This window comes from Microbacterium oleivorans, assembly GCF_001691565.1.
Lineage (GTDB): Bacteria > Actinomycetota > Actinomycetes > Actinomycetales > Microbacteriaceae > Microbacterium > Microbacterium oleivorans_B.
Map to the genome: position 1 here is coordinate 1 of NZ_MAYO01000002.1, position 57,671 is coordinate 57,671.

Sequence of the window (57,671 nt, forward strand, 5' to 3'; positions counted from 1 at the left end):
CGCCCGGTTACATTCCGAACCCGGAAGCTAAGCCTCACAGCGCCGATGGTACTGCAGGGGGGACCCTGTGGGAGAGTAGGACACCGCCGGACTTCTTTCGATCGAAAGCCCCGACCAATGCTGGTCGGGGCTTTCGTCGTTAACGCTCACTTTTCCTTCCGGACACGGCTTCTCTTCGATAAGCTGGTCGGCTCCGCTCTCGGAGCGGAAGGACCACCTCGTGTCGCACATCGACGTCCAGAACGTCTCGCTATCCCTGCCCGACGGGCGCCCACTTCTCGCTGACGTCACCTTTCGTGTGCCGTCAGGCAAGACCACGGCCGTGGTCGGTCGGAACGGTGCCGGTAAGACGACGCTCCTCCGCGTCGTTCGGGGCGACGTGTCTCCTCATCAGGGTGTCGTCACGATCGACGGCGCGCTCGGGGTCATGGACCAGTTCATCGGGCACGGAGCCGAAGGCAGCACCGTGCACGATCTTCTGATCACCGTGGCGCCGACCCGCATCGCGCAGGCAGCCCGCGAGCTCGAAGACGCCGAGAACGCGGTCATCCTGGACGACACCCTCGATGCGCAGATGCGGTACGCCGGCGCAATCGCCGACTACGCGGATGCCGGGGGATACGAGTACGAGACCGTATGGGACACGTGCACGATCGCGGCGCTCGGCATCCCGTTCGAGCGTGCGAGATATCGGGATCTCGCGACCCTGTCGGGTGGCGAGCAGAAGCGTCTGGCGCTCGAAGCGCTGCTTCGCGGGACCGATGAGGTACTGCTCCTCGACGAGCCCGACAACTACCTCGACGTACCCGGCAAACGCTGGCTCGAGGAGCGTCTTCGCGAGACGCCGAAGACCGTGCTCCTCATCTCGCACGACCGGGAACTGCTCGCGCGCGCGGCGGATCGGATCGTCACGCTCGAAGCCGGACCGGCGGGGAGCACGGCGTGGGTGCACGGGGGTGGATTCGGGGGCTATCACCGCGCACGCGAGGAACGGATGTCTCGACTCGACGAGCTGCGGCGGCGGTGGGACGAACAGCACGACGCCCTCAAGAAGTTCGTGGCGGACATGAAGGTGAAAGCCGCAGCCAGCGACGAGTTCGCCTCGCGCTACCGCGCCGCTCAGACGCGCTTGCGGCGGTTCGAGGACGCCGGCCCGCCCGAGGCGCGACCGATCGAGCAGCGCCTGGATCTGAGATTGCGCGGTGCCCGCACCGGCAAGCGTGCCGTCGTCGCCGAGTCGTTGGAGCTGAGTGGTCTCATGCGTCCGTTCGACCTGGAGGTGTGGTTCGGGGATCGAGTGGCAGTCCTCGGCTCCAACGGCTCGGGGAAGTCGCACTTCCTGCGGCTGCTCGCCGCCGGTGGCACGGACCCCGACGCCCGGTTGGGTCACGTCACGGACGCGGGCGCGTCGCTCGAGCGCGTCGAGCACGCGGGGCGCGTCAGTCTCGGCGCTCGTGTCGTGCCCGGCTGGTTCGCGCAGACGCATCAGCATCCCGAGTACGCGGGGCGCTCTCTGCTCGACATCCTGCACCGCGGTGACGGCGACAGGAGCGGGATGCCGCGGGACGCAGCCAGCTCCGCCCTCGACCGGTACGGACTCGTCGCGCAGGCGGAGCAGGCGTTCGACCGGCTGTCCGGGGGGCAGCAGGCGCGGTTCCAGATCCTCCTGCTCGAGCTCTCGGGCGCAACCCTGCTGCTGCTCGACGAGCCGACGGACAACCTCGACCTGGTGTCGGCGGAAGCACTGGAAGGCGCTCTCGCGTCATTCGAGGGAACCGTCCTCGCCGTCACGCACGATCGCTGGTTCGCCCGTTCGTTCGACCGCTTCGTGGTGTTCGGCTCGGAGGGGGAGGTGTACGAGTCGCACGAGCCGGTCTGGGACGAACGACGCGTGAGCCGGGCCCGCTGACGGCGGGGGCGGCGGAGAGGGCTCGACGGTAGGCTGGGAGGGTGACCATGGAAATCGAGCTCGGCCGCGCCAAGCGTGCGCGTCGCGCGTATGCCTTCGACGACATCGCCGTGGTGCCTTCGCGCCGCACACGCAACCCCGAGGACGTCTCGACCTCGTGGTCGATCGACGCGTACAGCTTCGGCATCCCCGTGCTCGGCGCTCCGATGGACTCGGTCATGAGCCCGCGGACGGCCATCATGCTCGGCCAGCTCGGCGGACTGGGCGTCCTGGACCTCGAAGGTCTGTGGACCCGCTACGACGACCCCGAGCCGCTGCTCGCCGAGATCGCGGCGCTTCCGGCCGACGGGGCGACGCGGCGCATGCAGGAGCTCTACTCGGCGCCGATCAAGCCCGAGCTCGTCCGCGACCGGCTCGCGGAGATCCGAGCAGCCGGCGTCACCGTGGCCGGAGCACTCACGCCCCAGCGCACGCAGGAGCTCTACGAGACCGTCGTCGCGGCCGGGGTGGACCTCTTCGTCATCCGCGGCACGACGGTGTCGGCAGAGCACGTCTCGAGCGTCGACGAGCCCCTCAACCTCAAGAAGTTCATCTACGATCTCGACGTCCCCGTCATCGTCGGCGGCGCCGCGACCTACACCGCGGCGCTGCACCTCATGCGCACCGGTGCCGCGGGCGTCCTCGTGGGCTTCGGCGGAGGCGCGGCATCCACCACCCGTGCGACGCTCGGTCTGCACGCGCCGATGGCCACCGCGGTCGCCGACGTCGCCGGTGCGCGCCGCGACTACCTCGACGAGTCCGGCGGGCGCTACGTGCACGTCATCGCCGACGGCGGAGTGGGCACTTCGGGTGACATCGTGAAGGCGCTGGCCATGGGCGCGGATGCCGTCATGCTCGGTGTGGCCCTCGCCCGGGCCACGGATGCTCCGGGTCGTGGCTTCCATTGGGGGCCCGAAGCGCATCACGCGAAGCTCCCGCGCGGTCGTCGTGTCGAGGTAGGACAGGTCTCCTCCCTCGAGGAGGTGCTCTACGGGCCGGCGCCCGTCGCGGACGGCACCGCCAACCTCATCGGTGCGCTTCGCAAGTCCATGGCGACCACCGGGTACTCGGACCTCAAGGAGTTCCAGCGCGTGGAGGTCGTCGTGGCGCCCTACGCGTCGTCCCACTGATGACCAGCAGCCCAGCCGTCGACGACCTTCCCGAGGTCTTCCCGCCCACGCTGCGGGAAGTCATGGTCCGCCCGTTCTGGATCGGGATGCTGGGGCTCGCCCTGCTCGTCGCCGGGATCTTCGCGTGGCTCGGGCAATGGCAGCTGGGCAACGCGATCGATACCGATCCGCCGCCGGCGGGCATGACCGAGCAGGTCCGGCCCCTGGGTGATGTCGTCGAGCCCGGTGCCCCGCTCGCGGAGCCGTTGGTCGGTCAGCGCGTGGAGGTCAGCGGATCGTTCGTGGCGGGCGACTTCCGAGTCGTCACCTCGCGCTTCGACGACGGGGAGCCCGGCTACTGGGTTGCGGGACAGTTCCGCGTCGACCCGTCGACGGCGGGAACCGAGGGGCCGACATCCCTCGCGGTCGCCGTCGGCTTCACGTCGGACCGGGCCGCGGCCGACGCAGCGGTCACGGCTCTCAACGCCGCGCCGCCTCAGGGCGTCGACCTCACCGGACGACTCATCTCCGACGAGGGAGCGAAGGAACCACCGCGCGGTGGCGACCCCTTCGAGGTCAGCGCCATGTCGCCGGCCGCGCTCCTGTCCCAGTGGAGCGACACCGACCAGCTCGATGTCTACCGTCCCTACCTCGTGTCAGCCGAGGCGTTCGGGGGGCTTCGCGGCATCCACTCGCCCGCACCGACCGAGCTGTCCTCGGTGAACTGGCTCAACATCTTCTACGCCATCGAATGGGCGGTCTTCGCGGGCTTCGCGTTCTACATGTGGTACCGCCTCGCCCGCGACGCGTGGGAGAAGGAAGTCGAGGCGCTGGCAGGGGACGACGACCTCGACGGCGCCGAGCAGCCCTCGGCGCGCCCGTAGACTGGGAACCATGCCCGTTCAGCCCAAACTCGCCTCTTTCCCGGCGATCCGCGGCGCCCTGAAGTTCTACCAGATCGCATCGATCATCACCGGTGTGGGCCTGCTCCTGCTGGTCACCGAGATGATCCTCAAGTACACCCCCCTGCACGTCGAACTCTTCGCCGGCGGCTCCGGAGGGCTTTTCTGGTTCGCCACCACGATCCCGAGCCCCGACTGCCAGTGGTTCTCCCTGTTCGTCCCCGGTAGCAGCACGTGCGACATCGCGTCGACGGGCGACGGGGTGAACATCTCCCTCGCGATCCTCATCGTGCACGGCTGGTTCTACGTCGTGTACCTCTTCGCATGCTTCCGCGTCTGGAGCCTCATGCGATGGGGCTTCCCGCGCTTCATCGTCCTCGCGCTCGGCGGCATCGTCCCCCTCCTGTCCTTCTTCATGGAAGCGAAGGTCGCTCGCGAAGTCAGGGAGTACCTGGCCTCGCGGGAAGCCGCGGCATCCACCCCCCTCGAAACCCCCACGGAGACCCGGTGACAGAGCAGACCGAAACCTCCCAGCGCCCCGTCCTGGTCGTCGACTTCGGTGCCCAGTACGCGCAGCTGATCGCCCGCCGCGTGCGCGAGGCCGGCGTGTACAGCGAGCTGGTACCGCACACCGCGACGGCAGCGGAGATCGCCGAGAAGAACCCGGTCGGAATCATCCTCTCGGGTGGTCCCTCGTCCGTGTACGAGGAGGGCGCCCCCCAGCTCGACGCCGGCGTCTTCGACCTCGGCGTTCCGACTCTCGGCATCTGCTACGGCTTCCAGGTCATGGCCAAGACGCTCGGCGGCGAGGTCGCGAACACCGGCCTCCGCGAATACGGCGCGACGGATGCCACGATCGTCACCGACAGCGTCCTGCTCGAGGGGCAGCCGGTCGACCAGAACGTCTGGATGAGCCACGGCGACCAGGTCAGCGCGGCCCCGGCCGGATTCGAGGTCCTGGCGCGCACAGCAGCCACCCCGGTCGCCGCCTTCGCAGACGATGTCCGGAAGTTCTACGGCGTGCAGTGGCATCCCGAGGTCAAGCACTCCGACCACGGTCAGCGCGTGCTCGAGAACTTCCTGCACAAGGCGGCGGGCCTTCCGGCTGACTGGAACAGCGACAACGTGATCGCGGAGCAGGTCGAGAAGATCCGCGCCCAGGTCGGCCGCGGCCGTGTGATCTCCGCTCTCTCCGGGGGAGTCGACTCCGCTGTCTCGACCGCGCTCGTCCACAAGGCCGTCGGCGACCAGCTCACGGCGGTCTTCATCGACCACGGTCTGCTCCGCAAGGGTGAGCGCGAGCAGGTCGAGAACGACTACGTCGCCTCCACCGGCGTCCGCCTCATCACGGTCGACGCACGCGAGACCTTCCTGAACGCCCTCGCCGGCATCAGCGACCCGGAGCAGAAGCGCAAGATCATCGGACGCGAGTTCATCCGCGCTTTCGAGAAGGTGCAGTCCGACCTCATCGCGGAGGCTGCGGCCGACGGCGATCCGATCGGGTTCCTTGTGCAGGGCACTCTGTACCCCGACGTCGTCGAGTCCGGCGGCGGCGCCGGGACGGCGAACATCAAGAGCCACCACAACGTCGGCGGTCTTCCGGAGGACCTGCAGTTCGAGCTCGTCGAGCCGCTCCGCACGCTCTTCAAGGACGAGGTCCGGGCGATCGGTCGCGAGCTCGGCCTGCCCGAGGCCATCGTCGGTCGGCAGCCCTTTCCGGGGCCGGGCCTCGGCATCCGCATCGTGGGTGAGGTCACCGCTGACCGCCTCGAGATCCTGCGTGACGCCGATGCCATCGCCCGTGCCGAGCTGACCAAGGCGGGCCTCGACAGCGAGATCTGGCAGTGCCCCGTGGTGCTGCTCGCGGATGTGCGATCGGTCGGTGTCCAGGGCGACGGCCGTACCTACGGGCACCCCATCGTCCTCCGCCCCGTCTCGAGCGAAGACGCGATGACGGCGGACTGGACCCGTCTGCCGTACGACGTGCTCTCCAAGATCAGCAACCGCATCACCAACGAGGTGCGCGAGGTCAACCGGGTCGTTCTCGACGTGACGTCGAAGCCCCCCGGGACCATCGAGTGGGAGTGAGTCGCGGGGGACACCCCCGTGGCCATGCATTCCGCCTCCTCTTGACAGAGGACACGCCGCGCCGCCAGAGTGAGCGCGGGACCCAGCCCCTTTCTGCACCACCGTCTGAGGAGGGGGTGAGGCGTTGATCGAGCGTTCGCGAACGCAGCCGTACGCGCAGTTCGTGCTGGCCGCGGCCAGCCTGATCGTGGTGCTCATCCTGGGCACCATCGACAGCGAGCGCATCACCCCGCTGCTCCTCGCCGGCTTCGGCGTCATCGTCCTGAACACTGCAGTGATGACCGCCGTGTGGCTCGTGCAACCGACGCGACGCACCGAGTGGCTCGCAGCGATCCCCCTGCTGGAGATCGTGGCGTGTGTTCCCGTGAGGGATGCCGGGGTGGACGTTCTGCCTTCCGCGTCGATGCTCATCATCTTCCCCCTGGGGTGGCTCGCGTTCGCCTTCCCGCCCATCACGGCGGCGGCCGGGGTCCTGCTCACCGCGCTCGGTCCGCTCGTGCAGATCTTCGGAAGCGGCGGTTTCCGCGACCTCGGCGATGTCATGGCCGTAGCCGCGCTGCCGGTCCTGTCCGCCCTCTTCGCGGTGACGGTCGGCCTCATCTCGCGAGACCTCGCTCGGATGCGAGCGCGGATGCAGAGCGTGTCGGACGACCTCGATCAGGCGCTCCGCCTGTCTGACCGGGACGCTGCCATGCTGCGTGCCACGCTCGATGCGACCGACAACGCCGTCGCCGTCTTCGATCGCGACGGGCGTCCCATCCTCCTGAACGCCGTCGCTGCGGAGATCAGCGGTCGATCCGGGATCGACGAGGTGGACCGAGATGGGTTCGCCTCCCTCATCTGGCGGGCGGACCCGTCCATGTCGTCGGAGGCCACGTCCGCCGACTTCGTCGAGCGCGTGCGCTCGGGCGACTTCGCGGCGCCCCGCACGGTCGAGTTCGGCGGAGATCCGCGCCGCGTGATGCAGGTGATCGTGCGGCCCGTGGTCGCCGGAGGCGACGAGGTCGGCATCGTCATCGTCGGGCAGGACGTCACAGACCTCGTGAGCGCCGTCGAGGTCCGCGATCGTTTCCTGAGCACGGTCGGCCATGAGTTCCGCACACCGCTGACCGTGATCCTCGGCCACACCGACATCGCCCTCATGCACGGCTCCGCCGAGGCGGAGCGGTGGGAGGCTGTCGAGCGCTCCGCCGAGCGGCTGCTCCGCCTCGTCGAACGTCTCATCGCCGCGGGACAGACCACGCGCGACGTCGAGGCCCGCTCGGGAGCCTCGCACGTCGGACCCGTCGTGAAGCACGCCGTGACGGAGGTCGCCGGCCGTGCCAAGGAAAGAGGGATCGGCATCCGGATCGGGGCGATGCCGGAGCGCGCTGCGCGCATCGCCGTGCGCGACCTCGCGTCGATCCTCGAAGAGCTTCTGCGCAACGCGGTCGAATTCACGCCCGTCGGGCGCGGTGACGTCGAGGTCTCGGCGCAGGAGGACGGCCGCGACATCGTCGTCACGATCGCAGATCAGGGCGTCGGCATGACAGAGCAGGAGCGGGTCCTCGCATTCGAGCGCTTCTACCGGGCGCCGTACGCGCACGATGCGGCGATCCCGGGCACGGGGATCGGGCTCTCGAACGCCGCGTCCCTGGCGGAGGCGTACGGCGCGAGCGTGACCCTCGAGCCCAACACGCCGCGCGGCACCGTCGCGGTCCTCCGGCTCCCGTCCTGAGACACGCGCGCGCCGCGGGCGCGGCGCGCGTCGCGGGCGCGGCGGGCGTCGCCGAGCTGTGCGTCGCTGCGACGGCGGCGCGCGCGCGGAGCCGCGGCACGGTCGCGAGACTGCACGCGTGCGTCGAGACCGCGGCGCGGGGCGGCGGTCTCGCGCCCCACGTGCAGTCTCGCGGAGAGGGGGTGCGCGCCGGAACGACGAAGGCCGCCCGGTCGCCCGGACGGCCTTCGCGTGAGCGGAGCTGCGGTCAGTCGCTGCCTCGCAGGATCGCGATCATGCGGAGGATCTCGACGTAGAGCCAGACCACGGTGACCATGATGCCGAAGGCGCCGACCCACCCGAACTGACGGGGAGCGCCGTTGCGGGCGCCCTGCTGCACGAGGTCGAAGTCCTGCACGAGCGAGTACGCCGCCATCAGGACGACGACGATACCGATGACGAGGCCGAGCGGGATGCCGAAGATCTCCGCGCTGTAGAGGCCGAAGCGCCCGTCGATGACGCCGGTCCACATGAGCACCAGGTTCACCAGACCGAACACCAGGTATCCGCCGAGGGCGATCATGAAGATCTTGTTGGCGCGCTTGCTGACGCGCACCTTGCCGTTGGCGAACAGTGCCAGAGTGACGCCGACGACCGACAGGGTCGCGATGGTCGCCTGGATGACGATGCCGCTCCACTGCACCTCGAAGAAGGCGGAGATGCCACCGACGAAGAGGCCCTCGGCTGCGGCGTAGGCCCAGATGAGGGCCGGACGGACCTTCTTGCGCGACGTGAAGGTGATCACGAGAGCGAGAACGAAACCGACGAGGGCGCCGATGATCCACGGCATGATCGTGAGCCCGGCGGGACGGGTCGCGTCGAGCGTGCCGCCGAGGGTCCAGAACCAGCCCACGAGGGCGGTGACGAGAAGGATGCCGAACAGGCCGGCCGTCTTGAGGACGGTGTCCTCGACCGTCATGCGACCGGTGTCGGCGGACGACGCGGTCGGCGCCGCGTACATCCCTTCGAGCTGGGCGTTGGACGCCACGTCGGCGGCCTGGTGCGAGGCTGCCGCGTAGTTCGTCTGGGCTGCCGGGGGAGTCAGGCCGGGGCGCTGCTCCTGGAAGACCGGATTGTTGAAGGCAAAATTGCCGGACGCTGCCATTGTGTGTCTCACTCCAAAAGTCGACTCACAGCGCTGTGCTGTCGATCCAGCGTATCGGACGGGGAATCCGCGGGTGGGGACGGCCGCTGTGAGACGACTATGAGGGTGCTACGGCGCCGCGCATTCGAGGATTCCCGGGCCGACCCGGTGGTTAGCCTGGGCGCATGTCGCGTCGTCGCCCGCTCGTCATCGGTCACCGCGGAGCCCCGGGCTACCGCCCCGAGCACTCCCTCGCGTCGTACGAGCTGGCGCTCGACCTGGGCGTCGATGCGGTGGAACCCGACGTCGTGTTCTCGAAGGACGGTGTCGCCGTCATCCGGCACGAGAACGAGATCGGCTCGACGACCGACGTCGCGGATCACCCCGAGTTCGCGTCGCGGCGCGTCACGAAAAAGGTCGACGGGGCCGAACACACCGGGTGGTTCGTCGAGGACTTCACGTGGGACGAGCTCGCCACGCTGCGATGCCGGGAGCGGTTGCCGCTCCTGCGCGCGCGCAGCGCCGCATTCGACGCCCGGCATCCGATCATGCGGCTGCGGGATCTGCTCGACCTCGTCACCGCCGCCGGGGAGCGGGAGGGGCGGGCCATCGGCGTCGTCCTCGAGGTCAAGCACGCCACGTACTTCGGCTCACTCGGATACGACGTCGCCGGTCTCCTCGCAACCGAACTGCGCGACGCGGGCTGGAGCTCCGGCGGACGGCCGCTCGTGATCGAGTCGTTCGAGCAGCGGATTCTTCAGCGGATGCGGGACCGCGGCATCCGGGCGAGCTACATCTACCTGCTCGAAGCCGAGGGGAGCGCCGTCGATCTCGTCGCGGCGCAGGGGGCCGGCGCTCTCACGTACGCGGACCAGCTGACGGCGAGCGGGCTCGACCGCCTCGCCCGCGAGGTCGACGGGATCAGTCTCGACAAGCGCATCGTCCTCGAGGATCCGGGCATCGTGGCCGACGCCCACCGCCGCGGCCTCCACGTCTACACCTGGACCTGCCGTCCGGAGAACGCGTTCCTGTCTCCGGAGTTCCAGCGCGGTCCGGACGCGGCGTCGTTCGGCGACTGGGAGGGCGAGTGGCAGCGCGTCGTCGACGCCGGCGTCGACGGGGTCTTCGTCGACCATCCCGATCTGGGCGTCGCGTTCTTCGGACGCTCAGGCACCGACCGGTAGAATGGATGCCGGTGCGTCAGCACCCCGTGTAACTACCTGATCCGTGGAGAGTCAAGGCGGCACGACGCCTCGTCTGCACGGAGGTCACACATGCCCCTCACCGACTCGACTCCGGTGCGTCCGGCCGCACCCGACAGCCCGCTGCGCTCGCTCGCTGCGAGCGTGGGGATCGGCTACTTCGCCATCGCGCTGATCGCGCGGCTGCCGTACGCCATGATCGTCGTCGGCGTCCTCACGATGGTGGTCGATGCCCGCGGGTCGCTCGCCGTGGGCGGACTCACCTCGGCCATGGTCGGGCTCGGCACGATCGCGACCGGCCCGCTCATCGGTGCCGCCGCCGACCGATGGGGTCAGCGACCCGTCCTGCTGCTGGCCGCGGTGGTGCAGAGCGTCGTCCTCATCGCACTCGTCGCCGTCGCGTACGGCGAGGCGCCGGAGGGGCTGCTCCTGCTCGTGTCCGCGCTGGCCGGGGCGACCGCGCCGCAGGTGTCGCCGATGTCGCGTGCGCGTCTGGTCGGCGCCATCGGGCGTATGCGCGTGGACACCTCCGCTCGCGGACGGCTGCAGGAGTCGACGATGGGGTACGAGTCCGGCGTGGACGAGATCGTCTTCGTCTTCGGGCCCGTTCTCGTCGGCGTGATCGCGATCGCCGCGACGCCGGCCGCTCCGGTCCTCGCCGCGGCGGCGCTCACCATCGTCTTCGTCACCACCTTCGCGCTCCATCCGACGGCGCGCACTGCAGGCCACGCATCCGACGCGGGCGAGCGCGAACCGGCGCGTCGGATCGCGCGTCCCGGCATCCTGCTCGCCGCGGGCGGCACCTTCGCCACCGGCCTCTTCTTCGGCGCGATGCTGACCTCGCTCACCGCCTTCGCGAAGGAGGGCGGCTTCCCGGAGCAGACCGCCATCCTCTACGGGATCATGGGGATCGGGTCGGCGATCCTCGCCATGAGCGTCGGGCTGCTGCCGAGGCGGTTCGCCCTGCCGTGGCGGTGGATCGCGTTCACGGCCGTTCTGCTCGTCGGGGCGGTCCTCGCCGCGGGCGCCACCGGGGCGATCTCGATGGGATGGGCGCTCGCCCTCGCGGGCTGCGGGATCGGTCCGACCCTCGCGACGCTCTACGCGCTCGCGGCCGCGCGCTCACCGCGGGGCCGGGAAGCGACGGTCATGGCGGTCCTCGGCTCGTCCGTGGTCGTCGGCCAGGCGCTCGCGAGCATGGTCGTGGGCTCGCTCGCCGAGTCCGCAGGGGCGGGAATCGCCCTGTGGGCGCCCGTCGTGTCGGTGGCGCTCCTGCTGCTGTTCGGGCTCGCCAACCTCCGGGTGCGTCGACCCGTTCATTGACGGATCACGGCCACCCCCTAGGGTGAGCCGTATGACTACTGCCGGCATCGTCGCCGAGGGGGTGCGACGGTCCTTCGGGGACGTCCACGCCGTCCGCGGCGTCACCTTCCAGGCGCCCGAAGGCGCGGTCACAGGACTCGTGGGCCCCAACGGTGCGGGGAAGACGACGCTCCTGCTCATGCTGGCTTCGCTCCTCGCGCCCGACGCCGGAACGATCCGCATCGGCGGCGTCGACCCCATCGCCGAGCCGGCCGCGGCCCGCGCGAAGCTGGGGTGGATGCCCGACAGCCTCGGCGCGTGGCCGTCCCTCTCGGCGCGGGAGACGATCGCCGTCACCGGTCGCCTGAGCGGGCTGAGCAGGGATGCCGCAGCCGCCCGCGCGGCGGAATTGCTCACGACCGTGGGGCTCGAGACGCTCGGCGACGCGCCGGCGCGCGTCCTCTCGCGCGGGCAGAAGCAGCGGCTCGGGCTCGCGCGGGCCCTCGTCCACGACCCCCGCGTCCTCCTGCTCGACGAACCGGCATCCGGACTGGACCCGCAGGCGCGGATCGATCTCCGCCTGCTGCTCAGGGCGCTCGCCGCCGAGGGACGCACTGTGCTCGTCTCCAGCCACATCCTCTCCGAGCTCGAAGAGGTCGTCGACGACGCGGTGTTCATGGTGCAAGGCGAGACGGTCAGCTCCGAACGGGTCGCCGAAGCCGCCGGGCGCGCCCGCACGTGGCGGGTACGCCTCGCCGACCGGGATGCCGTCGCGGCCGCGCTCCCCGTCGCCCAGACCCTGGGACTCGACGTCGCGACGGTCCCGGTCGACCGGCGCGACGTCCTCCTCAGCTTCGAAGGGGAGACCGCTGCGGCCGCAGGACTCGCGGCCCTCGTCGCCGCGGGCCTGCCGGTCGCGGAGTTCTCGGCAGCCAGCGGCATCCTCGAACACACCTTCCTCGACCTCGAAGGAGGTGCGCGATGAACGCCTCGCGCCTGTGGACCATCGCCCGCCTCGACCTGACCCAGCGCATCCGCACCGTCTCCTGGTACGTGATGCTCGGTGTCTTCGCGCTCGTCCTCGTCGCCACGACCGCGCTGTCGTTCCTGTCCTTCTCGAGCCAGGAGGACTCCGGCTCAGGTGTCTATTCGGTCGTGGTCCTCATCACCCTCCTGCTGGTGGTGCTCGTCTCACCGACTCTCAGCGGCAACTCGATCAACGGGGACCGGGATGCCGCGACCCTCGCCTCGCTGCAGGTCACCCAGGCGACGACGACCGAGATCGTCCTCGGCAAGTTCCTCGCGGCGTGGCTCACGGGGCTGACCTTCGCCGCCGTGGCGGTGCCGTTCCTGTTCGTCGCGACCTTCGGCGGCGGCGTGCGGCCGATCACGGTCGTGGTCTCGACCGTGGTCCTCATCGTCGAGACCGGTGTGGTCGCGGCCCTCGGAACAGCGATCAGCGGGGTGCTTGCCCGACCGCTCTTCTCCGTCGCGGCGACGTACCTCGTCGTCGCGGCGCTGACCCTCGGCACGCCCATCGCGTTCGCCCTGATCGGCACGGGCATCACGTCCGAGCGGGTCGAGCACTACCAGTCGGCCGTCTACGACGAGGTCACCGGGGCTCCCGAGTGCAAGGACGGCACGACGGCATGCATCGACAACCCCGCGGAGCAAGTGTGCCGCGACGACGACCAGACCAGCACGTACTCGGTGCCGCGCTTCGACTACGTGTGGTGGATCCTCGCGGCGAACCCGTTCGTCATCCTCGCCGATGCGACGCCGAGCGGCTTCGACGCGCAGGGGTACCCGGAGGACCTCTTCGGGCAGACCCGGTACGCCCTGCGGCAGGCCCAGATCGCCCCGGACCTCGAGGTGTTCTACAGCGAGTGCGACACGACGCCGTCTGGTCCGAGCCCGCAGGAAGTGCTCGATTCGACCGTGCCCAGCTGGTTCGTCGGTTTGGGCGGTCAGGTGCTTCTCGCCGGCTTGCTGATGTGGTGGGCGATCGTTCGAACCGCGACGCCCGCGCGACGACTGCCCCCGGGGACGCGCATCGCCTGAACGGCGCGTGAGGATCCTCTCATCTGCGCACATTCCTCTTGGGGGATCGTCAGGGGGTGCATAGCCTCCTATCAGCCTCGGCTGCGGCATCCGTCACGGACGGCCCGCGACAGCCTCGCCGAGCGCTCTTCCCAGAAGGAAAGGCGGTCCCCCCTTGCACCGACGCATCCTGGCGGTTGCGGGCGTCCTCGCGCTCTCGCTGCCCACGACCGCGGCTCTGGCCGCAACGCCCGACGACGACCCCACGGCTCGCTTCGACCGAACCGTCTCGACCGGCGCGCTCGACAGTGACGTCTCCGCCGCCGCGATCGACCCCGACCGGCAGGTTTCGGTCGTCCTCGAGATGGAGGGCGACCCCGTCGCCGTCGTCGAGGCGGAGGAGGGGCGTTCCCTCAGCAAGAACGAGCGCACCACGGTGAAGAAAGACCTCAAAGCGGCGCAGGACAAGATCCGCTCCGGCATCACCCAGCGAGGCGGCAAGATCCGCGCGCAGATGCAGTCCGCGTACAACGGCATCCAGGCGACGATCCCCGCCGCCCAGCTCGACGACGTCGCCGCGCTCCCCGGTGTCGTCGCCGTCCACCCCGTCGTTCGGCACGAGCTCGACAATGCTGTCTCCGTGCCTTTCCTCGGCGTCCCCCAGGTGTGGGAGAGCACCGGTTACACCGGTCAGAACGTCAAGGTCGCGATCATCGACACCGGCATCGACTACACCCATGCCGGATTCGGCGGCCCGGGCACGGTCGAGGCGTACGAGGCTGCCGCCGCGGCATCCGATCAGCCTGCCGACCCTGCCCTCTTCGGGCCGAAGGCTCCCCGTGTCAAGGGCGGCATCGACCTGGTCGGCGACGACTACGACCCGTCCGGTACCGGCGACGCCCTCATTCCGAAGCCCGACGCGAACCCCCTCGATTGCGAGGGCCACGGATCGCACGTCGCCGGCACGACCGGTGGCTCGGGTGTCCGAGCGGATGGAACCACCTACACCGGCCCGTACGACGAGTCGACACCGTCCGCCGACTTCCGCGTGGGCCCCGGCGTCGCGCCCGAGGCCGACCTGTACGCCGTGCGTGTGTTCGGCTGCGACGGCTCCACCGAGATGACCATCCAGGCCATCGACTGGGCCGTCGACAACGGCATGGACGTCATCAACATGTCACTGGGCTCATCGTTCGGCACGGGCGACGACCCGAGTGCCGTCGCTGCGGCGAATGCCGTCGGAGCCGGTGTCGTCGTCGTGGCGTCGGCCGGTAACTCCGGCCCGAGCCCGTACCTCACCGGTTCGCCCGGTAGCGGCGACGGCGTCATCGCGGTCTCCGCGATCGACAGCACGGCCTCGTTCCCCGGCGCCGTCCTCACAGTGGGCGGCAAGACCGTCGAAGCGATCAACGCCAACGGCGCCTCGCTCGACGGCCTGGGCGAGCTGACCGTCGTGCGTCTCACCGACGACCCGGCGACCACGGCGAATGAGGCGCTGGGATGCGCGGCATCCGACTACACCCGTGTCGGAGTCACCCCCGGCGGCAACCAGATCGCAGTCGCGGAACGTGGCACCTGCGCCCGCGCCGCCAAGGCGATCTTCGCTCAGCAGGCCGGTGCGGCTGCAGCGGTCATGGTCAACTCGACCAACGACCTGCCGCCATACGAAGGCGCCATCACGGAGAACCCCGACGACGGCACGCCCTACGAGGTCACGATCCCGTTCTTCGGCGTCCGCTCGTCATCGGGTGCGGCATTCGTCAACGGCGCAGCCGTGACGGTCGCCGCGAAGGAGATCGCGAACCCCGCCTTCCGCGGGTACGCCTCGTTCAGCTCGTCGGGACCGCGTAGCGGTGACAGCTCGATCAGCCCCGACGTCGCCGCCCCGGGCGTCTCGATCTCGTCCGTCGCGGTCGGGACCGGAAGCGATTCGGCCGTCCTGTCGGGCACGTCGATGGCCGCACCCCACGTTGCCGGCGTCGCCGCTCTCACGGTGCAGGCGCACCCGACCTGGGACACCGAGCAGATCTCCGCCGCACTCGTCTCGACGGCGGACCCGGAGGCGGTCGCGGGCGTCGACCCGACGCGCGGCGGCGTCGGCCTCGTCGACACCGCGCAGGCGGTCGCCACCACGGTCACCGCGACCGGTGACGTCTTCCGCACCGACAGCGGTCGGATGCGCGAGAGCGCGTTGAGCTTCGGATTCGACGAGTCCACCGGCAAGCTCGACAGCACGAAGACGGTCACCGTCCGCAACGACGGCAAGAAGTCCGTGACGTTCCGCGTCTCGACCGCTCCGTCGGCGCAGTCGCTGAAGGCCAAGGTCACGACGAACACCAAGACGGTCACCGTCCGCCCCGGGCGGACTGCGACCTTCCGGGTGTCGGTCTCGATCGCCGCCTCGTCGATCCCGAGCTCGCTCTCGGCCGACGACCAGTTCTCGTTCTTCGAGGTCTCGGGCAACGTCATCCTGACCTCCGACGACTCGACGCTGCGGGTTCCCTACCTCCTCGTTCCGCGTTCGAACAGCGACGTGACGGTCAAGGGGGCGCTCAGCTCCCGCGGCCGTGTCACCGACGGCGACCGGAAGCTCGAACTGAGCAACCGCAAGGGCGCTCTGGACGCGGCGGCGGACGTCTACACGTGGGGCCTGTCCGACAAGAAGGATGCCCCGAAGACCCTCACCGACACCGGATACGACCTTCGCGCCGCCGGCGTGCAGTCCTTCGCGACGACCGAGGGCGACCCGCTGGCCGTCTTCGCCGTCAACACCTGGTCGCGGTGGTCGAACGCAGCCTCCAACGAGTTCGATGTCGTGATCGACTCCGACCGGGACGGCAACCCCGACTGGGTCGTCTTCTCCTACGACTCGGGTGTGGTCCGCTCCGGGTCGGTCGACGGCGTCGCCGAGGTCTTCGTGCAGAACGTGAAGACCAAGGAACTCATCCCGAGCGGATTCCTCGCCCAGGCGCCCACCGACAGCAGCACCATCCTGCTGCCGGTGAACCTCGCCGATCTCGGCATCACGGGGGCGTTCGACTACACCGTGCAGTCGTTCAGCGGCACGACCGACGGAAGCGACGCCTTCGACGGAACGGCCACGTACGACCCGAGCAAGCCCGCGTTCGGCAACGGCCAGTACGAGGTCGTGCCGAGGGGTGGGAAGACCTCGGTGACGGTGCGGACGAACGCGGGAGCGTACGCCGCGCAGAAGCCGCTCGGTGCGATGGTCGTCGTCGTCGACAACGAGTCGGGAGCCGACGAGGCGCTGCTGGTCAAGACGAAGTAGCAGCCGCAGAAGAGGGGGCGGTGCGTCGATGACGCGCCGCCCCTTCGGCATCCGTTCTCACCGCTCGCAGAGGCGGGGCTCGTCTCCCGTGCCGAAGCGGTAGTCGAAGGTGCGATCGTCCGCGCGGACGACGACGCGGTACCCCTCGACGATCGCTTGCGTGTACGCCATGCCCGGCTGCGGGCAGCCGAGCGATCCGTCGGAGAAGTCGACGCGCTCGGAGGAAATCAGTTTCGGATCGCCTGAGATGCCGCGGGACGTGAGGTCGGCCACCAGGGCAGACCACTTCGCCGGCGGGAGATCCGCCGCGGACCCGGTCGGGCTGAGGGGCGCCGGGCTGGCGGTACGGAACGGGGGACGGCTCGCGGTCGGGCTGTCACCGGGGGTGGGCATGGCGGATCCTTCCGTCGCGCAGGCGGTGAGGGTGAGACCGGCCCACACGAGGACCGCCGCAGCGGACGCGAGACGTGTGCGCATGAGGCACCTCCTCCCGGAAGGCTACGCGCGTCCCGCGCTGTGAGGCAGGGGGGTGATGCGCGTAGCCTGAGCCGATGATCCCTTCCGCTGCTCGGACCGCTCTGGACGTCGTCGACTGGCGCCGCCGCGTCTTCGCGCTGTACGCCCAGGTGCGGGCCGCATCTCATCCCGAGGCCGGGCATGAGCTGTGGCAGCGCGGACGGAACGAGCTGCTGGCGCACCACCCTGCGACGCCGATCCTCCCGGAGGACCGACCGGGATTCCGCGGGGTACCGATCGCCCCGTACGACCCGGCCTGGCGATTCGAGGTGCCGCTGCAGCCCGCGGAGCCCGGCGGATTCGAGTTCTCGACCGGGACCGACGGGGTCGTCCCCTTCGAGCGTGTCGCCGTCGTCGAGCTGCAGGGCCTCGGCTCACTCGATGTCTGGCGCCTGACGACCTACGGCGGCGGTCTCTTCATCCCGTTGAGGGATGCGCTGGCCGGTCGTCCGAACGGGACGTACGGCGGCGGCAGGTACCTGATCGACACGATCAAGGGCGCTGACCTGGGAACGGATGCCGAGGCGGGCACGATCGTGCTCGATCTCAACTTCGCGTACAACCCGTCGTGCGCCTACGACCCCGCCTGGGCCTGCCCCCTCGCGCAGCCAGGCAACGTTCTCGCCGCGGAGGTTCCGGTCGGCGAGCGCTACTCGGTCGCCTGACCCCCGACGTCCGGTCGTCCGCGTCGGGCGCGCCAGGCTGCCCACGCGCCGGTCGACCACAGGACCGTGATCACGAGCAGCGGCTGGAAGAGCAGACGGGTGCCGCGAGCAAGGTCGGTATCGAGCCCGAACGCATCGGTTCCCCGGATGAACTGTTCTACGTTCCCGGGGAAGATCGCGATGAAGAACGCCGCAACGATCCACCCGACGGCGACGCGGTACCGTCCGATCACCAGGGCGAGGCCGAGGGCGATCTCGACGATTCCGGAGGCGACGACGACGAAGTCCGTGGGGAGCGGCAACCACCGCGGAACCTGGGCGACGAAGTCGTCGCGCGCGAATGTCAGGTGAGCGGTACCGGTGAACACCAGGCCCGCCCCGAGGAGCAGACGGGCGATCGTTCGGGGCGCGCTCACATCTCAAGCGTAACGACGTCCGGCCCGACGGGGCCGTCCCCGGACGTAGACGCGACGGCGGGAGTCGAACCCGCTGCACATCCGGTATGACCCGGTGCCCGGAACCACCCGGACCGTCGCGATGATGTCACGCTAACCCGGACGGCCGACGTCGCTTCGGCGGATGACCGCACATGACGCGTCGTGTCGGCGTGTGACGCGGCTCACCGATCCTTCTTGCCGTTGCCGTTGCCGTTGCCGTTGCCGTTGTTGCCGTTGCCCTTGCCGTCGTTGCCGTTGCCTTTGCCCTTGCCGTCGTTGCCGGTGGTCTTGTCGCCGTGGACCGCGGAGTTCTCGTTGGCGCGCTCCTTTGCGGTCTGGTTCGCGTTCTCCTGAGCGGGCCGGCCGGGGGACTCGCGGTCTGCGTCCGTCGGCGTCGGATCCGACACCCGGGACTCCTGCTCATCCGCCTGCGCGCCGCCCGAGGTGTCGAGCGTCACGACGGCCTGCTCGCCGCCGTCGACGACGAGCTCGGCGGGGGCGGGCGTGGGAGCGGTCGGTTCGCTGATGGTCTGTTCGGGAGCCGGACGGCCGCCGGGGGCGCCGTCGGCCCACCAGGAGCTCATGAGGACGATGTGGATCGCGGCGACGACGCCCACGGCGCCGGCGAGGATCCACGCGCGCGAGCGGCGCATGCGTCGCCGCGACCGGGTCGCACGGCCGGCGCTCCCCCGTGTGATGACCTCGGACATCGGGGTGCCCGCGGCGACCGTCGCGGTCGGCGCACCCATCGCCGCGATGTCGAGCGCTTGCGTCTCCTGGTCGAGCGTCGAGATCGCCGGGCGCGGGACTCGGACGAGGTTCGTGGGGAGGGACCGTGCCCGCAGCGCCACCTCTCCCGCGGTGGGTCGATCGCGGGGGTCTCGCGCGATCATCTCGCCCAGCAGCGAAGACCATTCCGGTCCCAACCACGCGGGGATGTCCGGTGTCTCGACCAAACGCGCCATCACGCGACCGATGCCCGATGCCTCGGGGAACGCGCGATCGCCCGTGATCGTCTCGAGAGCGAGAAGCCCCAGTGCGTAGACGTCCGCCGGAGGGCCGGCGGGTTCGCCGCGCACCTGCTCGGGTGCGAGGTACGCGGCAGTGCCGATCACCGTTCCCGGCGTCGTGTGGCGTGTGCTGTCCGCGAGGTACGCGACACCGAAGTCGGCGAGCTTCGCCCAGAACCGGCGTCCGGAGAGCGTCGCGGGCGCCAAGAGGACGTTCGAGGGCTTCACGTCGCGGTGGACGATGCCGGAGCGGTGGACGACATCGAGCCCCGAGGCGAGTTCACCGACGAGGCCGGCCGTCTCGGCGGCATCCAGCGGTCCGTCCTGCAGTGCGACGGCGAGCGACTCGCCCTCGACGAACTCCATGACGAGGTACTCGGGTTGACCCGGAACGATCTTGGCGTCGTAGAGCGTGACGAGGGAGGGGTGGTTCAGGGAGGCGAGCAGCGACATCTCCGTGCGCGCGCGGGGCAGGATGGCCGGGTTCTCGGACTCGGCACGCATGATCTTGATCGCGACCGTGCGCCCCAGGACGACGTCCTCCGCGCGGAAGACACGCGCCATGCCGCCCTGCCCGACGCAGGGACCGAGGATGTACCGTCCGTCCAGCATGCCCGAGGTGGCGGGCTCATCGGACGGTTCGGTCACGGCCACTCCTGCGGATACTCCGAACGCGAACGTCCGTCCCTACGCCGCCCGGGGTAAAGCGACACCACGAACGTAGGGCGTCGACCGCGTCAGGGCTGGTGGGTTGACTCGCGCCCGGATTGATGTAAGCGGCGCTGTGAGAAAAACCGTTGCGCAGCCCGCAGGAGGCCCGCGAGACCGGCGACGGCCACCAGCCCGCCGACCATGAGCAGACCGATCGCCACAGCCGAGCCGATTTCCGCGTCCGCGACTGCGTCGATCAGGGCGGCCGTCGCGCGGGTCGAGGAGGTGACGGCGTACCCTCCGGCGGCGATCGCTGCGAACGTGAGGCCCCACACGATGGCGGCCCAGCGGGTCCGTGGCCCGCCGGTCCGAGGAGCGGATGCCGCGGGTCCGTCGGTGTTCGCAGGGTCGAGATCGTCGAGCGGGGCAGCGGGTGCCGTGGTCATGACGGGTTCCCTTCGGAGTCGGGGGTGTCGGCCATCTCGATCTGGATGTAGTCCGAGTCCTGTTCGAGGAGCAGCTTCTGCGTCGTCCGCGGTGCATCGGTGTCGCCCAGGGTGACGGTGTAGCGGGTCCGACCGTCCGGGAGCGAGGTGACGACGATTCCTTCGATGTCACTCAGCCCGACGTATCCATCCGCGACGTACATGCCGCCGCTCGCATCAGCGGTGACGATCTCGAGATCCACGCGTACTCCCTCATCCACCGTGACGTATGTCGCCCCGAAGCGCTTCTGGATGTGCATCGTGCCGTCGCGGCCGGTGTCCTCGAGGCTGACCCACAGCGTGCCCCACGGCTGCCTGAACGTGCCGGCGGGGGCGCCGACGTTCGACACGCTTCCGGTGTAGACGTTCAGTTCCCGCCCGACCGTGACTCCGACCGCCGTGACACCCCCGAGGAGAGTGATCGCGGTGACGAAGGCGAGGAACCCGCTGCGGCGTCGCAGGGCGCCGGCGACCGTCATGGCTCCGGCGAGGACCAGCGCCGCGACGAACAGCCCGGCGGCGACCGGGTCGCCCCCGGCCGCCGACAGTGCGACGACCGTCCCCACGATCACCGCGGCCCCGAGGGCGAGCGCCACGAACGCGAGCGGAGCCCTGGGCGCGACCGCCTGTCGCTCCCGGCGGCGCTCCGCCGCTTCGGCCGCGAAGGCCGCGGCGGCTTCCTGACGCTCGCGGCGCAACTGGTCACGGGCGACGCGCGCGGCATCCTGCTGCGCCCGGCGCCACTCCTGATCCTGTTCCTTCCAGGCGGCGTGCTGCTCACGCCACCGCACGAGGTCGTCCTCCGTCGCGGGGCCGCTGGGGGTCGCCGGTTCGGCCGGTACATCGCGCTCGACGGGCGGCTCGGCGGAATCGGGCTCGGCGGCGTCCGGCTCGGCGGCGTCCGGCTCGGCGGGGGCTGCGGTGGCTCCCGCGGCGCTCCGGTCGCGCCGCGGTGCGTCGACCAGGACGGCCACGACCGAGAACGCGATCGCCGCAGCGGCGAGGAGGAGGATGCCCGCACCGATGTCGCCGAACCACGCGCCGCCGAGGAGAGCCAAGCTCGGAATGCCCACCAGGAGGGGCAGCGGTGCGGGGACGAAGGATGCGGCGACGAACAGAAGTGCGCCGATCTGCCCCACGTGGAAACGGCGATACCAGGCCTCCTGCGCAGGGATGCGGCCCGCAGTGTCGGGGAGGAGCGCCCAGGCAGCGCCGTAGACGAGCGTCACCGGGAAGCCGATGATCGCGAGGACCACGAGGATGCCGCGCACGATCAGCGGATCGACACCCCATCGCGCGGCGACTCCGGCGGCCACCCCGCCGAACCAGCCGTCCATGCGCATGACGCCGAGGCTGGAGGTCCATCCGAAGAAGCGGTCGCCGCGTCCGGGGGCGGGAGACGGATCGACGGGCGGAGCGCTGGTCTGCGACGAGGACATGTTTCGAGCATTGCCGGGGTGGGGCCGGCCCGCTATCAGGGGTGACCCTGATCCGTCCCTGATACCTCTTCCGGAGGATGTCCTCCGACCGGGGCCGATGGTTTGATGTGGACATGTCCTCCCTTGCGACCGCGCCGGATGCCGCGGCCCGGCCGGTGCGCCCGATGCGCCCGACCCGGCGCCCCGCTCGGCCGGCGCTCGCGCGACCGCGGGTCATGGCCGTGACCGGTGTCGCCGCCGGGCTCGCCGAGCACCTCGGCACGTCCGCGATGCGCGTGCGGGTGCTGGTCGTCGCCGCCACCCTCGCGGGAGGCGCGGGCGCCCTGTTCTACGTCTGGTGCTGGATGTTCATGCCGATGGCCGCGGGCGAGCAGACCCCGACGCGTCGCGTCCCCGTGGCGTGGCTACTGATGTGCGGCGCGGGCATAGCCGTCGCGGGGGTCCTGGCGGCGGCGCAGCAGGACGCCGTCGTGCGGGTCGACCTCCCGCCCGTCGGGCCGCTCGGATACACGTGGGTGTTCTGGTCGACCGGGCCGTGGGCGTGGACGGCGACGATGGCGGCGACCGCGGCGGGCGTCTGGGGCGGCGTCATCGACCGCGTCGACCCGGCCCGCGGTCCGCGTCACGCGGTGGTGGTGCGCGTCCTCGCCGTCGTCGTCCTCGCGGTCGTGTTCCTGGCCGTCCTCCCGCTGGGTGACGTGCGCGGCGTGCGCGCCGTCCTCGGCGAGCTCGTCCTGCCCCTGATCGGCGCGGTGATCATCGCGGCATCCGCTCTGCTCCAGGCCTGGCGCCAGCTCGTCGACGATCGCATCGGACGGGTGCGCGAGGAGCAGCGCGCGGCCATGGCGGCGCACCTGCACGATTCGGTCCTGCAGACGCTGGCGCTCATCCAGAACCGCTCGGGGGCCTCGAGCGAGGTGTCGCGCATCGCGCGCGCCCAGGAGCGGGAGCTCCGCGCCTGGCTCTACGACGGCGATTCGCCCGCCGACAGCGACCTCGCGACGGACCTGCGGGATTACGCGGGCGCCCTCGAACTCGACTACCCGGTGCGCATCGAGGTCGTCTCGACCGGCACCTCCACCGAACGGGCGAGTGGCGAGCTCGCCGCCGCGGCGCGAGAGGCGATGCTCAACGCTGCGCGGCACGCCGGCGGTGAGATCTCGGTGTACATCGAGGGGGCGGCATCCGCCGTCGACGTCTTCATCCGCGACCGCGGCGCCGGCTTCGACCCGGCCGCGGTTCCGGCCGACCGCTGGGGGGTGCGCGAGTCGATCATCGGACGGATGCGGCGCAGCGGCGGGACGGCGGCCATCCGCTCGGCTCCGGACGTCACGGGCACCGAGGTGCGGTTGAGCCTGCCGACGGGAGGACGGCGTGACTGACGCGGCGACGGCAGGAGAGCCCCTGCGCGTCGTCATCGTCGACGACCATTCGATCTTCCGGTCGGGGCTGCGGGCCGACCTCGACCCCTCCGTCCTCGTCGTCGGCGAGGCTGCGGACGTCGACAGCGCCGTGGCGGTCATCGCCGCGGAACGGCCCGACGTCGTGCTGCTCGACGTGCATCTGCCGGGAGCCGAGGGGACAGCTCACTCGCTCGGGGGCGAGGCCGTCATCGTCGGGTCGGCGGGAACAGGGACGCGCTTCCTCGCTCTCAGCGTGTCGGATGCCGCCGCGGACGTCGTCCGGGTCATCCGCGCCGGTGCGCGCGGGTACATCACGAAGGGGTCCTCCGGCGCGGACGTCAGTCGCGCCGTGCACGCGGTCGCGAGCGGGGATGCCGTGTTCTCGCCGCGGCTGGCGGGATTCGTTCTGGACGCCTTCGGCGCCGCGGCGGGGGAAACCGCCGCTGTCGACGACGAGCTCGATCGGCTGTCGGGCCGCGAGCAGGAGGTCATGCGCCTCATCGCCCGCGGCTACGCCTACAAAGAGGTCGCGCAGGAGCTGTTCATCTCCATCAAGACTGTCGAGACCCACGTGTCGTCGGTACTTCGGAAGCTGCAGCTGTCGTCTCGCCACGAGCTGACCGCGTGGGCGTCCGAGCGGCGGCTGCTGTGACGCGCTCCGGTCCGCAGTCCGCGCCGTTCCAGAAAAAAGATTCTATGTATACATATACTCCGTATGTGATTTCCCATTTCCGGAACCGAGCATCGACTCTTCTGGTCGGCGCCGTGTGGGCGGCTCTCGTGTCCCTCGTCTTCCTGTGGGCGGGCCCGCAGGCATCTCCACTGGCTATGGCTTTCGCCGTCGCGAGCTCCGTCACGTGGATCGCGGGCGGACGGGCAGCGGGGCTGTGGTTGCGTTCGTCGGGCAGGCGCCGCGGTCCCGCCGCCCCGGCCGCCGGAGGGGCCGAGCGGATCGCCCTGCTCGTGTGCGTCTGCAACGACCTCGACGAAGCGGCGGTCATCCGAAGCTCCCGTCAGGACGTTCCCGTCGACGTCATCCTGCTCGACGACTCGACGGACGCCGGCGTGAGAGCACGCGTCGACGGGCTCGCCGCCGCCCGCGGGTGGCAGGTCATCCGCCGGGAGGTCCGTTCCGGCTTCAAAGCCGGCAACCTGAACGCCGGGATCGCACGGCTCCGCGGCCGCTACGACGCCTACCTCATCTGCGACAGCGACGTCGTCCTGGACGCCGGAGTCGCGCGGGTCTGCGGGTCGGAGCTCGCCGACCCGACGGTCGCCGTCGCACAAGCCTCGCCCGCGGCATCCGTCGGCAAGACCCGGTTCGCCCGCTACTTCGGGCCCCTCCTCGCCACCCACCTCGGCGTCACCCGACGCGGACGGGGAGCGCACGGGGTCACCGCGTTCCTCGGGCGCGGCGCGCTCGTTCGCGCTGCGGCCATCGACGACGTCGGTGGCTTCCCCGAGGCTGTCGCCGAGGACCTCGCCATGACCGTGCGGCTGCGACGCCGCGGGTGGCGGATCGTCGACGCCGACGTCGCCTTCACCGAGGACTATCCGATCGACTACGCGGCCTTCCGCGTCCAGATGCGCAAGACCGCCGAGGGGGCCGTCGAGTTCCTGCGTCGCCCCGGTCGGATGCGGGGACTCCGTGTTCGCGAAGCGCTGGACCTGGCGCTCGAGACGGCACTCGTCCCCGTGACCGCGCTCGCCGGGGCTGCGACCCTCGTGACGGGGGCCGCGCTCGCCGGTACCGGGACGCCGCCTCCGATCTGGGTGATGGTCGTCTCCGCCGTCGCCGCAGCGGCGCCGCTCCTTCCCGAGGCCGTGCGCCGGGCGCGATCGCAGCGACTCGCCGCGGGGATCGCCTTCGCGCTGGCCGCGGGCCTGCTCTACGCCTCCACGACGTTCGTCGTCCTCGCCGCGGTCGTCCGCACCGCACTCGGCCGGCGCGCGACCTTCTGGGTGACGCCCAAGACCACATCCCGGCGCGGGGTGGCGGAGACGGCGGCGCTGCTCAGGGACGAGATGCTCCTCGTCCCGTTGCTCGCGGTCGGTGCCGTCCTCGTCTCGGGCTCGCTGCTGGCAGCGGGAGGACCGCTCGGGCCCGCCGCCCTGGCCGCGCTCTTCACGATCGGCATGGTGCGGCGCGCGCGCACCGAACGGGTACTCGTGTCGGTGCCGTCCTCTCGCCGCCCGGCGACGGTGCCGTACCGCTCGCCGGCGCCGGCAGCCTTCCCGGCTCGTTCGCGCACGCTCGCCAGCTGAACGCGCGTACGCCGACGACCCCGCGGACGCAAGGGGCACCCTCGGATGCCGCGGACCCCGGTACCGTTCCCGCATGTCGCGCACCACCCCCCGCCTGACGGCGGCGCAGTTGGCGCTCGGCCTGCGCCGAGCCGGCGGAGACGTCTTCACCCCGCGACGCCTGATCCTGGCACTCAAGACCGCCGTCGCCGCGGGGGTCGCCTGGTTCTTCGCGCCCCTCGTGCCGTTCGCCGATGCCGAGTACTCGTACTATGCGCCCCTCGGTGTGCTCGTGAGCATGTACCCGACGGTCGCCGATTCCGCCCGCGCCGGCGTCCAGTCGCTCGTCGGCCTGGCCTGCGGGATCGCCATCGGGTTCGGCGGGCTCGCCCTCGTCGCCGCAGGAGCGCCCGGGATCGTCGCCCTCGCACTCGTGGTGCTCGCGGGAGTGGCGCTCGGCGGCATCCGTGCCCTCGGCGTCGGACGCGACTGGGTGGCCCTCGCGGGCCTGTTCGTGCTGCTGCTGAGCAAGAACGATCCCGACGGGTTCTCGTCCTCGTATCTCGCGACGATGGCCTTCGGCGTCCTGGTCGGGGTCGTGGCGAACTTCGTGCTCGTTCCGCCCCTCTATCTGCAGTCCGCTCGCGACCGACTGTCCGAGCTGCGTGCGGCCGTCGCATCCTCGCTCGACCGGGCGGCGGACTCCGTGGGGAAGGGCGAGCCGGACGTCGCGAGCCTGCGCGAGGACGGCGACGCGCTGGCGGAGCTCGCGATCGCCGTGGCCGCCGATGTGGACGAGGCATCCCGGTCCGAGCGGGCCAACATCCGCGCGCGGGGCGTCGGCGGGGTGCACGACGAGAACGCCCAGCGGTGGTGGGGACTGGAGCGGGCGACCTACCTCACCCGTGATCTGCTCGACGTCCTCGGACAGCACGATCGTCTCGATGATCGGCACGGCGATACCGCCCTGCTCGATGCCGCGCTGCGGCGGGTCGCGGAGCTCATGGCCACGCCGCCCGCCGACGACGAGATGTCCGCGAGGGTGGATGCTGCGTGGCGTGCCATCGACGCCTATGCGGAGTCTCTGCCCACCCCCGATGCCGCCGCGGACGCGCACGACCAGCCGGGGGTGTGGCTCGCGGCGACGCTCGGGCGCATCACCGACATCTCGCGGCGGGTGTCCGACGCGCTCGCCTGATCGCGCTGCGAACGGATGCCGGGCGTCGGTGTCGGCGGTCGAACGTAGACTCGTGGGGACATGAGCGACTCCATCAAGCCCGTCATCGTCGGCGCCGGAGCGCCCCGTCCCGCGGGCGATTCCCGCCCCGACGAGGACCTCCTCGCCGGCCTCAACCCGCCGCAGCGCGAGGCCGTCACCCATCGCGGGCCGGCGCTGCTGATCGTCGCGGGCGCGGGCTCCGGTAAGACGAGCGTGCTCACGCGTCGTATCGCCTCGCTCCTGCGCACCCGCGAGGCCTATCCGAGCCAGATCCTCGCGATCACCTTCACCAACAAGGCTGCGGGCGAGATGCGCGAGCGCGTGCGTCAGCTCGTCGGTGACAGCGCGCAGGGTATGTGGATCTCCACCTTCCACTCCGCCTGCGTGCGCATCCTGCGCCGTGAAGCCGACCAGTTCGGCTTCACGAAGAGCTTCACGATCTACGACTCGGGCGATTCCCGGGCCCTCATCAAGCGCCTCGTCAAGGAGCACGAGGGCGACTCGTTCGGCTTCACCCCCGCCGCCGTGCAGGGCCGGATCTCGAAGCTCAAGAACGAGTTGGCGGATGCCGAGTCCTACGCCCGGCAGTCGAACATGAGCGACCCCGCCGAGCGCGTCTTCGTCGACATCTTCGCGGACTACCAGCGCTCGCTGCAGAAGGCGAACGCCTTCGACTTCGACGACCTCATCGCGCAGACCGTCTACCTCTTCCGCGCGTTCCCGCACGTCGCCGATGTCTACCGCAAGCGCTTCCGGCACGTCCTCGTCGACGAGTACCAGGACACGAACCACGCCCAGTACGCGCTCATCCACGAGCTGACCCGGCCCGTCGTCGGCAAGGCCGGGGACGCGTTCTCCAGCGGCGGCATGATGATCTTCGAGCCCGACGAGGCCCCAGAGGTCGAGGGGGCGTCGCTCACCGTCGTCGGCGACTCGGACCAGTCGATCTATGCCTTCCGCGGCGCGGACATCCGCAACATCAGCGAGTTCGAGCGCGACTTCCCCGGAGCCAAGGTGGTGCTCCTCGAGCAGAACTACCGGTCGACGCAGAACATCCTGTCGGCGGCCAACGCCGTCATCGGCCACAACTTCGACCGCAAGGACAAGAAGCTCTGGACCGACGTCGGCGACGGCGAGCCGATCATCGGCTTCACCGGGTACTCGCAGCACGACGAGGCGCAGTTCGTCGCCGACGAGATCGAGGCCCTGCATAGAAAAGGCGTCGACTACTCGCAGGTCGCGGTCTTCTATCGGACGAACTCCCAGTCCCGCGCGCTGGAGGAGATCTTCATCCGCTCGGCCGTCCCGTACAAGATCATGGGCGGCACCAAGTTCTACGACCGCGCTGAGATCAAGGACGCCATGGCGTACCTCATCGCGGTGGCGAACCCGGCCGACGAGATGGCGGTGCGCCGCATTCTGAACCGGCCCCGTCGCGGCATCGGCGACGTCACCGAGACCGCGATCGCCCGGTACGCGGCATCCGAAGGCATCACCTTCCGCGATGCCCTGGCGAACGCGTCCGCGCTCGGCGTCGGGGCGAAGGTGCAGAAGGCCATCGCCGAGCTGGACGCCGTCCTCGCCGAGGCATCCGAGATCATGCTCCCGAGCTCGGGCGAGATCGCGCCGTCGACGTCGGTGACCGAGGGGCTGCGGGTCCTGCTCAACAAGTCCGGCTACTACGACGCGCTGCGGATGTCGAAGGACCCGCAGGACGAGGCACGCGTCGAGAACCTCGACGAGCTCGTCGCCGTGACGCGCGAGTTCGCCCGCAACAACCCCGACGGGACGCTGCTCGATTTCCTCACCGAGGTGACGCTGGTGTCGGATGCCGATGACCTCGACGACGCCAGCGGTTCCGTCTCGCTCATGACGATGCACACGGCGAAGGGACTCGAGTTCGACGCCGTCTTCGTCACGGGTGTCGAGGAGGATCTGATCCCGCACCGCATCTCGGCGGGAGAGCCCGGTGGCCCGCAGGAGGAGCGACGCCTGTTCTACGTCGCGCTCACGCGTGCCCGCAAGCGACTCCATCTGTCGCTCGCGATGACCCGCGCGCAGTTCGGCGAAGTCTCGGCGGCGATGCCGAGCCGGTTCCTGCAGGAGATCCCCCACGAGCTCATCGACTGGCGGCAGTCGCCCGGCGACGTGAACTCGCGCGGCGGGACGCAGTCCCGAGCCCTCAACGGGCGGTCCGGCGGAGGGTCCCGGTTCGGCGGGTCGAGCCGATACGGCGACGATCTGGTGCCGCTCCCGCCGCGGGAGAAGTCCGACGCGCTGGCGAAGTTCGCCAACCGCATTCCGGCCAAGATCCGCGACAACGGCGACATGGAGCTCGCGGCGGGCGACCGCATCCGTCACGACGACTTCGGCGAAGGCAAGGTCGACATGGTGACGGGGGAGGGTGCGAAGCGCGTCGCCCACGTCCGCTTCGACGCCGCAGGCCCGAAGAAGCTGCTGATCAAGGTCGCGCCGATCACGAAGCTCTGAGTGCGCAGTCGCGGTCTGGCGTTGTGTCAGACTGTGCTCAGCGATTCGCTGGGAATTCGCTGATAGCACGCGATGGGGATCGCGGGACTGGGGAAATGAATGGGCGCATCGCTGCGCCGTCGTACGGTTGCGCTCGCAGCCGGCGCGGCACTTCTGACGGGCACGATCTGGGCGCTGCCGCAGGCAGCCCTCGCTGACGACGCGGCTCCGAGCGGTGTCATCAGCGGGAAGGTGACGGGCGATCAGATCGCTGCCGGTGACGGACTCGCGACTGCATGGCTCGACACCGGATCTCACTATGAGGTCTACCACGGGTCGATCAACGCGAACGGCACCTACGCGATCACGGGACTTCCGGCAGGCACCTACCACGTAGGTTTCAACGAGCTCGGATACGACGACGGTGACACCGTCACCAGCTGGATCGAGTGGTACGACGACTCGCTGACGCTCGCGGGCGGCAAGGGCGTGTCGGTGAGCGATGCGCCGGTCACTGGCATCAACGCGAACGTCGATTGGGTCGGGAAGGTCGCCAGCAACCCGGTGATCTCCGGCTCGGCGGTCGTCGGCAGCAAGCTCTCGGTGTCGCGCGGCGCGTGGCCCGCGGGTACGGAGCTCCAGTACGCGTGGTTCGCGGGCGACGACCTCCTGCAGGACGGCACCTCCGCGTCGATCACCCTCGGTGCGAATGCCGTGGGCAAGCGTGTGTCGGTCGACGTCTACGCGTCCCTCTACCCGACGGGCACGCCGTCGGATGAGACCCTCCAGTTCAAGCGCACTCTCGAGACCGCACCTGTCAAGGCAGCCGCGCTCCAGTCGAGCACGCCGTCGATCAGCGGGACGGCCACGGTGGGCGGCACCCTCGCGGCGAAGACGGGCACCTGGGCGAAGGGGACCGCCTTCTCGTACCAGTGGTACGCGTCGGGTAAGAAGATCAACGGCGCGACGAAGTCGACGTACAAGGTCGGGTCCTCCCTCGTCGGCAAGAACATCACCGTCACGGTGACCGGGAAGAAGGCCGGCCACGTCACGACCTCGAAGGCTTCCAAGGCCACGGCGAAGGTCGCGTTGTCAGCGACGCCGACGATCTCGGGGAGCGCCAAGGTCGGTCAGAAGCTGACGGCCAAGCCCGGTCGGTGGACCGCTGGTACGCGCCTGACGTACCAGTGGTACGCGAACGGCAAGGCGATCTCGAAGGCGACGACATCGACCCTCACCGTGCCGTCGAGCCTCAAGGGCAAGAAGATCACGGTCAAGGTCACCGGCACGAAGTCCGGCTACGCGACGGTGAGCACCACCTCGCGCGCCACCGCCGCCGTCGCTGCCAAGCGATGACGGGATGCGGGTCGCGCACAGCTGAGCTCTGCGCGACCCGTATCGCATCGCGCGTACGCTGAGCACATGGCTCTGTTCTCCCGCCGTCCGAAGAAGAACTCCGACGGATCCGACGAGGTTCCCGTCGACGCGCAGGCGGACGTGTCCGACGTCCAGCAGGACGTGAGCGCCGCGGTCGCCGCGGAGCAGGCGGATGCCGAGGACGTGCCCTTCGTGCCGATCTCGATGTCGACGTACGGTCAGCCCGTGCCGCCGCCCGTGCAGCAGCGGTTGCCGCAGGTCGAGGAGACCGCCCCCGAGCGGACCGAGGGGCGCCCGGGCATGCCCGACAACTCCCTCCTCCTCGCTGCTCTCACGGAGGCGCCCGAAGAGCCCGACAACGCGGCCATCCTGGGCGTCACGCGCCAGGCACTGCAGGGCACGCTGTACCTGCGCATCATGGGCGACGCGCAGGCGCAGGTCGCTGCGGGGGAGCCCCTGCGCCTTGCGATCTCGATCATCAACGACAAGAAGTTCCTGCTCGCCTACACGGGTGCCGCCGCACTCCAGGCGGGCCTGGGGGACGACCCGGAGGCCGCGAACACGTCGGTTCTCGGCCAGCCTGCTCAGAACGTGCTTCGGAACGTGGTCGACGCGGGCTACGACGGGATCGTCTTCGATCACGCCGGGCCCGGTCGTCGCATCATCCTGCCGACGGGCCTCGTCTCGCGTGCTCTCGACCAGGCCGACCCCGACTTCACCATCAAGAACCTGCTCGCCGGTCCGCGGACGCCCGAGACGGCGCGCGCCGTCGTCGACGCTCTCGTCGCCCGCGGTGCGTGGATCGCAGCAGGCAGCCGTCCCGACGGGAGCATGGGCGTCGCTGAAGCGCGGTCCGCCGAAGGTACCCGCTACCTGCAGGTGTTCTCCCACCCGCTCGAGATCCTGACCCTCCGTCGTGAGGATCAGCCCATGCCGCTGACCGCGGCGCAGCTCGGCGAGGCTCTGAAGAGCGAGCCGGAGCTCAGCGGCTTCCTCGTCGACGCCGCGGGGCCGTGGATCCGCCTCGAGCGGGAGGAGCTCGACCCGCTCATCACGATCGCCGACGCCGCTGAGACCGTCGATGCCGCCGCAGAGTCGACGGAACCCGACGAGGACTGACGACTCGAGGTTCAAGCCCCTGTCGCCCGGGGCAGCCCGCACCTAGGGTGAGCGGCATGGCATCGGAGCGGATCACCCTGCAGCTTCCCGGAGGCAGAGAACTGTCGCTGTCGAGCCCGAACCGCATCGTGTTCCCGGAACCCGGCATCACCAAGCACGAGCTCGCTGAGTACGTGATCGCAGTCGCGGAGGCGTTCCTTCGCGCGAACGGGCACCGACCCGTCTCGCTCGAGCGGTTCCCCGACACGGTGGACGGGGAGAGCTTCTTCTCGAAGAACCCGCCGAAGGGCGCACCCGACTACGTCGACCAGGTCATGTGCACCTACAACAGCGGACGGCGCCATCCGCAGGTCGTGCTCGACGAGACCGCCGCGGTGGTCTGGGCGGTGCAGATGAACACGGTCGTCTTCCACCCGTGGGCCTCGCTCGCGGCCGACACGGACAACCCCGTCGAACTGCGCATCGATCTCGACCCGCAGCCGGGCACGGACTTCGCCGATGCCGCGGCGGTCGCGCCGGTCCTGCGCGAGGTGCTCCGTGAGGCGGGGCTCGAGTCCTGGCTCAAGACGAGCGGCAATCGCGGCATCCACCTCTTCTGTCCGATCGAACCGACGCACGAGTTCCTCGACGTACGCCATGCGGTGATCGCCGCGGGTCGCGAGGTGGAGCGACGGATGCCGGAGAAGGTCACCACCAACTGGTGGAAGGAAGAGCGCGGGGAGCGCATCTTCATCGACTTCAACCAGGCGAACCGTGACCGCACGATGGCCGGTGCCTACAGTCCGCGCGCGCTCCCCGGTGCGACGGTCGCCACTCCCATCACGTGGGACGAGCTCGCCGACGGCGTCGATCCGGCGTCGTTCACGCTGCGGACGGTGCCCGATCGGCTCGCGGCGATCGGTGATCCGTGGGAGGACTTGCAGGGCTCACCCGGCCGGATCGATACGCTGCTCGAGTGGTGGCAGCGCGACCTCGAGGCGGGTCTCGGCGAGCTGCCGTTCCCCCCGGAGTTCCCCAAGATGCCGGGAGAGCCGCCGCGGGTGCAGCCGTCTCGCGCGAAGAAGGACTGACGGACGTCAGCTCGCGGTGACCGTGTCGACCTTCTCCTCGACCGGCGGACGACGACGCGCCCAGCGGGCCGGCGTGGTCGGGCCGTCCCACACCTGGATGATGCCCCAGACGGCGGCCGTGAGCGGGACCGCGAGGATCGCGCCCACGATGCCGCCGAGGACGGTGCCGATGGTGAGGGCGATCAACACCGCGAAGGCGTGCAGCTTCATCGACCGGCCCATGAGGACGGGCTGAAGGAAGTTGCCCTCGAGCTGGTTGACGAGCACGACGATGCCGACCACGATCAGGGCGATGACCCAGCCGTGGGTGACGAGGGCGACGAGGGCGGCGAGGATTCCGGCGACCGTGGCTCCGACGATGGGGATGAAGGCCAGCAGGAAGACGAGCACGCCCAGCGGGATGGCGAGCGGGATCTGCAGGATGAGCAGACCGATCGTGATGCCGATCGCATCGACTGCGGCGACCGAGGCCGTCCCCCGCAAATAGGCGCCGAAGGTCTGCACCGTCTTGTGTCCGACCCGGACGGCGCGGTCGTAGTCCGACCCGCGGAAGGGGCGGATGAGGAACTCCCAGAGCTTGGGGCCGTCCTTCAGGAAGAAGAACAGCGTCACGATCATGAGGACGAGCCCGGTGAGGAAGTTGGCGACGGCGCTCACTCCGGCGAGGGCGCCGGAGCCGAACTGCGCGCTGGTGAGGAAGTCGGTCGCCGACGCCACCCACTTGTCGATCTGGGACTGATCGATGTCGAACGGCAGGGTCTTGCTCCAGTCGAGAACACTCTGGAACCCGTCCTGCGCCTGCTTCGACAGCTCGTCGAACTGGTTCTGCACGGCGTTGACGACGAGCCACGAGACGCCGCCGAGCACGAGGACGAAGCCGAGCAGCGTGAGGAGGGTCGCGAACACCGACGGGATGCCGTGGCGCCGCAGCCGTCCCATGACGGGAGCTGCCGCCGAAGCCACGATGAGTGCGAGGAGAACGGGGATCACGACGACGGTGAGCTGCAGCATCCCGAGGATCAGCGCCGCGACGATGGAGACGACGATGATCACCTGCAGCGAGCGGGTCGCGAGGGTGCCGAAGCCGTCGGACCACATGCTCGCGGGCTTGCCCGCCGTGGCCGTGCGGACGGGCCGCCCGTCGTCGAGACGCACAGAGCGGGGAGAAGACGAGAAGAGGCCCATGGTGCGACCCTACCGATCCGTCTTCCGGCGTGACGGCCCTTGACTCAGTCGAGCACGTCGGCCAGGTCGTACGCCGACACGGTCTCGAGCTGGTCGAATCGGCAGGATGCGGCATCCCGATCGGGGCGCCATCGCTGGAACTGCACCGTGTGCCGGAAGCGGTCGCCCTCGAGCTGGTCGTACGCCACTTCGAGCACGCGGTCAGGGCGGAGTCGCACGAAGGACGTGTCCTTCGATGCCGCGAACCGCGACCGGTCCGACTCGCCGGTCACCGCCTCGCCGTCGTCGTCGCGCACGACGAGCGGGGCGAGCTCGTCGATGAGCTCCAGACGGCGCGCGTTGCTCCACGCGGCCACCCCGCCCACCTGGCGGAGGTTCCCGTCACCGTCGTACAGGCCGACGAGGAGCGACCCGACGCCGTGCCCGCTCTTGTGGATGCGGTAGCCGACGGCGACCACGTCTGCGGTCCTGGCGTGCTTGATCTTGAACATCGCCCGCTTGTTGGGGGCGTACGGCAGCGCGAGCGGCTTCGCGACGACGCCGTCGAGGCCGGCGCCCTCGAACTCGGCGAGCCACGTCTCGGCGAGGTCGGGATCCGTCGTGGTGCGGGTCAGGTGGATCGGGTGCGGCACGTCGCGCAGCAGCTCCTCGAGCTGCGCGCGCCGCTTCGCGAAGGGCTCGTCGCGCAGGTCGCGGTCGCCGCGGGCGACCAGGTCGAAGGCGACGAACATGGCCGGAGTGGTCTCGCTCAGCATCGCGACGCGGGATGCCGCGGGGTGGATACGCTGCGACAGCTGCTCCCACTGCAGACGCTGCGAGCCCGGTTCGCCGTCTGCGACGACGATCTCGCCGTCGAGCAGGCACGGCTCCGGGAGGAGCGCCGATACCGCGTCGACGAGCTCGGGGAAGTACCGGGTGAGGGGCTTCGAGCCGCGCGATCCGATCTCGACGTCCGAACCGTCCCAGCCGATCAGTGCACGGAACCCGTCCCACTTCGGTTCGTAGAGCAGCCCGCCGGGCGTCTTCGCCGGATCGGGGATCGCCGGAACGGACTTCGCGAGCATCGGCGCGGGGATCTCGTACATGCGCTCATCCTGCCCGCCCGGCATCCTCACCGGAACGGGGTTGCGCGGCGCGCTCAGGCGAAGGCGCTCACGCCGGTGATGTCGCGCCCGAGCAGCAGCGCCTGCACCGACTCGGTGCCCTCGTAGGTGTGAATGGCCTCGATGTCCGCCATGTGCTGCATGACCCCGTTCTCGAGCAGGATGCCGTTGCCGCCCAGCAGGTCGCGCGCGATCGCGGCGACCCGGCGTGCAGCGCGCGTGTTGTGGAACTTCGCGAGCGATGCCTGCGTAGGTCGCAGCCCGCCGACCGCCTCGAGGTCGGCGAGGCGACGGCAGTACAGCTGCATCGCGGTGAGGTCCTCGAGCATGTGCGCGAGACGCTCCTGCACCATCTGGAAGCGGGCGAGAGGTTTGCCGAACTGGACGCGCTGCTGCGCGTACTGCAGCGCCGCCTCGTAGCAGGCGGTCGCGTGGCCGAGTGCCGACCAGGCGACGCCGGAGCGGGTCGCGTACAGGACGGTCGAGGCGTCCTTGAAGGTCCGCGTCCCCGGGAGGACAGCGTCGGCGGGGACGCGGACGTCGTCGAGGGCGATGTGGGCCTGATGGATGCCGCGCAGCGACGCCTTGCCTCCGATGACGGTGCCGGTGTAGCCGACGCGGTCCTGCTCGACGAGGAAGCAGCGGACGTTGCCGTGGTGCTCGTCGCCCTCGTCGTCGACGCGCGCCCACACGAAGGTGATGCCACCGGACGCGCCGTTGCCGATCCACTTCTTCGCGCCGCGCACCACCCACTCGTCGCCGTCGCGGCGGGCGACCGTCTCGAGCGAGACGGAGTCCGACCCGTGGTCGGGCTCGGTGAGCGCGAAGGCTGCGGGCACCTCGAAGCGCGCCACCGCCGAGAGCCAGCGGTCCTGCTGCTCGGGGCTGCCGAACAGGGCGAGGGTGCGCAGGGCGAGCCCGCCCTGGACCGCGAGGACCGTGCCGAGAGATCCGTCGCCGCGCGAGACCTCCATGTTGACGAGCCCTGCCGCCAGCGGCGAGAAGCGCGTCAGGCGAGGGTGGTCGATGCCGTCGTTCAGGAGGTCGAGCTCGCCGAAGCGCCGTGCGATGTCGAGCGGGTAGTCCGCGGCATCCCATGCGTCCCGCATCCGGTCGCCGAGTTCATCGACGAAACCCTGCGCGCGCTCCCAGACGGCGCGGTCCGCGTCGGGGATGTCGGTGAAGACGGCGTAGTAGTCGGTGTCGAGGCGGCCGAGCACGTCGTAACGGCCGGCGGCGTCACCGGGCAGGGGAGTGGTCATCGCGCCAGGATACGCGCGGTTGGGATCGAGTTCCACATCACGTGGAACGGCGTACCACCTACTCGCCGAGCGCGCCGAGCCGGCGAGCGACCTCGGCGGGAGGCATCCGTCGGGGGAAGGTCGCGACGACGATGTCGTCGTCCGCGGCGGGCTCCGGCTCGGGGTGCACGCCGAACCGGCGCAGCAGCTCGTCGTACGCGGTCTCGAGGACGGCAGCAGGCACCCGCGCCGAGCCACGCAGCAGGCGACGCAGCACGTGGTTGTGTACGGCGGTGACGGCGGCGGCGAACGCGACGGCGTCGACGGGATCGAGCCCCGGAACCGAACGGCGCAGGTACTCGTCGAAGACACGCTCGTAGCGGAAGACCGTCACGATCTCGCGGTCGCGCAGCGAGGGCACCTGCCGGACAACGGCGTACCGCCGGCGGGCGACCTCGGGGTCCGACGCGAAGTGTCGGAAGATCTGCACCGACGCCTCGCACACCGCCGCCCACGGGTTCTCGTGCGTCTGGGAGAGGTACGCGCGCAGTCGATCGAGCAGCAGCTCGTGGTCGGCGAAGACGACATCGTCCTTGCCGCCGAACTGTCGGAAGAACGTCGAGCGCGACACCCCCGCCGACTGCGCGATCTGCTCGACCGAGGTCTGCTCGTAGCCGTGCTCCGCGAAGAGCGCGAGCGCGGCGGCCACCACTGTGCTGCCCGTGGGACGGAGGTCGTCGGCCATGGAGGGAAGCCTAGTGCGCACCCCGTTCTGTCAAGGGCCGTGCCCCGATGCGCGTGCTCGCCTTGACTCGGCGCATGTCCTCCCTGTGGAAGCAGCACACGTTCGAGACCTCCGGCACTCCCTTCGAGCCCGACGCCCGACACGAGGTCGTGGTGATCGGTGCGGGGCTCACCGGCCTCGCCACCGCGTACGAGTTGGCGCGCTCCGGCGTCGACGTCGCTCTCCTGGAACGCGGCGGCATCGGCGAGTTGGCCTCGGGGTCCAACACGGGCAAGGTGTCGCTCCTGCAGGGCACGACGCTCTCGTCGCTGCGCTCGGGGCACCCGGCATCCCTCGTCCGAGCGTACGTCGATGCGAACCGCGACGGGCTCGCGTGGATGACGGACACCGCCCGCCGGCTCGGCGTGCCGCTGACCTCCCGGACCGCCTACACGTACGCGCAGGGAGACGAGGGGAAGCGCTCCGTCGTGAAGGAGTACGACGCCGCCCGCGAAGCGGGGCTCGCCGTGCGCCTCGCGGAGGAGGACGAGCTGCGAGCCGCTGCCGTCCCGATGGCCGCCGCCGTCGCACTCGACGATCAGCGGGCCGTGGATCCGATGAGGATGCTCGCGGCGCTCGCCGACGCTTTCGTCGCCGCGGGTGGCACGCTCCACTTCGGCGTGGACGTCAACGGGGTGAAGGTCTTCCCCGAACCGCGCGTCGAGACCGATCGGGGCACGATCTTCGGTTCGCGCGTCGTGGTGGCCACCGGCATCCCGATCCTCGACCGCGGGCTCTACTGGGCGAAGGTGAGCGGGATGCGGTCCGCCTGCGTGTCGTTCACCCTCACCGCGCCCCTCCCCGACGGCATGTACCTCTCCGCCGACGAGCCGACGCGCTCGGTCCGGACCGTCCTCCCGGAAGACGGGCCCGCCGATCTCGCGCAGATCGTCGTCGGCGGCGCGGGTCACCCGGTCGGGCGAGCCGAGTCTGAGCGCGCGATGCTCGACGAGCTGTCGCTCTGGGCGCAGCAGACCCTGCCCGTCGGGGAGGAGACCCACCGCTGGTCGGCCCAGGACTACACGTCGCACAACCGCATCCCGTTCATCGGAACGATGCCGCGCTCGCTCGGACGGGTCCGCTTCGCGACGGGTTACGCGAAGTGGGGACTCACGAACGCCCCCGCGGCGGCTCTGCGCATCGTCAGCGAGCTGCGCGGCGAGAAGATGCGCGACCGCCCGCGGTGGATGACGCAGCTCGGCACGCGTCTCACGATGCCGGCCGACATCGCACAGGGCGCGGCCGAGAACGCGAAGGTCGGCCTGGCCGCCGCGAAGGGGTGGGCAGGGGCCGAAGCGGAAGCGGTTCCCGTGCCGCAGCCCGCGGAGGGGGAGGGCGTCGTCGCGCAGCGTGCCGGCCGTCCGGTCGCGATCTCGACCACGGACGGGCAGACCCGCGCCGTGAGCGCGGTCTGTCCCCACCTCGGCGGGATCCTCGAGTGGAACGACCTCGAGTGCACGTGGGACTGCCCGTTGCACGCGTCGCGCTTCACGGCATCCGGAGACCGCATCGAAGGCCCCGCGACGCGAGGCCTCCGACCCGTCGACTGAGTCAGGATGCCGCGGCGATGACACCCGTGATGATGAGTGTCACGAGGGTCGTCCACAGCACGATCGCGGCGCCCTGCCAGAACAGCACGGTGCGAGTGGGGACGCCGGTTCCCTTCAGTGCCGCGGCCGTGAACTGCGTCGGGAGGATGAGAGGACCGAGGAGACTCACGCCCGGGGTCCCGTAGCGGTGGTAGGCCTTCTGGAATTTCTCCGAGCGCGCCGATGGGGCCTTCTCCGCTGCTCCGGCGCGGGTGGTCACGGCTGTGCGCACCCGCGCGGTGGCGAGGACGACGACAGCCACGCAGAGGAAGTTGCCCGCCGCGCCGGCGATCGCGGCGACGACGGGGTGGATGCCGCCCACCACGCCGATCGCTGCGGCCCCCTCACCTTCGATGAAGGGGACGGCACCGGCGAGCGCGACGACGAGCGGTTGTACGAGGTCGGGCATCTGCGCCACCAGGTCCTGGAAGCCGGCGACGAGGTCGGAGACGGGGTTCGACATGGTGTCCTCTCGGGTTCGGCGACCGGATCTCGTATCGCCGTGACCCCAGTCCACCGGCTCGGATGCCCGCGCGGCAGTGTCGCCGAGTCACCTTCGGGCGGGAGGTTCCGGGGGCGGAGGGGTGACATTCGTCATGGTCGTACTGTGGCCGTGTGACCACGCCCGACCCGACCCCGACGCGGACCGCCGCCTCGCTCGCGCGCGGCGTCGCGGCGACGGGGTGGTACATCGCCACATCGATGGTGTTCTTCCTGCTCGGCACCCTCGTCGTGTGGGGACTGGTCGTGCTCGTCGCCCGCGAGGGGTGGCGCAGCCCCGTCGCCCTCGGCGCTTACGTCGGCTCGGCGGCGATCGTCGTGACGGCCACGGTCCTGCTCCTCGCCCGCTATCGCCGCGACGGCGACCTCGACGACGGCGATCGGCCGTCCTGGCGACGCCGATTCCTCTCGCTCCCGGTCGTCGCGGCAGTGCTTGCTTCGGTCCTGCTCGGGGTCGTGGCGGGCTCCGCGCTCCTCGGCGCCGCGCTGGTCGGCGCCACCCTCTGCCTCGTCCGCTGGGGGCCCGGCATCCGGTGGCGCGGTGTGGTGCTCCTCGAGATCGCCCTCGTCGTCCTCTGGGTGGTCGAGCAGACCGGGTCGACGTCGCGGAGCGACGCGTTCGTGCTCGTGTTCTTCGCTGTCGCGCTCCCGATGACGCAGGCGCTCTCCCTCTGGTCGTGGGACGTCGTCCTCGAACTCGACCGCGCCCGCCGGACCGAGGCGCGCCTCGCCGCCGTGCAGGAGCGGCTCCGTCTCGCCGGCGAGCTCCACGACCTGCAAGGGCATCACCTGCAGGTCATCGCTCTCCAGCTCGAACTCGCCGAGCGCATGATCCAGCGTGATCCGGATGCCGCAGCCCGCCAGATCGCGCTGGCGCGGACCTCCGTCGACGAGGCCCGAGACGGCACCCGCGCGCTCGCCGGACGCTTCCGCGGCGTCCCCCTGCCCGACGAGCTCGCCAACGCAGCCGACGTGCTGCGGGCGGCGGGGCTGACGGTCTCCCTCGACGTCGCGCGGGACGCGGCATCCGCTCCCGCCGACCTGCTGGGACCCGTCATCCGCGAGTGCACGACGAACGTGCTCAAGCACGGCGGCGGGGCCTGGGCGAGGCTCGGGCTCGAGCGGGTCGGCGACGTGTGGCGTCTCACGATGGCGAACGACCCCGGGGCGGGGTCGACGATCGGGTCGGGCGCGGGACTCGAGGGCATCGCGCACCGGGTCGGCGTGGCCGGCGGTGACGTCGCATCGCGTCGGGACGACGATCGGTTCGACGTCGTCGTCACGGTTCCGGCCGAGGCGGCATCGGTGAGGGAGGGGACAGGATGATCCGGGTGCTCATCGCCGACGACGAGGACATGATCCGGACGGCTCTGGCGACGCTCCTCGCGCTCGAGGAGGACCTCGAGGTCGTCGCCGAGTGCGCCGACGGCGAGACGGCCGTCTCCCGTGCGCTCGAACTGCGCCCGGACGTCTGCCTGCTCGACCTCGAGATGCCCGGGATCGACGGGGTCGAGGCGGCCGCCCGCATCCGCCAGCGGATCCCTGCCCGCTGCGTCGTCGTCACCCGGCACGCACGTCCCGGAGTCCTGCGGCGCGCCCTCAGCGCCGGCGTCGACGGCTTCGTGCCGAAGTCCCGTCCCGCCGGCGACGTCGCCGCCGTGATCCGCGAGGTCGCCGCCGGGCGCCGCTACGTCGACCCCGAGATCGCCGCGGATGCGCTCAGCGACGAGCGCTCGCCGCTGACCGACCGCGAGCTCGACGTCCTGCGCGCCGGTGCCCGCGGCGAGACGATCGCCGACATCGCGGCATCCCTCCATCTGTCCTCTGGGACGGTTCGCAACCACGTGTCGTCGATCCTCGGCAAGCTCGGGCTCGCGACACGGCAGCAGGCGGCGATCACGGCGCGCGAACGCGGCTGGATCTGACGGATGCCGGACGAAGAAGTCCTCTCCGGCGGCAACGCGAGCGGCGCCGTCGTCCGGATCGGCGACACCGTCCGCAAGCCCTGGACGGCGTCGACGGCGAGCGCCACGGCATACGTCCGCGCACTCCGCGACGACGGGATCGATGCGCCCGAGCCGCGGGGACGCGACGAGGGGGGACGCCAGGTGATCGAGTTCGTCCCCGGCGAGCTCGCGATCGAGCGGGGACCGATGCCGCCGGACGACCTCCACCGCGTGGGGATGATGGTGCGCGCGATCCACGATGCGAGCGCCGCCTACGTCGTCCCCGCGGGGAGCGTGTGGCAGAGCGCGATCGCTGCCCCGGGGGCCGAGCTCGTCTGCCACAACGACCTCGCACCGTGGAATCTCGTGCAGGGGGAGCGGTGGGTGTTCATCGACTGGGATGCCGCAGCCCCCAGCACCCGGCTGTGGGACCTCGCGTACGCCGCGCAGTCCTTCGCGCTCAACGACACCTCGGTGCCGCCGGACGACGCCGCCCGGGGATTGGCTGCCTTCGTGGACGGGTACGGCGCCGGTACCGCGCTGCGTTACGGGCTGCCGGAGGCGATGGTCGAGCGCACGGCGGCCATGCACGAGCTCCTCCGCCGTTCCCACGGGACCGGAACGGAGCCGTGGTCGTCGATGTTCGTGCAGGGGCACGGGGACCACTGGCGGTGGGCCACCGCGTACGTCGAGCGCCATCGCGAGGTCTGGGCGAGGGTGCTGCGGGAGTGATCCCCCCCGCCGGACGAGGGGGCCGGGCGCGGGGCACTCAGGCGCGGGTAGTAGGCTTTTCGACCGGGCGATCTCTCGACATCGAGATAATTCCGCGCCCGTCACCCCCACCGTCGCCCAGCGAAGGATTGCAGTGGACCTTTACGAGTACCAGGCACGAGACCTGTTCGAGAAGTACGAGGTGCCGGTGCTCGCCGGCATCATCGCCGACACCCCTGAGGAGGCGAAGGCGGCTGCCGAGAAGATCGGCGGTGTCGTCGTCGTGAAGGCTCAGGTCAAGACCGGAGGTCGCGGCAAGGCCGGCGGCGTCAAGGTCGCCAAGACCCCCGACGAGGCCTACGCGGCAGCCGAAGCCATCCTCGGCCTCGACATCAAGGGCCACGTCGTCCAACGCGTCATGGTCGCCCAGGGCGCCGACATCGCCGAGGAGTTCTACTTCTCGGTGCTGCTGGACCGCTCGAACCGCTCCTACCTGAGCCTCTGCTCGGTCGAAGGCGGCATGGAGATCGAAGAGCTCGCCGTCGAGCGTCCCGAGGCGCTCGCGCGCGTCGAGGTCGACCCGCTGCAGGGCATCGACAAGGCCAAGGCCGTCGAGATCGCGAAGGCTGCGAACTTCCCCGAGGGCCTCGTCGAGAAGGTCTCGGACGTGTTCGTCAAGCTCTACGACGTCTACAAGGGCGAGGGGGCGACCCTCGTCGAGGTGAACCCGCTCGTCCGTACGGGCGCCGGCGACATCGTCGCCCTCGACGGCAAGGTCTCGCTCGATGAGAACGCCAGCGAGGTCCGTCACCCCGAGCACGAAGAGCTCGAGGACAAGGGTGCCGCCGACCCGCTCGAGGCGAAGGCGAAGGCATCCGGCCTCAACTACGTCAAGCTCGACGGTCAGGTCGGCATCATCGGCAACGGCGCGGGTCTGGTCATGTCGACCCTCGACGTCGTCGCCTACGCCGGCGAGAACCACGGCGGCGTCACGCCCGCCAACTTCCTCGACATCGGCGGCGGCGCGAACGCTCAGGTCATGGCGTCGGGCCTCGACGTCATCCTCGGCGACGAGCAGGTCAAGAGCGTTTTCGTCAACGTCTTCGGCGGCATCACGTCGTGTGTCGCCGTCGCCGAAGGCATCGTGAAGGCCCTCGAGATCCTCGGCGACGCGGCCACCAAGCCGCTCGTCGTCCGTCTCGACGGCAACCAGGTCGAAGAGGGTCGCGCGATCCTCGCCGAGGCGAACCACCCGCTCGTCACGCTCGCCGCAGGTATGGACGAGGGCGCCGACAAGGCCGCCGAGCTGGCGAACGCCTGAGACGCGCCGAGACTACCGAGACACAGGGACAACAGACATGTCTATCTACCTCAACAAGGACTCCAAGGTCATCGTCCAGGGCATCACCGGCGGTGAGGGCACCAAGCACACCGCCCTCATGCTGAAGGCCGGGACGAACGTCGTCGGCGGCGTGAACGCCCGCAAGGCCGGCACGACCGTCACCCACGAGAAGCCGCACGAGGGCGAGATCGAACTCCCCGTCTTCGGCTCGGTCGCCGAGGCGATCGAGAAGACCGGGGCCGACGTCTCCATCGCGTTCGTGCCGCCCGCCTTCACGAAGGACGCCATGATCGAGGCGATCGACGCCGAGATCCCGCTGCTCGTCGTCATCACCGAGGGCGTTCCCGTCGGAGACACCGCCGAGGCGTGGGCCTACGCCAAGAGCAAGGGCAACAAGACCCGCATCATCGGTCCGAACTGCCCCGGCATCATCACGCCCGGTGAGGCGCTCGTGGGCATCACGCCGGCGAACATCACCGGCAAGGGCCCGATCGGCCTCGTCTCCAAGTCGGGCACCCTGACCTACCAGATGATGTTCGAGCTCCGCGACCTCGGCTTCTCGACCGCCATCGGCATCGGCGGCGACCCGGTCATCGGCACGACGCACATCGACGCCCTCGAGGCGTTCGAGGCCGACCCCGAGACCAAGGCGATCGTCATGATCGGCGAGATCGGCGGCGACGCCGAAGAGCGCGCTGCCGACTACATCAAGGCGCACGTGACGAAGCCGGTCGTCGGCTACGTCGCCGGCTTCACCGCTCCCGAGGGCAAGACCATGGGCCACGCCGGCGCCATCGTCTCGGGCTCGGCGGGCACCGCGCAGGCCAAGAAGGAGGCCCTCGAGGCCGCCGGTGTCAAGGTCGGGAAGACCCCGTCCGAGACCGCCGACCTGATGCGCGCCATCATCGAGGCGCTCTAAGCCGGACACGACGAAGGGGCGGATGCTGCGGCATCCGCCCCTTCGTCGTTCCCGGCGCCGGGCAGCGAGCGGAGGAGCGTGGGTCGCTCCGGGGTTGCGGCGTCGCGCCGGGGTCGCGGCGGCGCGCCGCTGTCGCGGCGGCGCGCCGCTCCCGGGACCCGTCGTGCCGCGGCATCCCGCCTCGTGCGACCGTTCGCGTCCCCGGAACCCCGCCGCAACGGCCGAGGTCCCGATCCGGCCGGGAAAGAGAGGGCTATACCCGGCCCGATCGGGACCTCGGGGTCCCGTTCCCGGCTCGGGGCAGGGGACGCACGGCGCGCGACTCCGGGGACGCATCGTGCCGCGGCATCCCGCGTAGCGCGACCGTTCGCGTCCCCAGAACACCGCCGCAACGAGCGAGGTCCCGATCCGGCCGGGAATGCGCGAGGCATATCCGGCCCGATCGGGACCTCGGGGCAGCGAACGGGGTCAGGCGCCGATGAGCGCCTCGATCGGGCCGCGCGCGAAGTAGATCACGAAGCCGGCGGCGACGACCCACAGCAGCCAGTGGACCTGCTTGGCCTTGCGGGCGAAGACGTTCACGACGACCCAGCTGATGAAGCCGGCGCCGATGCCGTTGGCGATCGAGTAGGTCAGCGGCATGACGGTCGCGGTGAGGAACACCGGCAGCAGGACGCTGAAGTCGCTCAGATCGATGTTCTTGATCTGCGCGAGCATGAGCGCACCGACGAGCACGAGCGCGGCGGCGGCGACGTAGCCGGGGACGATCGAGGTGAGCGGCGTGAAGAACATCGCCAGCAGGAAGAGCACACCCGTCACAACGTTCGCGAGCCCCGTGCGAGCACCCTCGCCGATGCCCGAACCCGACTCGACGAACACGGTCGCCGACGACGATGACGTCGCACCACCGGCGATCGCGCCGACGCCCTCGACGATCAGGGCCGACTTGATGCGCGGGAAGTCGCCCTTGTCGTTCGCGAGACCGGACTCCTTCGCGAGGCCCGTCATGGTCCCCATCGCGTCGAAGAAGTTCGAGAACACGAGCGTGAAGACGATCATGACGACCGACACGATGCCGATCTTCGCCCAGTCGAAGCCGAAGTCGATCTTGCCGACGAGCTCGAAGTTCGGGAGGGCGACGATCTCCAGCCCGCTGACCTCGAGCCCGAGGGCCGTGGGCCAGATCGCGTTGACGATGTAGCTGATGACCGTGCCGCCGACCAGGCCGATGAGGAGGGCGCCTTTGACGCGCAGGGCCATCAGGATGCCGGAGAGGAAGAGCGTGACGACGAACATGACCGTGCTGATCGTCGTGATCGAGCCGCCGACGCCGAGGTCGAGCGGGGGAGAGGCGTTCCCCGTCGCGGTGACGAAGCCCGCGTTGACGAAGCCGATGAAGGCGATGAACAGACCGATGCCGACCGTGATGGCGAGCTTCAGCTGCACGGGGACGGCGTCGAAGATCATCTTGCGGAGGCCGGTGGCCGCGAGCAGCACGATGATCAGACCGTTGATGACGACGAGCGCCATGGCCTCGCCCCACGTGACCTGGCCGACGACCGAGAAGGCGAGGAACGCATTGATGCCGAGGCCGGCCGCGAACGCGAACGGAAGGCGCGTGACGAGACCGAAGAGGATCGTCATGACACCGGCGGTGAGGGCGGTGGAGGTCGCCACGGCGGTGCCGGGCAGGGTCACGCCGTCGACGTCGGGAGTCGAGAGGATGATCGGGTTCAGGATGACGATGTAGGCCATCGTCACGAACGTGACGATGCCGCCACGGATCTCCGTGCCGAGAGTGGAACCGCGGCCGGTGATGTCGAAGTAGCGGTCGAGGAAAGAGGTGGATGCCGGGGCTGCGGCCCCGCGGGACGCGCGGGAAGTCGTGCTGTTCACCCTCCGAGGGTAGTGGGTGCTCGCGCGCCCGGTGCGGGAGCCGGGGGAGCGGGTCCCGCGCGGGTAAGGTCGGTTCGTTGTGAATCGCCTGCTCGTCTCCCTCCTCGCCGCCGTCGACGCCCTTGTGGCCGTCGCGGTCGGTGTCGGCATCGTGCTCGCGCCCCTCACGCTCGTGTGGGTGTTCGGGATCGGCGGGGATGCCGACTGGGCGGCGCTCTGGCCCGCCGCGGCGACGATCTGGCAGCTGGGTCACTTCGCTCCGGTCGCGGTGTCGCTCCCGGCAGAACTGGTCGCCCTCGCGGGGCTGCCGGCCAAGGGCGCCGACTTCGCGATCTCGCTCGCGCCGACCGCGTTGGCGGCGGTCACAGCGTTCTCGGCGTGGCGTTCGGGCGCTCGCGCCGCACGAGCCGGCGCGTGGCTGACGGGTGTTCTCGCCGGAACGGTCGCGGTCGCGCTCCTGTCGACGATCATCGCCCTGACCGGCCACGCCGACGTCGCGGCGGTCGATATCCTCCCCGCCGTCGCCGGCCCCGCACTCGTGTTCGCGGTGCCCGCGCTCCTGGGGGCGCTCGTCCGTGCCTGGAGCGACGGCGACGACGGCCTGGTGGACGCCGTGTCGGAGCGGCTCCCCGACGACGTGCAGAACGCCGTCGACGCGGGTGTCCGCGGCGTGGCGATCGCCGTCGCGGGATTCATCGGCCTCGGCGCCGTCGTCCTCGCCGTCCTCTTCTTCGTCCGAGGCGGGGAGGTCATCGCGCTGACGCAAGCGGCGCAGACCGACCTCGTCGGCGTGGTCGTCCTCGCCCTCGGCAGCCTCCTCTACCTGCCCACCCTCATCCTCTGGTTCGCGGGCTTCGCGGTCGGACCGGGCTTCGCCATCGGAACCGGCACCGCGGTGTCGCCGGCCGGGACGAGCCTGGGCGTCGTGCCCGGCATCCCGGTCCTGGGCGTCCTCCCCGACTCGACCTCGCCGTGGCTGCTGCTGCTCGCGCTGATGGTGGTCGGCATGGGTGCTCTCGCCGGCGCCGTGGCGCGCGGGTCGCTGCTGATCGGTTCGAGGGCGGATGCGGAGCCGCTGCGCCCGCGCGTCGTGGCCCTCTCGACGCTGGCTCTCGGTACGGGCCTCGTCGTCGCGGTGCTGGCGTGGGCCGCGCAGGGCTCGATCGGGCCGGGGCGACTCGCGCACGTGGGTCCCGAACCGTGGGCGGTCGCCCTGGTCGCCGCCGTCGAAGTCGCCCTCGGAGCCGCCGTCGTGCTCTTCTCCCCACGGGGCGAGGACAGCGACAGGGACGGATACCGCGCTGCCGCGGACGTCCAGCGGGACGCGACGGCACCCGCATCCGCTGCGGTGACCCGTCGAGAGCCCGTCGCTCCGGCGTCGCCGGATGAGTTCCCGACGACCCCGCTAGACTGACCCGGTGCTCACGGTCGCCGTCCTCATCTCGGGCACGGGATCCAATCTGCGTGCCCTCCTGGAAGCCGCCAGCGAGCCCGGTTTCCCCGCCCGCGTGATCGTCGTCGGCGCCGACCGGCAGGCCGATGGCTTCGCTCATGCGGAGGCATACGGCATCCCGACCTTCATGGTCCCCTTCCTGGAGTTCGAGAGCCGCGAGGCGTGGGGCGAGGAACTGCTCGCCCACCTCGACGTCTGGCAACCCGACCTCGTCGTGCTGAGCGGACTCATGCGGCTGCTGCCGGCAGCCGTCGTCGCGGCCTGGGCCCCGCGCCTCATCAACACGCACCCCGCGTATCTGCCCGAGTTCCCGGGCGCTCATGGCGTCCGGGACGCCCTCGCGGCCGGCGCCGCGGAGACCGGCGCGAGCGTCATCGTCGTGGATGACGGCGTGGACACCGGGCCGATCCTGGCGCAGGAGCGGGTCGCCGTTCTGCCGGACGACACCGAGCACACCCTCCACGAGCGCATCAAGCCGGTGGAACGCCGCCTGCTCATCGACGTCGTCCGTCGCATCGCGACCGGCGAACTCGCCCTGAACGCCTGACCCCCAATCGACACCGAACGCCCCCGACCCGAGGAGTTCCGCCATGGCCGGCCCGCAGATCGACCCGTCCCTGTACCGCGCACGCGATGTCGTGCCCGTCCGCCGCGCGCTCGTCTCGGTGAGCGACAAGACCGGGCTCCTCGAGCTCGGGCAGGCGCTCGCCGCCGCTGACGTCGAGATCGTCTCGACGGGTGGGTCTGCGGCGCTGCTGCGCGATGCCGGCATCGCGGTGAAGGACGTGTCCGAGGTCACCGGCTTCCCCGAGTCGCTCGGCGGACGCGTGAAGACGCTCCACCCGAGCGTGCACGCGGGTCTCCTGGCCGACCTCCGCCTCGAGGACCACGAGACGCAGCTCGGCGAGCTCGGCATCCTGCCCTTCGAACTCGTCGTCGTGAACCTGTACCCGTTCGTCGAGACGGTGGCCTCCGGGGCGCAGGGCGACGCCGTCGTCGAACAGATCGACATCGGCGGTCCCGCCATGGTCCGCGCGTCGGCGAAGAACTTCGCCAACGTCGCCATCGCGGTCTCGCCCGAGTCCTACCCGGCGATCGTCGACGCCCTCGGCCAGGGCGGCACGACCCTCGTCCAGCGACGCGAGCTCGCGGCGCGCGCATTCGCCCACACGGCCGCGTACGACCGGGCCGTCGCCGCGTGGTTCGCCGAGGAGACCCTCGAAGGCGACGGCGATCTCCCCCAGCACCTGACGATCAAGGCCGAGCGTCTCGCGACGCTCCGCTACGGCGAGAACTCGCACCAGCGGGCGGCGATCTACACACGCGTCGGCGGTCACGGCATCGCGCAGGCGACCCAGCTGCAGGGCAAGGAGATGTCGTACAACAACTACGTCGACGCAGATGCCGCGCTCCGGGCGGCGTTCGACCTCGTCAAGCCGGCTGTCGCCATCATCAAGCACGCCAACCCGTGCGGCATCGCGATCGGTGCGCCGCAGGCGCTCGACGCGATCGCGTCAGCGCACCTCCGCGCGCACGAGTGCGACCCCGTGTCGGCGTTCGGCGGCGTCATCGCCGCCAACCGGACCGTGACGCTCAAGATGGCCGAGAACCTCCGCGACATCTTCACCGAAGTGATCGTGGCGCCCGACTTCGAGCCCGAGGCGCTCGAGGTGTTCCGCCTCAAGAAGAACCTGCGCGTGCTGCAGCTCCCGGCCGACTGGCGCCAGGAGCCCATGGACGTGCGCCTGGTCTCGGGCGGACTGCTGCTGCAGGACGCCGACCGCTTCCCGAACGAGATCGAATCGCTCGTGGACTCGTGGCAGCTCGTCTCGGGTGAACGCCCCGCGGACGACCAGCTCGAGAACCTGTCGTTCGCCTGGAAGAGCTGCCGCGCGGTCAAGTCCAACGCGATCGTCCTGGCGAAGAACTCGGCCACGGTCGGAATCGGCATGGGCCAGGTCAACCGCGTCGATTCGTGCCGTCTCGCCGTGGAGCGCGCCGGGGACCGTGCGGCCGGGTCGGTCGCGGCATCCGATGCCTTCTTCCCGTTCGCGGACGGGCCGCAGGTGCTGCTGGATGCCGGGATCACGACGATCATCCAGCCCGGTGGATCCGTGCGCGACCAGGAGGTCATCGACGCGGCGCAGGCTGCGGGCGTGACGATGTACTTCACGGGCGAGCGTCACTTCTTCCACTGAGTCGTCGCCGAGCGATCGCATGAGCGCCCCCGGAGACACCGGAGCGGAATGGCTCGCGGGCGGCGCGGGAATCGTGCGCGAGAGCATGCTGGCGATCGGCGACCGGATCGTGGAGGCGGTCGAGACGCGGCTGGTGCCTCCCGGGGCCCCGCCCGTGGGCGACGCGCTGCTCGACGGTGTGCCCGTTCTCTCCCGCCGTGAGGCGTGGATCGTGCCGCTGTCGACGGGACCGATGGGGACGGAGCACCGGCAGCGAGCCAGCGAGCTCTGGCGCGGCATCCGCATCGCCTGCGAGTTCCGTCACGGCAACGGACTGTCCATCGATCTCGCGGGCGCCCGGCCGAACGCCTACGTCGCTGCGCTCCTCGCGCAGGACGTCCGCCGCGCCGATTGGTGGGCGTCGGGTGGGAGGGCGCTCGTCCTGGTGACCGAGGGGGCGCCCGTGACGGCATCCGCGCTGCACGTCGTTCCGCTCGGCTGGGTGTCGCGGACGTCTCCGTCACGGCGGATCCGCGACGTCGACCTGTCCTGGGAGCGTGCGTCGGGATGACCCAGCCTTGGCGGAGAAGACCCCCGCGGTCAAGGGGGAGTTCTCCCGTCAACGCGGATTCCTCCAACCGTTAGTCTCGATGCCGGGGATTCGAGGAGGTTCGATCAGGTGATCTGGGAGATCGAGGATGGTCCGCGCGCCATCGAGGGGCTCGACGAACGCGGTCGCCCGCGTCCCGAGTACGCCGCCGGGCTGGGGCTCGTGCCCGCGCCGATCGGACGACGGGTCCTCGCGATGGTCATCGAAGGCCTGTTCATCGGGCTGCTGCAGCTGCCCATGCTCCTCATCGCCCTCCCCGCGATCATCGGCGCCGTGGGATCGGCGGATCCTGCCGATGCCATCTTCGGACGACCGGATGCCGTCTGGGTCGTCGTCTCCGCGGTCGTCCCGTACGCTCTCACGACCGTCTTCCTTCTCGTGCAGTTGATCCTCCTCGGCCGACGCGGCGTCACCCTCGGCAAGGCCTTCACGGGCCTCCGCGCCGTCAACGTCAAGACGCTCGAACGTCCTCGGTTCTGGCGAGGAGCGGTCGTGCGCTATCTGGTCCAGGTCGCGAGTCTTCTCGTCCCGGTGATCGGGGCACTGCTGGTCATCGCTCTGTCTCCGCTCTTCGACCCCGACCGTCGGCGCCGAGGATGGCCCGATCTCGCGGCACAGACCTACCTCGTCGACATCCGCAAGGGTCTGAACCCGTACGACGCGAAGCGGATGCGCATCGCTCGGAAGACGCTCGCCACCGACCTCCGCGACGAGAAGGCTTCGCTGCCCTCGCTCGCGACCCCCGTCAGCGGGCCGGCGACCGACGTCTACATCCCCGTCGCACGCAACCGCGGCGGCGTCCTCGGGGCACCGAAGGAACGGGCCGGGGGCGGCGAGCGGTCCGCCGCCGAAGAGGGGCCCTTCGCGCCCATCCAGGAGTCGCCGTTCGCCGTGGACTCCGCGCGCGACATCGCGCCCCCCACAAGGGAACCCGTCGTGCTCGCGCGGCAGGCAGCGGAGCCGCCCGCTCCGACCGCCACGCCGGTCCCGACTGCCGCGCCGGCACCGGAGCCCGCGCCGGCACCGGAATCCACCCCGCGCCCCGAGTCGATCGAGGAGCCTGCGACATCCTCGGCGTCGATCGCTCCCGCCGAGACCCTGCTCCCCGGGGCGACCTCGACGACGTGGTCCGCCCCGGACCTGATGCCCTCGGCTGGTGCCGCACTGACGGCATCCCTCGTCCTCGATTCGGGTGAGCAGCTCGACGTTCCCGCCACGGGCGCGGTTCTCGGCCGCGCACCGTCCGTCGCCGGAGCGGATGCCGGTGCGGCACCGATCGCCGTGGCCGATTCGACCAAGTCCGTCTCGAAGACCCATGTCGCGCTCCGGTGGATCGACGACGCGCTCGTCGCCGTCGACCTCGGGTCCACGAACGGCAGCGGCGTCATCCGCGATGGAGCCGAGACCGAGCTCGACGCCGGTGTCCCCGCGACGCTCCGCTCCGGCGACACCCTGCGATTCGGCGACCGGCACGCGTCGGTCCGCCTCACCTGATCTCCGGCCGATGAGGACCCCCCGATGAGACTGAAACTGACCCTGCAGCGTCGCGACTCGCGGACGATCGACGTCGTGGTCACGGCGGACACGACCGCGACCGTCCAGGACGTCGCGCGCCGGATCATCGAGACCGATCCGGCGCGCGAGGTCATCGCCGGGCCCGACGACATCGTCACCCTGACCGTCGCGCCACCGACGTCGAACGATCACGTCCTCCTCGACCCGGGCACGCTCATCAGCGATGCGGCGGTCGGTTCCGGCTTCATCGCGACGGTCGTCAACCTCGGGCCCGACCACGTTCCCAACCGCGGCGGCGGCGGTCCTGCTGCTGCCGTCCTGCACATCGTGGGGGGACCGCTCACCGGACGCGAGATCCCGCTGCCCAAGGGGCACTTCACGATCGGGCGCGCCGCGAGCGCAGACATCGTCCTCGACGAGCCGCTCGTCTCGAAGCGGCACGCCCGCATCGAGGTGGGCTCCGGCGGCGTCGAGCTCGTCGACCTCAACTCGGCGAACGGCATCGTCGTGGACGGCGGGCTCGTCCCGCGCCTGAACGTCATCCCGGGTCAGCGCTTCACCCTCGGCGACTCCGACCTGGTCGTCCAGCTCGTGCCCGATTTCGCCCCGGTCGAGAAGGACCCCGTGCTCGAGCGCGGCGGTGCGCTGCTGTTCAACCGGAGCCCTCGAGTCGAACCGCGGTACGTCGGTGCGGAGCTCGACGAGCCGCGTATGCCGAAGGAGCCGATGGCGCGGCTGTTCCCGTGGCCGATGCTGGTGGCACCGATTCTCCTCGGCGTCACGATGTACTTCGTCTTCAACCGGCCCCAGGCCCTGTTCATCGTCGCGATGACGCCGATGATGATGCTCGGCAACTTCATCTCGCAACGTACGCAGATCGGTCAGCGCATCCGGAAGGAGGGAGAGATCTTCGAGCGCGGTTTCGAGGAGCTCGAAGAGACCCTCTACCGCGAGCGGCCGCGTGAGCGGGAGGTCCGCAACGCCGAGGTCCCTCCCGTCGCCGTCGTCTTCGAAGAGGCCATGAAGCTGGGTGGGATGCTGTGGACCCGCCGTCCCGAGCACTGGAACTTCCTCGCGGTCCGGCTCGGCACCTGCGTGGCTCCGTCGCGGACCACCATCAAACGCGCCGATGCGCCCGAGGCGCTGCAGGAGTACGTCGAGCGTGTCGATCGCCTCCGCGACCGGTACCGCATGATCGACGACGTCCCGGTCCTCGAATCACTGCAGAGCGTCGGCGTGATCGGTGTGGCTGGTCCCGACCGTGAAGCAGGTGACGCCCTCCGCGGCATCTGCACTCAGCTGTTCGGCCTGCACTCGCCGAACGAACTCGTCGCGGTCGCCCTCACCGAGCCCGAGTGGGCGAAACAGCTGGACTGGCTCACCTGGCTCCCGCACACCTCGAGCGAACGCAGTCCCTTCCGCGACATGCCGCTGTCTGATTCGGCGTCGACCGGTAACGCCCTTCTGTCGGGGCTGGAAGAACTCGTCATGCGGCGCTCCCGAGCCGCGAGCGCCCCGCGCCTGCCGTACGACGACGACTGGGATTCGATGCGTTTCGGCACCGACGTCCGGCGCGCAGCGGAGGAGGCGACGTTCCCCGGCCAGACCGCGGTCCTCGTCATCGTCACCGCCGACGCTCCGGTCGACCGCGCGCGGCTCACCCAGGTGCTCGAGCGCGGCGCCGACGTGGGCATCTACGGGGTCTTCGTCGCTCCGGTCGTCGAAGCTCTGCCGGCCGTCTGCCGCAGTTTCGTCGATGTCTCCCGCGGACTCGACGAGGCGCACGTCGGCGTCGTCCGCAGCGGTGAGGACTACACCCCGGCCAAGGTCGAGGGGGTCTCCAACGACCTCATGCGCGTACTGGCCAAGCGCCTCGCGCCTGTGGTGGATTCCAGCACGGTGATCGAGGACTCGTCGGACATCCCGAACTCGGTCATGTTCCTGTCCCTGGTCGGGAACGAGACCGCGGCCGACCCCGCGTTCGCGATCGAGCGGTGGCGCGAGAACAACACGATCATCGACCGATCCGGCGCGACGCTGCCCCGGTTGAAGAAGGCGGGCAATCTCCGCGCCATCGTCGGCCAGGGCGCCACCGACGCGATGACACTCGACCTCCGCACGCAGGGGCCGCACGCGCTCGTGGGTGGAACGACCGGTGCCGGCAAGTCCGAGTTCCTGCAGGCGTGGGTCCTCGGGATGGCCGCGGCGCACAGTCCCGACCGGGTCACGTTCCTGTTCGTCGACTACAAGGGCGGGTCGGCGTTCGCCGACTGCGTCGAGCTGCCGCACTGCGTCGGTCTCGTCACCGACCTCAGCCCCCACCTCGTCCGACGCGCGCTCACGAGCCTCCGGGCCGAGCTCCACTACCGCGAGCACCTCTTCAACCGGAAGAAGGCCAAGGACCTCCTCGAACTCGAGAAGCGTCGCGACCCCGACACCCCGCCCGCCCTCGTCCTCGTCATCGACGAGTTCGCCGCGCTCGCCGGCGAGGTCCCGGAGTTCGTCGACGGCGTGGTCGACATCGCCCAGCGCGGTCGCTCCCTCGGCATCCACCTCATCATGGCCACGCAGCGTCCTGCGGGTGTCATCAAAGACAACTTGCGTGCGAACACGAACCTCCGCGTGGCGCTCCGCATGGCCGACGAATCCGACTCGAAGGACGTCGTCGACGATCCGGTGGCGGCGAGCTTCCCGCCCTCGATCCCCGGTCGCGGCATCGCCAAGACCGGGCCCGGGCGCCTCACGCCGTTCCAGTCCGCCTACGCGGGCGGGTGGACGACGGACGAGGTCGTCGCCGCCGACGTGTCGGTCGCCGAGCTCCGCTTCGGTTCGATTCAGAAGTGGGAGTTGGAAGATGCCGGGGAGAACGAATCCCACGACGTCGACCCCGGCCCCAACGACCAGAAGCGCATCGTGTCGACCCTCATCGCCGCCGCGAACCAGGCCGGCATCCCCGCCCCGCGGCGACCGTGGCTCGACGACCTGCCGACGAACGTCGACATCCGCGAGCTGCCCGGCGGCAACCGGGGAGCGATCCTCCTCGGCAAGGCCGACATCCCCGAGCGTCAGCTCCAGGAGGCGGTCTACTTCGAACCCGACCGTGACGGATCGATGCTGGTGTACGGCACGAGCGGTTCGGGCAAATCGTCGGTGCTCCGCACGATCGCCATCTCGGCGGCCATGGGACGTCGGACCGAGAATGTCGAGGTCTACGGCCTCGACTTCGGTTCCGGTTCGCTCAAGAGCCTGGAAGCCCTCCCGCACGTCGGATCGATCATCCCCGGCGACGACAGCGAGCGCGTCCAGCGCATCATGCGGTCCCTCGGCGCGGTCCTCGACGACCGCGGCAAGCGGTTCAGCGCCGCCAACGCGTCCAGCATCGCGGAGTACCGCGAGATCACGGGGCGCGACGAAGCGCGCATCGTCCTGCTGCTGGACGGACTGCCGCAGTTCCGGGCGGAATGGGAGTCGACGACCGCGCGGATGCCGTTCTACCAGGCCTTCATGCGGATCCTGGGCGAGGGCCGCCCGTTGGGCGTCCACGTCGTAGCCACGGCGGACCGGTCGGGATCCGTGCCGACAGCGGTCAGCTCGAACGTGTCGCGTCGCGTCATCCTGCGCCTGTCGGACGCCAACGCTTATGCGCTGCTGAACGCCCCCAAGGACGTCCTCGACGAGCGGTCCGAACCGGGCCGGGCGATCGTCGACGGCATGGAGACCCAGATCGCCGTCCTCGGCGGGACTCCCAACGTCGCCGAGCAGACCAAGCTCCTCGACCAGCTCGCACAGGAGCTGCGTGCGCGCGGCGCACGGGAGGTACCCGAGATCGGTGCCCTTCCCACGCGACTGGATGCCGGCGACCTCCCCGACCGCATCGGCGAGTTCCCGGCGCTCGGCGTCGCCGAGGACACCCTCGCGGCACGCGAGTTCGACCCGGTGGGGACCTTCATCGTCGCCGGACCGCCGCAGGCCGGTAAGACGACGGCGCTCAAGTCGCTCATCCTCTCTATGACGCGACTCGACCCCACGATCAAGCTGTTCCACTTCGGCGGGCGGCGCGCGCAGCTCAAAGAGTTCGCCCCGTGGATGCGGACCGCGACGACCCCCGACGACGCGAAGGAACTCGCGACGGAACTGGCGGAACTGGTCGTGGACGAGACGCTCGGACAACGGCTCATGATCGTCATCGAGGACGTCCCGCAATTCGCGGACTCCCCGGCGGAACGCCCGCTGAAGGCACTGTTCCAGGCGATCAACCGCAGCGATCACCTGCTCATCGGCGATGCCGACGTCAACCAGGTCACGAGCGGGTTCGGCCTCATCGGAGACTTCAAGGGCGGCCGGAAGGGCATCATCCTCAAGCCCGACGCCTTCGACGGCGACGCCGTCTTCAAGGTGCCGTTCCCGAAGATCAAGCGGGCCGACTTCCCGGCCGGGCGCGGCATGTTCGTGCAGGCGGGTCGCGCTGTCGTCGTGCAGATGCCGCTCGTGGAAGCAGCGGCACTTCCGGCGGTCGAGCCGGCGAATTCGTGAGACCTGAGGCGGCGGCCCGCGAGGCCGCCGCCTCAGCGTCGAAGCGCCTCTCGGAGAGCTGACGGCCGAGGCGCTGCGAAGAAGGCAGCGGCGACGAACCCGTCGAACAGCGACAGCATGAGGTTCTCGATGTCTCCGAGCGGGGTGGCGAGCCGCACGACGAGAAGCTGCTTCGTCTCGGGCACGGGCACCCAGTAGTCCGCGCTCAGACGGCGTGTCCCGTGCAGGTCGTCATCTTCGGGCACGTCGTCGACGCGGTGGGTGCGGAGCGCCGGAACTCCCGGGCCGTCCACCTCGACCAGTGAGTCGCGCGCGTCGGGGTCGAGGCGCGCCAGTGCTTCTCTGAGCACGCCGAGAACCGTGCGCGGTTCGGTGCCGATGGCCGGGCTCATCCGCAGATCGGACGGCTCGAAGACCAGCAGGGTCACCGGGAGTGGAGTTCCCGGGGTGATCTCATGGGCCAGCATGAGGGCGCGGATGTCCCCGGACGCTCCGGCAGCGACCGCCTCATGGAGCTGACGGCGGACGGTGGCTCGCTCCGTGGCGCGATCATCGGTCACCCCCACGGCGTCACGCGCGATCGCCGCGATGGACGCGGACGTCTCCGCCCCCGTCGAGAGATCGACCGAGAACCAGCGACCCGGGAGCCGGAAGCGAAGTTCGCTGCCGGTCATTCTGAAGCGGCCCAGGCGCCGTATCGCGCAGACATGTCGAACAGGCTGACGCCGCCCTGACCCGCGTTCGTGTACCCCATGGGCTCGAGGTCCGCCGCGGCCGATCGGAGGTCCACCGGCGTCGGCCCGTCTGTTCCCTCCGCGCCTGCGACGAGCGCGATCGCGTTGGGCTCCCAGGGCAGGGTGCGCCAGATGGCCTGCGCCGCGGCATCCAACTCGTCAGCCGTGAACGGTTCAGCCGAGTCGAGCATCAGCGTCGCGCTGAAGCGCTGGCCCAGGCCGTTGCGGGACTGGCTCGCGCCCTCCACGCCGGCGATTCGCGGGACTGCCGCCGAGAGTGCTTCGGTCAGGTTTCCGTACTCCGCCACGGGAGCCTCCTCAGTGGTCGTTCGGGGTGCAGGCGGGGATGCCGCGATCGCGCATCCCGTCAGGCTCGCGGTCAGGGCCGATCCGATCAGGATCGCCGCTGCCGCAGAGGATGGGCGCCGCATCCGTCTCATCCGTCACTCGTTCCATCGGTAGTACGACACATCGGTGTAGCCATCCTCGGTGAAGAAGTTCCCCAGCTCGGGGTGGGTGGCCTGGATCTCGGCGAGATGGTCCTGATACGTGGACGAGTACTTCTCCGCATTGTGGGCGCCGACGTCCACTCCGAGCACGGGGTCGGG

General features: G+C 70.3%; 47 protein-coding genes and 1 rRNA gene (1 of these 48 running past the window's edge). 33 read left to right on the top strand and 15 right to left on the bottom strand.

The features are described from left to right. The 7 genes from rrf to BBA86_RS00335 form a co-directional block, all read left to right on the top strand. Nucleotides 1-92, top strand: a 5S ribosomal RNA gene (gene rrf, locus BBA86_RS00305); the annotation flags it as partial. Nucleotides 93-220: 128 nt separating this feature from the next. After that, a complete protein-coding gene (locus tag BBA86_RS00310) occupies nucleotides 221-1,909 on the top strand; it encodes an ABC-F family ATP-binding cassette domain-containing protein (RefSeq protein WP_065569715.1) in 1,689 nt (562 codons plus the stop codon). Between the two features lie 47 nt (nucleotides 1,910-1,956). After that, nucleotides 1,957-3,078 (top strand): GuaB3 family IMP dehydrogenase-related protein, encoded by a 1,122-nt coding sequence (locus BBA86_RS00315; protein WP_065569716.1) that lies wholly within the window; start codon nucleotides 1,957-1,959, stop codon nucleotides 3,076-3,078. Continuing rightward, on the top strand, nucleotides 3,078-3,941 hold the full coding sequence (locus BBA86_RS00320) for an SURF1 family protein (protein WP_065569717.1): 864 nt from the start codon (nucleotides 3,078-3,080) through the stop codon (nucleotides 3,939-3,941). Before BBA86_RS00315 ends, BBA86_RS00320 begins: the two co-directional genes overlap by 1 nt. Before the next feature lie 10 nt (nucleotides 3,942-3,951). Next, nucleotides 3,952-4,470 carry a DUF3817 domain-containing protein gene (locus BBA86_RS00325; protein ID WP_065569718.1) on the top strand — a complete coding sequence of 173 codons (519 nt, stop codon included), beginning with the start codon at nucleotides 3,952-3,954 and terminating at the stop codon, nucleotides 4,468-4,470. Beyond that, nucleotides 4,467-6,047 carry a glutamine-hydrolyzing GMP synthase gene (gene guaA, locus BBA86_RS00330; RefSeq protein WP_065569719.1) on the top strand — a complete coding sequence of 527 codons (1,581 nt, stop codon included), beginning with the start codon at nucleotides 4,467-4,469 and terminating at the stop codon, nucleotides 6,045-6,047. Before BBA86_RS00325 ends, guaA begins: the two co-directional genes overlap by 4 nt. A gap of 124 nt (nucleotides 6,048-6,171) precedes the next feature. Then, complete coding sequence (locus tag BBA86_RS00335; protein WP_065569720.1) at nucleotides 6,172-7,764, top strand: PAS domain-containing sensor histidine kinase; 1,593 nt, start codon at nucleotides 6,172-6,174, stop codon at nucleotides 7,762-7,764. A 247-nt stretch (nucleotides 7,765-8,011) separates the two neighbouring features. Here BBA86_RS00335 and BBA86_RS00340 read toward each other — a convergent pair whose 3' ends face one another. Next, complete coding sequence (locus BBA86_RS00340) at nucleotides 8,012-8,908, bottom strand: Bax inhibitor-1/YccA family protein (RefSeq protein ID WP_065569721.1); 897 nt, start codon at nucleotides 8,906-8,908, stop codon at nucleotides 8,012-8,014. Between the two features lie 164 nt (nucleotides 8,909-9,072). Here BBA86_RS00340 and BBA86_RS00345 point away from each other — a divergent pair, with 164 nt between their 5' ends. The 5 genes from BBA86_RS00345 (at nucleotide 9,073) to BBA86_RS00365 (ending at nucleotide 16,720) form a co-directional block, all read left to right on the top strand. Beyond that, nucleotides 9,073-10,071 (top strand): glycerophosphodiester phosphodiesterase family protein, encoded by a 999-nt coding sequence (locus BBA86_RS00345; protein ID WP_065569722.1) that lies wholly within the window; start codon nucleotides 9,073-9,075, stop codon nucleotides 10,069-10,071. Between the two features lie 90 nt (nucleotides 10,072-10,161). Further along, complete coding sequence (locus BBA86_RS00350; RefSeq protein ID WP_065569723.1) at nucleotides 10,162-11,412, top strand: MFS transporter; 1,251 nt, start codon at nucleotides 10,162-10,164, stop codon at nucleotides 11,410-11,412. Between the two features lie 31 nt (nucleotides 11,413-11,443). Next, nucleotides 11,444-12,376, top strand: coding sequence for an ABC transporter ATP-binding protein (locus tag BBA86_RS00355; protein WP_065569724.1), 933 nt, complete (start codon nucleotides 11,444-11,446; stop codon nucleotides 12,374-12,376). Further along, complete coding sequence (locus BBA86_RS00360) at nucleotides 12,373-13,452, top strand: ABC transporter permease (protein WP_065569725.1); 1,080 nt, start codon at nucleotides 12,373-12,375, stop codon at nucleotides 13,450-13,452. Before BBA86_RS00355 ends, BBA86_RS00360 begins: the two co-directional genes overlap by 4 nt. 154 nt (nucleotides 13,453-13,606) lie before the next feature. After that, a complete protein-coding gene (locus tag BBA86_RS00365) occupies nucleotides 13,607-16,720 on the top strand; it encodes a S8 family peptidase (RefSeq protein ID WP_065569726.1) in 3,114 nt (1,037 codons plus the stop codon). A gap of 57 nt (nucleotides 16,721-16,777) precedes the next feature. Here the strand turns inward: BBA86_RS00365 and BBA86_RS00370 are convergent, their stop codons facing one another. Next, complete coding sequence (locus BBA86_RS00370) at nucleotides 16,778-17,197, bottom strand: hypothetical protein (RefSeq protein ID WP_065569727.1); 420 nt, start codon at nucleotides 17,195-17,197, stop codon at nucleotides 16,778-16,780. A gap of 74 nt (nucleotides 17,198-17,271) precedes the next feature. Between BBA86_RS00370 and BBA86_RS00375 the strand changes: the two genes are divergently transcribed. Next, complete coding sequence (locus BBA86_RS00375; protein ID WP_065569728.1) at nucleotides 17,272-17,901, top strand: DUF1684 domain-containing protein; 630 nt, start codon at nucleotides 17,272-17,274, stop codon at nucleotides 17,899-17,901. Here BBA86_RS00375 and BBA86_RS00380 read toward each other — a convergent pair. The 4 genes from BBA86_RS00380 to BBA86_RS00395 form a co-directional block, all read right to left on the bottom strand. Then, nucleotides 17,886-18,317 (bottom strand): DoxX family membrane protein, encoded by a 432-nt coding sequence (locus BBA86_RS00380; RefSeq protein WP_065569729.1) that lies wholly within the window; start codon nucleotides 18,315-18,317, stop codon nucleotides 17,886-17,888. The genes BBA86_RS00375 and BBA86_RS00380 overlap by 16 nt on opposite strands. Before the next feature lie 203 nt (nucleotides 18,318-18,520). Beyond that, the gene (locus BBA86_RS00385) at nucleotides 18,521-19,996 is read right to left on the bottom strand and encodes a serine/threonine-protein kinase (protein WP_141677814.1); all 1,476 of its coding nucleotides are present in this window, start codon (nucleotides 19,994-19,996) and stop codon (nucleotides 18,521-18,523) included. A gap of 89 nt (nucleotides 19,997-20,085) precedes the next feature. Next, the gene (locus BBA86_RS00390) at nucleotides 20,086-20,445 is read right to left on the bottom strand and encodes a hypothetical protein (RefSeq protein WP_083199383.1); all 360 of its coding nucleotides are present in this window, start codon (nucleotides 20,443-20,445) and stop codon (nucleotides 20,086-20,088) included. Further along, entirely contained in the window at nucleotides 20,442-21,923 is a 1,482-nt protein-coding gene (locus BBA86_RS00395) for a PspC domain-containing protein (protein ID WP_065569731.1), read from the bottom strand. The genes BBA86_RS00390 and BBA86_RS00395 overlap by 4 nt, the downstream gene beginning before the upstream one ends. Nucleotides 21,924-22,036: 113 nt before the next feature. Between BBA86_RS00395 and BBA86_RS00400 the strand changes: the two genes are divergently transcribed. The 8 genes from BBA86_RS00400 to ligD all read left to right on the top strand — a co-directional run bounded on the left by BBA86_RS00400 (nucleotide 22,037) and on the right by ligD (nucleotide 32,824). Further along, nucleotides 22,037-23,305, top strand: a complete 1,269-nt coding sequence (locus BBA86_RS00400; protein ID WP_223246984.1) for an ATP-binding protein — start codon at nucleotides 22,037-22,039, stop codon at nucleotides 23,303-23,305. Continuing rightward, the gene (locus BBA86_RS00405) at nucleotides 23,298-23,978 is read left to right on the top strand and encodes a LuxR C-terminal-related transcriptional regulator (protein ID WP_065569732.1); all 681 of its coding nucleotides are present in this window, start codon (nucleotides 23,298-23,300) and stop codon (nucleotides 23,976-23,978) included. The genes BBA86_RS00400 and BBA86_RS00405 overlap by 8 nt, the downstream gene beginning before the upstream one ends. A gap of 65 nt (nucleotides 23,979-24,043) precedes the next feature. Continuing rightward, nucleotides 24,044-25,591 (top strand): glycosyltransferase family 2 protein, encoded by a 1,548-nt coding sequence (locus tag BBA86_RS00410; RefSeq protein ID WP_223246985.1) that lies wholly within the window; start codon nucleotides 24,044-24,046, stop codon nucleotides 25,589-25,591. A gap of 73 nt (nucleotides 25,592-25,664) precedes the next feature. Next, complete coding sequence (locus BBA86_RS00415; protein WP_065569733.1) at nucleotides 25,665-26,768, top strand: FUSC family protein; 1,104 nt, start codon at nucleotides 25,665-25,667, stop codon at nucleotides 26,766-26,768. A 60-nt stretch (nucleotides 26,769-26,828) separates the two neighbouring features. Next, nucleotides 26,829-29,279, top strand: a complete 2,451-nt coding sequence (locus BBA86_RS00420) for an ATP-dependent helicase (RefSeq protein WP_065569734.1) — start codon at nucleotides 26,829-26,831, stop codon at nucleotides 29,277-29,279. Between the two features lie 99 nt (nucleotides 29,280-29,378). Further along, entirely contained in the window at nucleotides 29,379-30,614 is a 1,236-nt protein-coding gene (locus tag BBA86_RS00425) for a hypothetical protein (RefSeq protein WP_065569735.1), read from the top strand. A 66-nt stretch (nucleotides 30,615-30,680) separates the two neighbouring features. Continuing rightward, nucleotides 30,681-31,754, top strand: a complete 1,074-nt coding sequence (locus BBA86_RS00430) for an SseB family protein (RefSeq protein WP_065569736.1) — start codon at nucleotides 30,681-30,683, stop codon at nucleotides 31,752-31,754. 56 nt (nucleotides 31,755-31,810) lie between these two features. Then, the gene (gene ligD / locus BBA86_RS00435) at nucleotides 31,811-32,824 is read left to right on the top strand and encodes a non-homologous end-joining DNA ligase (protein ID WP_065569737.1); all 1,014 of its coding nucleotides are present in this window, start codon (nucleotides 31,811-31,813) and stop codon (nucleotides 32,822-32,824) included. A gap of 6 nt (nucleotides 32,825-32,830) precedes the next feature. On the opposite strand, the gene BBA86_RS00440 is transcribed toward ligD, so the two are convergent. The 4 genes from BBA86_RS00440 to BBA86_RS00455 are packed head-to-tail and all read right to left on the bottom strand — an operon-like array spanning nucleotide 32,831 to nucleotide 37,098. Then, nucleotides 32,831-34,009, bottom strand: coding sequence for an AI-2E family transporter (locus BBA86_RS00440; protein ID WP_065569738.1), 1,179 nt, complete (start codon nucleotides 34,007-34,009; stop codon nucleotides 32,831-32,833). Between the two features lie 44 nt (nucleotides 34,010-34,053). Continuing rightward, complete coding sequence (locus tag BBA86_RS00445) at nucleotides 34,054-35,094, bottom strand: ATP-dependent DNA ligase (RefSeq protein ID WP_065569739.1); 1,041 nt, start codon at nucleotides 35,092-35,094, stop codon at nucleotides 34,054-34,056. A 53-nt stretch (nucleotides 35,095-35,147) separates the two neighbouring features. Next, nucleotides 35,148-36,374 carry an acyl-CoA dehydrogenase family protein gene (locus BBA86_RS00450; RefSeq protein ID WP_065569740.1) on the bottom strand — a complete coding sequence of 409 codons (1,227 nt, stop codon included), beginning with the start codon at nucleotides 36,372-36,374 and terminating at the stop codon, nucleotides 35,148-35,150. A gap of 58 nt (nucleotides 36,375-36,432) precedes the next feature. Further along, nucleotides 36,433-37,098, bottom strand: coding sequence for a TetR/AcrR family transcriptional regulator (locus BBA86_RS00455; protein ID WP_065569741.1), 666 nt, complete (start codon nucleotides 37,096-37,098; stop codon nucleotides 36,433-36,435). Nucleotides 37,099-37,172: 74 nt separating this feature from the next. On the opposite strand from BBA86_RS00455, the gene BBA86_RS00460 reads away from it, so the two are divergent. Next, a complete protein-coding gene (locus BBA86_RS00460; RefSeq protein ID WP_065570144.1) occupies nucleotides 37,173-38,687 on the top strand; it encodes an FAD-dependent oxidoreductase in 1,515 nt (504 codons plus the stop codon). 1 nt (nucleotide 38,688) lies between these two features. Here the strand turns inward: BBA86_RS00460 and BBA86_RS00465 are convergent, their stop codons facing one another. Beyond that, the gene (locus BBA86_RS00465; protein WP_065569742.1) at nucleotides 38,689-39,189 is read right to left on the bottom strand and encodes a small multidrug efflux protein; all 501 of its coding nucleotides are present in this window, start codon (nucleotides 39,187-39,189) and stop codon (nucleotides 38,689-38,691) included. 152 nt (nucleotides 39,190-39,341) lie between these two features. On the opposite strand from BBA86_RS00465, the gene BBA86_RS00470 reads away from it, so the two are divergent. The 5 genes from BBA86_RS00470 to sucD all read left to right on the top strand — a co-directional run bounded on the left by BBA86_RS00470 (nucleotide 39,342) and on the right by sucD (nucleotide 44,145). Then, nucleotides 39,342-40,553 (top strand): sensor histidine kinase, encoded by a 1,212-nt coding sequence (locus BBA86_RS00470; RefSeq protein ID WP_065569743.1) that lies wholly within the window; start codon nucleotides 39,342-39,344, stop codon nucleotides 40,551-40,553. Further along, a complete protein-coding gene (locus BBA86_RS00475; protein WP_018188894.1) occupies nucleotides 40,550-41,152 on the top strand; it encodes a response regulator transcription factor in 603 nt (200 codons plus the stop codon). Before BBA86_RS00470 ends, BBA86_RS00475 begins: the two co-directional genes overlap by 4 nt. Nucleotides 41,153-41,155: 3 nt before the next feature. After that, nucleotides 41,156-41,905 (top strand): phosphotransferase, encoded by a 750-nt coding sequence (locus BBA86_RS00480; RefSeq protein ID WP_065569744.1) that lies wholly within the window; start codon nucleotides 41,156-41,158, stop codon nucleotides 41,903-41,905. A 133-nt stretch (nucleotides 41,906-42,038) separates the two neighbouring features. After that, complete coding sequence (sucC, locus tag BBA86_RS00485; protein ID WP_065569745.1) at nucleotides 42,039-43,205, top strand: ADP-forming succinate--CoA ligase subunit beta; 1,167 nt, start codon at nucleotides 42,039-42,041, stop codon at nucleotides 43,203-43,205. Nucleotides 43,206-43,242: 37 nt separating this feature from the next. Next, complete coding sequence (sucD, locus tag BBA86_RS00490; RefSeq protein WP_065569746.1) at nucleotides 43,243-44,145, top strand: succinate--CoA ligase subunit alpha; 903 nt, start codon at nucleotides 43,243-43,245, stop codon at nucleotides 44,143-44,145. A gap of 468 nt (nucleotides 44,146-44,613) precedes the next feature. On the opposite strand, the gene BBA86_RS00495 is transcribed toward sucD, so the two are convergent. Next, entirely contained in the window at nucleotides 44,614-46,041 is a 1,428-nt protein-coding gene (locus BBA86_RS00495; RefSeq protein WP_065569747.1) for an NCS2 family permease, read from the bottom strand. A 79-nt stretch (nucleotides 46,042-46,120) separates the two neighbouring features. On the opposite strand from BBA86_RS00495, the gene BBA86_RS00500 reads away from it, so the two are divergent. From BBA86_RS00500 to BBA86_RS00525, 6 genes are all read left to right on the top strand, one after another. Then, entirely contained in the window at nucleotides 46,121-47,455 is a 1,335-nt protein-coding gene (locus BBA86_RS00500; RefSeq protein WP_065569748.1) for a DUF6350 family protein, read from the top strand. 4 nt (nucleotides 47,456-47,459) lie between these two features. Further along, nucleotides 47,460-48,041: a phosphoribosylglycinamide formyltransferase gene (purN, locus tag BBA86_RS00505; protein WP_065569749.1), complete on the top strand. Its 582-nt coding sequence runs from the start codon at nucleotides 47,460-47,462 to the stop codon at nucleotides 48,039-48,041. A gap of 43 nt (nucleotides 48,042-48,084) precedes the next feature. Beyond that, on the top strand, nucleotides 48,085-49,692 hold the full coding sequence (gene purH / locus BBA86_RS00510; RefSeq protein WP_065569750.1) for a bifunctional phosphoribosylaminoimidazolecarboxamide formyltransferase/IMP cyclohydrolase: 1,608 nt from the start codon (nucleotides 48,085-48,087) through the stop codon (nucleotides 49,690-49,692). 19 nt (nucleotides 49,693-49,711) lie between these two features. Further along, nucleotides 49,712-50,242, top strand: a complete 531-nt coding sequence (locus BBA86_RS00515) for a hypothetical protein (RefSeq protein WP_065569751.1) — start codon at nucleotides 49,712-49,714, stop codon at nucleotides 50,240-50,242. A gap of 108 nt (nucleotides 50,243-50,350) precedes the next feature. Continuing rightward, on the top strand, nucleotides 50,351-51,775 hold the full coding sequence (locus tag BBA86_RS00520) for an RDD family protein (RefSeq protein WP_065569752.1): 1,425 nt from the start codon (nucleotides 50,351-50,353) through the stop codon (nucleotides 51,773-51,775). Nucleotides 51,776-51,799: 24 nt separating this feature from the next. Next, nucleotides 51,800-56,329 (top strand): FtsK/SpoIIIE domain-containing protein, encoded by a 4,530-nt coding sequence (locus tag BBA86_RS00525; RefSeq protein ID WP_065569753.1) that lies wholly within the window; start codon nucleotides 51,800-51,802, stop codon nucleotides 56,327-56,329. Nucleotides 56,330-56,361: 32 nt separating this feature from the next. On the opposite strand, the gene BBA86_RS00530 is transcribed toward BBA86_RS00525, so the two are convergent. From BBA86_RS00530 to BBA86_RS00540, 3 genes are all read right to left on the bottom strand, one after another. After that, the gene (locus BBA86_RS00530) at nucleotides 56,362-57,003 is read right to left on the bottom strand and encodes a hypothetical protein (RefSeq protein WP_065569754.1); all 642 of its coding nucleotides are present in this window, start codon (nucleotides 57,001-57,003) and stop codon (nucleotides 56,362-56,364) included. Further along, nucleotides 57,000-57,371 carry a hypothetical protein gene (locus BBA86_RS00535; RefSeq protein ID WP_141677815.1) on the bottom strand — a complete coding sequence of 124 codons (372 nt, stop codon included), beginning with the start codon at nucleotides 57,369-57,371 and terminating at the stop codon, nucleotides 57,000-57,002. The genes BBA86_RS00530 and BBA86_RS00535 overlap by 4 nt, the downstream gene beginning before the upstream one ends. Nucleotides 57,372-57,506: 135 nt before the next feature. Then, on the bottom strand, nucleotides 57,507-57,671 hold the final stretch of the coding sequence (locus BBA86_RS00540) for a hypothetical protein (RefSeq protein ID WP_065569756.1). 1,395 nt of this gene lie beyond the right edge of the window; 165 of the gene's 1,560 nt are visible here — the last part of the coding sequence; its start codon lies off the right edge, out of view; the stop codon is at nucleotides 57,507-57,509.

What these genes read in the sequence shown, in the direction of transcription:
- BBA86_RS00525 (WP_065569753.1), top strand. Translation starts at nt 51,800, where the DNA reads ATGAGACTGAAACTGACCCTGCAGCGTCGCGACTCGCGGACGATCGAC.
- BBA86_RS00530 (WP_065569754.1), bottom strand. Translation starts at nt 57,003, where the DNA reads ATGACCGGCAGCGAACTTCGCTTCCGGCTCCCGGGTCGCTGGTTCTCG.
- BBA86_RS00360 (WP_065569725.1), top strand. Translation starts at nt 12,373, where the DNA reads ATGAACGCCTCGCGCCTGTGGACCATCGCCCGCCTCGACCTGACCCAG.
- sucD (WP_065569746.1), top strand. Translation starts at nt 43,243, where the DNA reads ATGTCTATCTACCTCAACAAGGACTCCAAGGTCATCGTCCAGGGCATC.
- BBA86_RS00425 (WP_065569735.1), top strand. Translation starts at nt 29,379, where the DNA reads ATGGGCGCATCGCTGCGCCGTCGTACGGTTGCGCTCGCAGCCGGCGCG.
- BBA86_RS00370 (WP_065569727.1), bottom strand. Translation starts at nt 17,197, where the DNA reads ATGCGCACACGTCTCGCGTCCGCTGCGGCGGTCCTCGTGTGGGCCGGT.
- BBA86_RS00400 (WP_223246984.1), top strand. Translation starts at nt 22,037, where the DNA reads ATGTCCTCCCTTGCGACCGCGCCGGATGCCGCGGCCCGGCCGGTGCGC.
- BBA86_RS00455 (WP_065569741.1), bottom strand. Translation starts at nt 37,098, where the DNA reads ATGGCCGACGACCTCCGTCCCACGGGCAGCACAGTGGTGGCCGCCGCG.
- purH (WP_065569750.1), top strand. Translation starts at nt 48,085, where the DNA reads ATGGCCGGCCCGCAGATCGACCCGTCCCTGTACCGCGCACGCGATGTC.
- ligD (WP_065569737.1), top strand. Translation starts at nt 31,811, where the DNA reads ATGGCATCGGAGCGGATCACCCTGCAGCTTCCCGGAGGCAGAGAACTG.
- BBA86_RS00480 (WP_065569744.1), top strand. Translation starts at nt 41,156, where the DNA reads ATGCCGGACGAAGAAGTCCTCTCCGGCGGCAACGCGAGCGGCGCCGTC.
- BBA86_RS00345 (WP_065569722.1), top strand. Translation starts at nt 9,073, where the DNA reads ATGTCGCGTCGTCGCCCGCTCGTCATCGGTCACCGCGGAGCCCCGGGC.
- BBA86_RS00440 (WP_065569738.1), bottom strand. Translation starts at nt 34,009, where the DNA reads ATGGGCCTCTTCTCGTCTTCTCCCCGCTCTGTGCGTCTCGACGACGGG.
- BBA86_RS00450 (WP_065569740.1), bottom strand. Translation starts at nt 36,374, where the DNA reads ATGACCACTCCCCTGCCCGGTGACGCCGCCGGCCGTTACGACGTGCTC.
- BBA86_RS00465 (WP_065569742.1), bottom strand. Translation starts at nt 39,189, where the DNA reads ATGTCGAACCCCGTCTCCGACCTCGTCGCCGGCTTCCAGGACCTGGTG.
- BBA86_RS00475 (WP_018188894.1), top strand. Translation starts at nt 40,550, where the DNA reads ATGATCCGGGTGCTCATCGCCGACGACGAGGACATGATCCGGACGGCT.
- BBA86_RS00390 (WP_083199383.1), bottom strand. Translation starts at nt 20,445, where the DNA reads ATGACCACGGCACCCGCTGCCCCGCTCGACGATCTCGACCCTGCGAAC.
- BBA86_RS00355 (WP_065569724.1), top strand. Translation starts at nt 11,444, where the DNA reads ATGACTACTGCCGGCATCGTCGCCGAGGGGGTGCGACGGTCCTTCGGG.
- BBA86_RS00340 (WP_065569721.1), bottom strand. Translation starts at nt 8,908, where the DNA reads ATGGCAGCGTCCGGCAATTTTGCCTTCAACAATCCGGTCTTCCAGGAG.
- BBA86_RS00420 (WP_065569734.1), top strand. Translation starts at nt 26,829, where the DNA reads ATGAGCGACTCCATCAAGCCCGTCATCGTCGGCGCCGGAGCGCCCCGT.
- BBA86_RS00445 (WP_065569739.1), bottom strand. Translation starts at nt 35,094, where the DNA reads ATGTACGAGATCCCCGCGCCGATGCTCGCGAAGTCCGTTCCGGCGATC.
- BBA86_RS00350 (WP_065569723.1), top strand. Translation starts at nt 10,162, where the DNA reads ATGCCCCTCACCGACTCGACTCCGGTGCGTCCGGCCGCACCCGACAGC.
- BBA86_RS00315 (WP_065569716.1), top strand. Translation starts at nt 1,957, where the DNA reads ATGGAAATCGAGCTCGGCCGCGCCAAGCGTGCGCGTCGCGCGTATGCC.
- BBA86_RS00395 (WP_065569731.1), bottom strand. Translation starts at nt 21,923, where the DNA reads ATGTCCTCGTCGCAGACCAGCGCTCCGCCCGTCGATCCGTCTCCCGCC.
- BBA86_RS00515 (WP_065569751.1), top strand. Translation starts at nt 49,712, where the DNA reads ATGAGCGCCCCCGGAGACACCGGAGCGGAATGGCTCGCGGGCGGCGCG.
- BBA86_RS00460 (WP_065570144.1), top strand. Translation starts at nt 37,173, where the DNA reads ATGTCCTCCCTGTGGAAGCAGCACACGTTCGAGACCTCCGGCACTCCC.
- BBA86_RS00320 (WP_065569717.1), top strand. Translation starts at nt 3,078, where the DNA reads ATGACCAGCAGCCCAGCCGTCGACGACCTTCCCGAGGTCTTCCCGCCC.
- BBA86_RS00375 (WP_065569728.1), top strand. Translation starts at nt 17,272, where the DNA reads ATGATCCCTTCCGCTGCTCGGACCGCTCTGGACGTCGTCGACTGGCGC.
- BBA86_RS00430 (WP_065569736.1), top strand. Translation starts at nt 30,681, where the DNA reads ATGGCTCTGTTCTCCCGCCGTCCGAAGAAGAACTCCGACGGATCCGAC.
- BBA86_RS00415 (WP_065569733.1), top strand. Translation starts at nt 25,665, where the DNA reads ATGTCGCGCACCACCCCCCGCCTGACGGCGGCGCAGTTGGCGCTCGGC.
- BBA86_RS00325 (WP_065569718.1), top strand. Translation starts at nt 3,952, where the DNA reads ATGCCCGTTCAGCCCAAACTCGCCTCTTTCCCGGCGATCCGCGGCGCC.